Below are 57,671 nucleotides of genomic sequence, written 5' to 3'. Positions count from 1 at the left end.
TATTCCGTCACCATCGGAAAGGACTATGAAGCGGAGCTGCTCCTTGACTCCGACAATCAGCTGTACAGTGGCACCACTCCCGACGGCAAGGCGGAGTTCACCCTTGCAGACGGCAGGCTGAACATGGATATACCGCCCTTCAGCGGCAGACTTTTCCTGCTGACGAGAAAATAAAAAAGGAGGCGCTGCCTCCTCATACTGTATAGGAAAAAAGCTGTACCCCGCGGTACAGCTTTTTCTGATTTGTCCCTTACAACAAATTTCTTTATTATGTGGGAGTGCAGTTCCCTCATAAAACAGGTCAATACGGAAAACGCTGCCTTATACGTTTTCCCCCAATTCCCTCCTACCTAAAATTATATTATCGGCAATTATGTATTGCAAGCTGAATATTGCTGAATGTCATATATCACTGTTCAAAAAGTGCGGTTTTTTGCTCAAAAATTGTCATCAATGTACCATAAAACAGCGGCACGACCTCACGAAGATGCTATTTTTACAGTACAGAAGACCTGTTCTGCGGTTTTCGACAGATTTTCCGCAGCTGTTCTGCTGTCCATAGCCTCCGCAAGAGTGCAGGGACGGGTCTGTATAGAGAAGCAGGCATCTATGCCCTTTTCGCGGAGAAGCTCCGCTCCCCTGCCCACGGCTCCGCCAAAGGCAAGTACGGGCTTGCCGTACTTTTTTGCCAGCGCAGCCAATACCGCAGGAGCCTTTCCCATGGCGGTCTGCCCGTCGAGGCAGCCCTCTCCCGTGACCACTATGTCTGCCTGCTGCACAGCCTGCTCCATGGCGACGGCTTCCATGACCAGCTCCGCACCCGAGCGCAGTTCTGCGCCAAGGGCAAACATCAGCGCAAAGCCCATGCCCCCTGCCGCACCTGCTCCCTCGCAGTTCGGGTCAGCCTGTGGAAAAGTTCGTTTCATTGTCTCTGCATAGTGTCCAAGCCAGCCGTCCATGAGGGGAATGTCCTCCTCGGCAGCCCCCTTTTGCGGAGCAAATACCCTGCTGCATCCCTTTTCGCCGCAGAGGGGATTTTTCACATCGCAGGCAACTCTGAAACGGCAGTCCCTGAGCTCATGCAGGGCACCGTCCGCAGTTATCTCCGCAAGGTCGGCAAGTCCCCTTGCACCGCGGCTTATAGGAGCGCCATTGCCGTCAAAAAGCCCGAAGCCCAGCGCCTGAAGGCAGCCAGCTCCCCCGTCGTTGGTGGCACTGCCGCCTATGCCGATGATAAAGTCACGGCAGCCCTTACGGACAGCGTCCGCTATCATCTCTCCAACGCCGCAGGTGGAGGCTGACATGATATCACGCTCCTCCTCGCCGAGGAGGGTAAGTCCTGCCGCCGCAGCCATCTCCATGACCGCAGTACCGTCTGGCATGATACCGTATTCCGCAGTTATCTCCCTGCCGAGAGGGTCATGGACCGTGACGGACTGAGTCCGTCCGCCCATGCCCGTGATAAGCGCCTCCGCAGTACCCTCGCCGCCGTCGGCAAGGGGCTTCACTGTTACATCGGCATTAGGCATTGCGCGAAGTATGCCGCGCTCCGCAGCCCGTCCTGCCTCAAGGGAGGTAAGACTGCCCTTGAATGAATCTATCGCTATAAGAACTTTCATATGTCCTCCGTCAGTTTCTTTATCATTATGAACTCCTCGGTATTCTCGCTCACAGTCTCAAAGCCGAGAGAGCGGTACAGCTTCACGGCGTAGTTCGCCTTCTGCACCGCCAGTGATACCTGCTTACAGCCGCGGCTGCGGAGCTCATTCAGTATTGCCCTCATAAGCTGGTTCCCAATTCCCTGTCCGCGGAACTCACTGTACAAGGAAATGGCAAGAGACGGAGTTTGGTCATCCACATGACCGTAGTCCGCCATTATCCTGCACCAGACCGCCCCCACTATGCGTCCGCCGCAGACGGCTCCGAAAGCTATATCGTGGGGCGAGGAGCCGAAGTCCTCGATGTAGAGCCTGAGCTCGGGCTTTTCCATGATGTCACGGGGAGGAGGTTCCACGCCCTCGGGGATAAAGATGGCTTCATAGAGGAAGTCCCCGAGAACGCCGAACTCCTCCTCTTTCAGTTGTCTGATAACAGCTTCCATTTCCGCACCTCCTGATACATATATTATATCTGCCCGAGCGGCGACTGTCAACCGAAGCAGGGCTGAATAAAAAACACCTCCGCCCGAGACAGGCAGAGGTGTCTGACAATACTTTTACTGCTTTTCCGAATTGATGAACATATCGTATATCCTGCGGATAGCCTCGGGGAGGTCGTTCTCGCTGACACCGATGATAACGTTCAGCTCGCTGGAGCCCTGATCGATAAGCTTTACATTTATGCGTGCATGAGCCATTGAAGCGAAGATACGGGCAACAGTACCCCTCGTGTTCTTCATTCTGCGTCCAACGACTGCAAGTATAGCGATGCCGTCCTCAATGTCGATGTGGTCGGGTGAAACTGCCTTGCGGAGCTCCGCAACTACCTTGTCACGAACGGGATCAAGCTTTTCTGTGCTGAGAGTGATGCTCATGGTGTCGATACCCGAGGGCATATGCTCAAAGGAAAGACCGTTGTCGTAGAGCACCTTCAGTACCTTCATACCGAAGCCTGTCTCGTTGTTCATCATAGCCTTTTCGATATTGATAGTGCTGAAGCCCTTCTTGCCTGCGATACCTGTGATGGTGTGGCTGAGGCTCTCTCTGCTGAAATCGTAGTCATTGCCCACGATCATAGTACCTGCATCCTCGGGAGCATTGGTATTCCTGATATTGATGGGGATACCTGCGGAACGAACAGGGAAGATAGCGTCCTCGTGAAGAACGGAAGCGCCCATGTAAGCCAGCTCGCGGAGCTCGCGATAAGTAATTACCTCGATAACATCGGGGTTGTCAACTATTCTGGGGTCGGCAACAAGAAATCCCGAAACATCTGTCCAGTTCTCATATATCTCAGCCTTTACAGCATTTGCGATAATGGAGCCCGTAACATCGGAACCGCCTCTTGAGAAGGTCTTGATGTAGCCCTCTGTGGTCCTTCCGTAGAAGCCGGGGATAACAGCGTTGTCCAGACCCTTGAGTCTCTCGCGTACAGCCTTTACGGTTTCGTCAAGGAGCAGAACGCCGTTTGTATCGAAAATAATAACGTCAGCTGCATCAACGAAATTGAATCCAAGGTAGTTTGCAAGCACCTTACCGTTGAGGAACTCACCGCGGCTTGCGGCAAAATCCTTTGCGGGACGTGCTTTCAGCTCCTTAACGATGGAGTCAAACTCCTCGTCGAGGGACATATCTATGCCCAGCTCAGAAATAATACCGTTATAGCGGTCCTTTATCATCTGGAAATCCTTGGAGAAATCCACACCGCTGCCTGCCAGCTCGCAGCACTTGTAGAGCATATCCGTAACCTTGATATCGTCGGAGAAGCGCTTTCCGGGAGCTGAGGGCACAACATATCTGCGCTTGTCATCGCTCTTGATAATAGCGGCTACCTTTCTGAACTGATTGGCGTCAGCAAGTGAGCTTCCGCCGAATTTAACGACTTTATTACTCATATATATATCATCCTTTTAACATTGATAATTTTATAGCAATATCTATTATATGCCTTTTTGCCGTTAAAATCAATTGACAGAAAGTCAAAAATCGGGACTTCGCAAACTGTATTTTTGGTGAATACGCTTGTACGCCGCTGACGGACAGTTTTTAAGGAGTCATTCAGCTGCCCTTACAGCCTGTGCAAAGGCTTTCATTTTAGCAATATCCTTGAATCCGTCGGTCTCAAGGCAGGAGCTTGCGTCAACTCCGAACGGGCGGAGCTGCCTTATTGCCTGAGCAGCATTTTCCGCAGTTATCCCCCCTGCAAGCAGATAGGGACGCTTTATGCTGCCGATGAGAGACCAGTCAAAGGTCTGCCCCGAGCCCTTTCCCGAGTCCAGCAGCACCATGTCCGCGCAGGAGCGCTCTGCGGCGGCAATGTCCTCTGCGGCGCCCACCTGAAACGCCTTTATTACGGGAATACCGCGGCTTTTAAGCTCCGAGATGAAGTCCTCGCTCTCGCTGCCGTGGAGCTGCACCATTTTCACGGCTCCCATTTTCACGGCTGCAATGACGTTTTCCATGGTCTCGTCAACGAAAACTCCCACGGGAACTATATCTCCGTCCAGCAGCTTCGTAAGCTCTGCCGCCTTTGCAGTTGCTATGTACCGTTTACTCTTTTCCGCAAAAACATAGCCGATATAGTCGGGCTTTACCCTGTTCGCGAACTCAATATCCTCGGGACGTCGGAGTCCGCACATTTTTATCTTAGTCATACTGCCCTTTCAGCTCTCTGAGCTTTGCCTTTTTATCCGCGGCTCTCATAAGTGTCTCGCCGATGAGCACAGCGTTCACCCCTGCCTCGCGGAGAAGCTGTATATCCTCAGCCGTGCGGACACCGCTCTCGGAGACGAAGCTCACATCTGAGGGAGCAAGCTCCCTCAGACGGCGGCTGTTGCCTGTGTCTACCGAGAAATCTTTGAGATTACGGTTATTTACGCCTATGACACGAGCTCCACAGGCAACAGCCGTGCGAAGCTCCGCTTCGTCGTGAGCTTCGACGAGAGCAGACAGTCCAAGTTCGTCGCACACTGCGATATATTCCTTTATCTGCTGCGCCGAAAGAATGGAGCAGATGAGCAGCACTGCCTTTGCGCCGAGGAGCTTTGCCTCGTATATCATATATTCGTCCACGGTAAAGTCCTTGCGTATACAGGGTATATTCACATTTGCGGCTATCTCGCGGAGATAATCGTCGCTGCCGAGGAACCACTCAGGCTCCGTCAGCACAGATATGCAGTCCGCACCTGCGGCTTCGTACTCTCTTGCGATAGTGAGGTACGGGAAGTCCTCGGCGATAACGCCCTTTGAGGGGGAAGCCTTCTTGCACTCGCATATAAAGGCGATATCGTCCTTTTTCAGTGCCCTTTCAAACTCAAACTCCCCCTTGGGAAGCTCCAGTGCAAGACGCCTTGCATCTTCGGGAGACTGCCTTTTCTTGGCAGTCTCCACACGTTCTGCCGCATGAGCGGCAAGCTTATCGAGAATAGTCATAGCTCACCTCAGTTGTTGGACTCTGCAATAAATCTGTCCATAGCAGCCAGAGCGGCACCGCTGTCGATGAGCTCCGCAGCCTTTTTGATACCTGCATCCATGGACTCAGCCTTGCCGCCGATATAGATAGCAGCACCCGAATTGAGCAGAACAGCATTTCTCTTGTGTCCCTTGATATCGCCTGCAAGGATACCGCGTGTTATAGCCGCATTGTCCTCGGGAGTACCGCCTCTCAGGTCGTCCTTTGTGCAGCGCTCGAAGCCGAACTGCTCGGGAGTTATCTCGTAATTCTTCAGCCAGCCGTCTCTGTACTCACATACAGCCGTAGGAGCGCTGAGTGATATCTCGTCCAGCTTATCCTTGCCATAGACTACCATGCCGTTCTTTGAGCCCAGCTTCATCAGTACCTCTGCAACAGGTCCCAGGAGAACGCTGTCATATACGCCGAGGAGGTGGTGACTGGGGCAGGCAGGATTGGTCAGGGGTCCGAGGATATTGAACACCGTGCGGAAGCCCAGCTCCTTGCGGATAGGTCCGACGTACTTCATGGAGGTGTGGTACTTCTGCGCGAAGAAGAAGCAGAAGCCCGAGTCCTCAAGAAGCTGTCTGCACTTGTCGGGATCAAGACTTATATTTGCGCCGAGAGCCTCAAGGCAGTCCGCAGTGCCCGACAGTGACGAAGCGGCACGGTTGCCGTGCTTTGACACCTTTATACCCGAAGCCGCCGTTACGAATGCAGATGTGGTGGAGATATTGAAGCTCTGGGCGTTGTCGCCGCCTGTGCCGACTATTTCGAGAAGGTCCATGTCATTCTCGAACTTGATAGCTGCATCACGCATAGCGGCAGCACAGCCCGTTATCTCGTCGATAGTCTCTGCCTTGGTGCTTTTTGTGGAAAGCGCAGACAGGAAGGCAGCATTCTGTGTGGGAGTGGTCTCCCCTGCCATGATTTCTGATATTACCTTGTATGCCTCATCGAATGTCAGATCCTGCTTGTCAACGATCTTAGCTATTGCTTCCTTGATCATAGTTAAAACTCCTTTATAAATCAGAATTTGCCACAAGCGCTAAAAGTGATTAGTGCATAGTGGTTAGTCAATGTGTTCGCTTCGCTCACAGTATTTAAATATTGTCGCCGCAGGCGACTCCACAGCTTTCAACTCTCAACTCTAAACTCTAAACTCAAATCATAATTTTGCCAAGCATAATTATGATTTAGCGACTGCTTCTTTCATTTCCTTTACATATTCGCCCACATAGGGAGCAGCGTCCTTACCGTACTTTTCAAGTATGCGGATTATAGCGGAACCCACGATGGCTCCGTCCGAGAGAGCAGCCATTTTCTGAGCCTGTTCGGGCTTGGATATACCAAAACCAACTGCACAGGGCACCTTGGTGTTTTCTCTGATGACCTTTACGATATCACCGATATTGGTGGTTATCTCGCTTCTCACGCCCGTAACTCCCAGACTTGAAACGATGTAGATGAAGCCCTCAGCTTCCTTAGCTATCATGGCTATTCGGTTCTCTGATGTGGGAGCTATCAGCGATATCAGGTCAACTCCGTACTGCCTTGCCACTGCCGAGAACTCCTCCTTTTCCTCAAAGGGAAGATCGGGAAGAATTATTCCGTCAACTCCGCATTCACAGCATCTCGCCATGAAACGCTCTGCGTCGTAGGAGTAGACCACGTTTGCGTATGTCATGAACACAAAGGGTATCTTCACATCTCTGCGGAGCTCCTTCACCAGTTCAAAAACCTTGTCAGTAGTGACTCCCCCTGCCAGTGCGCGGATATTTGCTCCCTGAATAACGGGTCCCTCAGCGGTGGGGTCTGAGAAGGGTATTCCCAGCTCGATGAGGTCGGCACCATTCTCCGCAGCAGCCCTTACCACTTTTGCGGTGGTCTCAAGGTCGGGGTCTCCGCAGGTTATGAACGGTATAAATGCCTTTCCGTTTTCAAATGCAGCTCTGATATTACTCATATATATCCTCCCCTCTGTAACGTGCGATGGCAGCGCAGTCCTTGTCGCCGCGTCCCGAAACTGTTACGATGATAATTTTGTCCTTGTCCATAGTGGGAGCCAGCTTCATAGCATAGGCAATTGCGTGAGCCGACTCGATAGCGGGGATGATGCCCTCGGTGCGTGAAAGGTACTCAAAGGCATTTACCGCCTCGTCATCTGTAACCGGAACGTACTCAGCCCTGCCGATGTCGTGGAGATGAGCGTGCTCGGGACCTACGCCGGGGTAGTCCAGACCTGCGGAAATGGAGTAAACAGGAGCTATCTGACCGTACTCGTCCTGACAGAAGTAGGACTTCATACCGTGGAAAATGCCTATCCTGCCTGTATTTACAGTAGCCGCAGTCTCGAAGGTGTCGATACCCCTACCTGCTGCCTCGCAGCCGATAAGACGGACTCCCTCATCGGGAATGAAGTGATAGAAGCTGCCGATGGCGTTGGAGCCGCCGCCTACACAGGCGATAACAGCGTCGGGAAGTCTGCCCTCAGCCTCCAGTATCTGAGCTCTTGCCTCGCGTGAGATAACAGCCTGAAAATCGCGTACTATTGTTGGGAATGGGTGGGGACCCATTACCGAGCCAAGACAGTAGTGTGTATCGGTGATACGTGAGGTCCACTCGCGCATCGCCTCGGAAACAGCGTCCTTGAGGGTAGCTGTACCGCTCTTTACGGGAATGACGTCAGCGCCCAGAAGCTTCATGCGATAAACGTTGAGAGCCTGACGCTTGGTGTCCTCCTCGCCCATGAACACCACGCACTCCATATCCAGGAGAGCGGCTGCGGTGGCAGTTGCAACGCCGTGCTGACCTGCACCTGTCTCAGCAATGAGTCTGGTCTTGCCCATTTTCTTTGCAAGGAGAGCCTGACCGAGAACGTTATTTATCTTGTGAGAGCCCGTGTGGTTCAGGTCCTCGCGCTTTAGGTATATCTTAGCGCCTCCCAGTTCCCTTGTGAGCTTGTCTGCACGGTAAAGCAGAGAAGGTCTGCCTGCGTAGTTATTGAGGAGCTCAGTGAGCTCGCGGTTGAAATCCGGGTCATTCTTATAGTGGTCGTAAGCCTGTTCAAGCTCTATGACCGCATTCATCAGCGTTTCGGGTATGTACTGACCGCCGTGAACGCCGAATCGTCCTTTTGACTTTAACATAATATCTTTCCTTTCTATCATTTATATTTTTCTCAGTATATCAAGTGTATGGTTTGAAGCGCCCATAAGGTCGGCTCTTTCGCAAGTAGCGAAGTGGTATTCCATGAACTTGTCAAAGGTGAAGCTGTCCATGCTGTCGATACATTCGCTCATGTAGTTAGCCGCTCCGTCCGTTGCTATGAGCTTTATTCTCTCAACGGGGAGTTCCGCATTCAGCGCCGCTATCTCCTCCGTCCTCACCAGTGAGAAGAGCTCCTTTGGTTCGCTCTTGCAGTGCCACTCCTCTGCCAGCATATCATTTTCCAGTACCCTTCTCAGGTTCCCGTGAAGAAAGGCGTGCTGGAGCACAGCCGCTTCGTTCATGCAGTATGCCGCCAGTATGTATCCGCCCTTTCGGGTGACCCTTACCGCCTCTGAGAGCGCCCTGAGCATATCCTCACGGGTGAACAGGTGGTACATAGGTCCCAGCAGCAGAGTGACATCGAAGCTGTTATCCGAAAGCTCCGAAAGGTCAAGGGCGTTTCCCTGCAAAGTCCTTATGGGCTCTGTACCGTCCAGCTTTGCGCGGAGCTTTTCCAGATTATGCTCCACCAGCTCCACCGCCGTTACATCAAAGCCCTCTTTTGCAAGGGTTACGCTGTAACGTCCCGTGCCTGCGCCCACTTCAAGGAGCCTTGCGTCCCTGCGGTCACCGATACAGTCTCGGATATACTTCATGGTGGTCAGGTACTCCACCTGACCCGACTGTGAGAGGAGCCTGCCCTCCTCGTCGTAATTTCTGTAGAATTCATCAAGATAGTCCATAGCTGTCACCTCGTTTTTTATTGCGGCAATGAATAATTCAAAGCTCAATAAAGTTTTTCAGCATTATCCTTCCGTCGGGAGTCATGATGGACTCGGGGTGGAACTGAACGCCGTATATGGGGTATTCCCTGTGCTGGACCGCCATGACCTCGCCGTCATCGGCAAGAGCTGTGACCTCCAGACAATCGGGCAGTGTAGCCGCGTCTGCCGCAAGGGAGTGGTATCTCGCCACGGGAGCACCCTCGTCTATTCCCCTGAACAGCGGGCAATCGTTCATGAAGCTGATAACGGACTGCTTGCCGTGCATGAGCTCCTTGGCGTAGGTAACTGTTGCACCGTAGGCGGCGCATATAGCCTGATGGCCGAGGCAAACGCCCAGTGTGGGTATCTTTTTGCACACCGTCTTAGCGGCTTCGATTATAATGCCTGCGTCCTCGGGACGTCCGGGTCCCGGGGAGAGTATTATTTTGTCGGGAGCAAGCTCCTCTATCTCCGCAACAGTCATCTCGTCGTTGCGTATCACCTTTATATCGGGACATATCTCACCGATGAGCTGATAGAGGTTATATGAAAAGCTGTCGTAATTATCAATGAGAAGAATCATTCGTCCGCCTCCTCTGCCATTTTAAGGGCGTTGACCACAGCCGCCGCCTTGTTTATGCACTCCTGATATTCCTTTTCGGGAACAGAGTCCGCAACTATTCCTGCTCCGCTTCTCACAAAGACCTTGCCGTTCTTCTTGTAGGCGATACGGATAGCGATACAGGTATCAAGATTGCCTGTGAAGTCGATGTAGCCGATTGCGCCGCCGTAGATGCCGCGCTTGTTGTTTTCAAGCTCCGCGATGAGCTGACAGGCGCGAATCTTGGGAGCTCCCGAGAGAGTTCCTGCGGGGAGAACAGCACTTACGGCATCAAAGCCGTCGAACTCCTCCCTTATCTCGCCCCGTACCGTAGAACCGATGTGCATAACGTGGGAATAGCGCTCTATGCTGTGGAGCTTTTCAACCTGAACGGAGCCGAATTTGCTTATCTTGCCAAGGTCGTTCCTGCCGAGGTCAACAAGCATATTATGCTCCGCAAGCTCCTTCTCGTCCGCAAGGAGGTCAGCTTCAAGAGCCTTGTCCTCCTTGTCGGTCTTTCCTCTGGGACGGGTGCCTGCAAGTGGGAATGTGTGGAGAACGCCGTCCTCCAGCTTTACCAGAGTCTCGGGAGAAGCACCTGCTATCTCCACGTCCGTTCCCGAGAAATAGAACATATAAGGCGAAGGATTTATGGTCCTCAGAACTCTGTATGTGTTGAGGAGACTTCCCTCAAAGCCTGCGCTGAGACGGTTCGAGAGGACTATCTGGAAGATGTCGCCCTCGCGGATATGTCCCTTTGCCTTTTCCACCATATCGCAGTACTGCTCCTTGCTGAACAGGGCTGTGACCTCGCTTGTGAGCCTGCCTGCGGGCTCCTTTACGCGCTCCCCGTGTCTGAGCAGGTCAGCCATGTGCCGCAGCTCCAGCTTAGCCTTGTTGTAGCCTGCCTCGCCCTCGTCCAGTCTCATGTTGGCGATGAGAATGAGCTTCTGGCGGAAGTTGTCGAAGGCGATGACCTTGTCGAAAAGCATAAGGTCAACATCCTTGAAGTTCTCCGTATCGCTTACATCGGTACGGAGGGTCTTCTCCGAGTAGGCGAGGAAGTCGTAGGAGAAATATCCTGCAAGACCGCCCGTGAACGGAGGAAGATAGTCGAATTTGGGGCTTTTGTATTTTGAAAGTATCTGTCTTATCTGGACTGACGGATCATCTGAAGTCATTTTTACGTCGCCAATTGTGAGGTCATTGCCTGCGGCTGTTATCTGGAGCTTCGGGTCGAAGCCGAGGAAGGTGTATCTTCCCCACTTCTCCTTTTCCGCAACTGATTCCAGCATATAGCAGTGGGTCGAGACGTTTTTCAGTATCATTATCGCCTCGATGGGAGTACAGATGTCGGAGAGTATCTCGCAGCTTACGGGAAGAATGTCATATTTTCCGCTGTCTGCTATTTCTCTGACCTTGCTGAGCTCGGGTAAAAACTTCATAAAAAGCACCTCCGTGACCTGTCAGGGCAATAAAAAAGTCCCTGACAGACCAATATGATCTGTCAAGGACGAATAATTCTATCCGCGGTACCACCTTGATTCACGGCATAGCCGTGCGCTTTGCAGGATACTATCATATCCCTGATGATTAACGCACATCCTTACGTTGCAGAATACTCTGAGCAGGCACATCACTGTGCAAAGCCCATTTGACTGCACCCTCGGCGGTCCATTTGCTAATCTGTTTTTCGCCTGACTCTCAGCACCGCAGGCTCTCTGTGGAATCATAATTAACTTTATCTCCGCGTCATCGGTTTGATTTTTAACCATTATAGCACCACAACACACACTTGTCAAGTAGGTTTAGATATTTTTTTCATTTAACATTAGCATCACAGCTGAAATATCACTGCTTCCTCTTTTGTCATATAATATACTGTACCGCAGATACTGCCACTGCGCAATACGCAGCAGACAGGGGTGATACTTCTGAAAATTTGCATTCTTGATATGCCCTCCTACACCTATGCGGTCAAGGCACAGCGGCTTCTGAGGGCAAGGGGCTACCCGTGCAGGATAAGACGCCGCGAAAAGACCTCCTCGGAGGGCTGCGGCTTCTCGGTGCTGATAAACGGCAGCTGCGAAGGAGCGGAAAGGCTCCTCACGGGATACGCTGTCCCCTATTCTGTCAGGGGCGGAGGTGCTGACGATGATAAACTTTGACAACGCTGCCACCACCTTTCCCAAGCCCCTTTCCGTCCGCCGTGCAGCTGCCGGAGCCATAAAGTCCTTCGGCGGAAACGCAGGCAGAGGCGGTCATGAGCTTGCCATGCGGACTTCCGAGGCGCTGTATTCCGCCCGCGAGACCGCTGCCGCCTTCTTCGGAGCAGCTCCCGAGAACACCGTGTTCACACTGAACTGCACCCACGCGCTGAATATGGCGATACAGGGAGTAATGTCCGAGGGCGGTCACATCATTATCAGCAGCATGGAGCACAACTCCGCTGCCCGTCCTGCAGTCGCACTCGCCATGAAAAAGCAGGTCACGCTGTCCGTTGCGGAGGTCTTTCCCGACAGCGAGCGTACCATTGAAAGCTTCCGCAGGCTCATACGCAGCGACACCCGAGCGGTGGTATGCACCATTGCCTCCAACGTCACGGGTCAGCTTCTCCCATACAAGGAAATAGGGCAGCTCTGCCGCGAAAACGGCATCTGCTTCATTGCCGACGGCGCACAGGCCTGCGGCATATATGATATAAAGCTTTCCGACGGCATAAACATCCTCTGCACCGCAGGTCACAAGGGACTCTACGGAATTACGGGCACAGGACTGCTCATCACCGACGGACAGTACCCCATAACGCCCATAATGCAGGGCGGCACGGGAAGCAATTCACTGAGCCTTTTTCAGCCGTCTATCCTCCCCGACAGCCTTGAAAGCGGCACGCCCAACGTTATCGGCGCAGTCACCGTAGGGGCAGGCATAGGCTTCATCGGCACCTACGGCATGAACAGGCTCCGCGCCCATGAGGAGCGGCTTTGCAGGCTGTTCATCGAGGGGCTTGAGGGCACGGAGGGCGTCACGGTCTATCGTGACGCCGCTGCGGAATACGCTCCCATAGTCTCATTCAATACAGAGGGCTTCACATCCGAGGCGGCAGCGGAGCTGCTGTCGGAACGGGGCTTCTGCCTCCGTGCAGGCTATCACTGTGCAGCCCTTGCTCACGCCACCCTTGGCACAAAAGGCGGCACTGTACGCTTCGCGCCCTCGGTCTTCAACACGGAGGAGGAAGTCAGAAAGCTTGTATACAATGTTAAAACATTGAAAAATTTACCAAATTCGTAAAAAACTATTGAAATTATCTGAATTTGTGGTACAATAATAGTATGCAGTATTGCGCAGTCTGCTATGAGGACAGCTGTCCTCATACATATCATAGATAAATGTTTAAAGTAAATGTGTGTAATTTTTCCCCGAGGGGGTGCAGTATATGTTCCATTCTTCACCACAGCAGGTGCTTGACGCTTTTCTCAGCGTCATATCAACGTTCAAGCCCATCGACGTCCTCGATGTTCTTATCCTTACCTACGTTATCTATCTGCTGCTGAAGCTTATACGGGAGACCCGCGCAGGTCAGCTCGTAAAAGGTATAATCTTCCTCGTTGCAGGATATTTCGTCAGCAAAGCCATCGGTCTGAAGGTAGTCAGCTACCTGCTCCAGAACGCGCTGAGCATGGGTGTCCTCGCAATGATAATCCTCTTCCAGCCCGAGCTGAGAAGAGCTCTCGAAAAAGCGGGCAGAAGCAAATTCGGCATCCGCCTCTTTGGTCTCGGTCAGAACAGTGACGAGCTGAAGCAGAAATGGGCACCTGCAATAGATGCTATCTGTGACTCCTGTGTGGAGCTTTCTGCCACCTGCACAGGTGCTCTCATAGTCGTTGAAAGACAGGTCCGTCTCGGTGAGCAGATAGAAACAGGCACCATATTAAACGCAACTCCCAGCAAGGAGGTCTTCGGTAACATCTTCTATCCCAAGACTCCCCTCCATGACGGAGCTGTAATAATGCGCGACGGTATCATTCTCGCCGCAGCCTGCTTCCTTCCAAAGCCTGCCAAGGACGCGCTCATAAACAAGAAGCTGGGTTCACGCCACAGAGCCGCAATCGGCATGAGCGAGAACTCAGATGCCATAGTTATCGTTGTCTCCGAGGAGACAGGACAGATATCCGTTGCCATCAACGGTGAGCTCACCAGAGACTACACCCACGACAAGCTGAAGGTACTCCTTGAGGAGCAGATCTTCAACGACAAGACAGAGATATCCATCGGCAGAAAGAAGCCGTTTTCTTCGCGCTCCGAAAGGAGGAAGAAAAAATGAGCATACTAAAAAATATCACCAAACGCAATATCAAGGAGGCACGGAGCAACGCAATGCTCCTCCTCATAGCATTTGTATGCGCCATCGCAAGCTGGTTCATCATCGCTATGACCAAGTACCCCTCCGACTCAAAGCATATTTCCAACATTGCCCTTTCACGGGATATAAGCGGCACTGCCGCTGCTGACAGCGGTCTGTCGGTCATCGAGTGCAACGTGGATCACATCAGCGTCAGTCTGGATTGCAGCCGTACCGACTATAACCGTATCAGCTCCGACTCGCTGAAGGCTTCCATCGACTTCAAAAATATAACCACACCGGGAGTCTACACCCTTAATATCAAGGTGGAAAGCACCAATGATGCGGAGATATCCAATCTGAACATATCGCCCTCCACCGTAAGAGTAGAGCTGGATAACTATGAGACCAAGGCATTTGTGCTGAAGGCAAAGGTGCCCAATATCTCGGGCGGCGAGAACAAGGCTATCAACAGTGCAGATATCACCTGTGAGCCCGGTGAGGTCAACATAAAGGGACCTGCCTCAAAGCTGGCAAGCATCGCAGAATGCTATGCGGTATCAAATCTGGAAAAGACCCTCGACAGCTCCTACAGCCTCAACAGTGACGAGTATCAGCTCTTCTCCGAGGACGGAACACAGATCAGCTCCGATAAGCTGACATTTGATCCGCCTATCGTTAACATGAATATCCCCGTGCTCACTCAGAAGACAGTCAAATTCGTACCGCAGATAGTTGACGCTCCGTCGGGCTTTGATACAGACTGTCTCAACTTCACTATCACTCCCGAGACAGCGATATTAGCCACTAACAACACCGAAACCAAGCTTCCTGACAAGATCGATCTCAAGCTCAGGATAAGTGAACTGGACATAGGCTTCTCCAAGGATGTGCTCATATCCAATCTTCTCATGGGAACCAACATCACAAATATGTCGGATACGGATACCATCAATATCTCGCTGAACAGCGAAGGGCTTGCATCACGGGATCTGACCGTCACAAACAATAATATCCATACCACCAATGCTCCACATGAGAATTATGATTACACCGTTCTCACTCAGCAGCTTCTGGTGAAGATCGTCGGTCCTGCGGACATAGTTAATGAAGTGACCGCCGCCGACCTCGACGTGGAGGTCAACCTGCTGGGAGCAGACGATTCAATGGATCAGTTCCCCTATGCAGTAACGGTATCATGCAGCAAGTACAACAATATATGGTCCGTGACCAGTTCCACGGTGAACATCAAAAAGACCCTGAAGGAGGGCATGACCACTCAGGCTGCGGGAAGCAGCAATACTACAACAACAAAAACAGGATGATACAAAGCTCCGCTGTATAAAAATACGGCGGAGCTTTTATATATGCAAACTATATGTTGTTAATATTCACAAATAATTAACAACATATTTATTGTTTATACCGATTTTGACCATATTTTAACAGTTTATTAACATTTAGCCTTTATAAACGTGTTATAATGACCCTGTACAAATTCTTTTGCACACCCTTATTTTTTATTTTTTTCTGAAAGGATGATAAGCAATGAAAAACAACCTCTCACGAAGGATCAGAGCTTCTGTCGTAAGCCTCACTATGGCAGCTGCTATGCTCCCTGCATATGCGGCTCCCGCAAATGCAGTCACCACCATGCCTGACCTCTCTGTAGTTTCAGAAAACGTTGGAGTTTCACAGACAATGAAGGTAGACTCTGTCTACGAGGGAACTATCCCCGATGACGGCGCGGATTCGGTTACCTTCACTCTTGATACCAGCTATGCCGGACAGAGCTTCTCATACGGCTTCGGCTGTTCTACTCAGGAATCTCCTTACTGGCTGGAGCTTGACAAGAGCGGCAAGTGGGTAGACGGATCAGAGGCTGAGGGCTCAGCCTGCAAGCTGGATAAGGCGTCCAGCACCATCACCATCGATCTCTCCAAGGCAGGCGCAAAGCCCGGCGGAAAGTTTGAGTTCAGATGCTACTACTCCGCACACTGGGATAACTCAAAGGGTGACATGGTTGACAATACCGTTAAGCTCACAGGCGTTGAATTCGACGGCGGAAGCTCCTCATCTTCACCGGGCAGTTCATCAGGCGTTGAGTCCAAGAACAAGAAGAGCGGTTCATGGAGCTTCAAGGACAACAAGGACGGCACAGCTACCATCAGTGCTACTGTTACAAAGCAGCTCGACGAGCTCGACTATGACCTGACAGTAGGCTACGATGAGGACTATTATGCAGAAAAGGGCGTTACTCCCGACGAGAGCGATCCCATCAACAGCCACAAGTTCAAGTATGAGGACTTCGGTGTTCCCTCAAGCGACGATATCACCATCGAGTCGCTCTACGTTGTTGTAGAAGCCGATTACGATGTTGACAAGTTCATGTACGGCTGCGGCACAAACGTTGCCATGGGCTCTCCCTCCGATACAGAGTACGCAAAGAGAGGTATCATAGACGGCAAGGACGATGCAGGCTACTGGTACAACGAAATGGGTGCCGAGTCCAAGGAGGAGTTCGAGGACGCAGGCGTTGAATTCGGTATAAGCGAGATCGGAGAGGGTACAACTCTCGAGGGCGCAGGCAAGTATATCGAGTGTATCTGGGACGTTCCTGCTGAGGTTCAGAAGGATCAGACACACCATTCGTATGACTCTATCGGCTTCCAGTTCTGGTATGGAACCAAGGACGCTTCAAAGTATACCGAGATCACATCTTCCGATCCCGTTACCATCACAAGCGCTGCCCTCACATATACAGTTACAAAGACTATCCCCTATACAGCTTCTTCCAAGACAACACAGTCAAAGACTCTCGACTGCACAGCTTCTTCTGACAGCAAGAAGAACTTTGAGATAGGCTACGACGACCTCGGTATCGAGTCCGACATGGACGTCTATGCTATCCGCTTCGACGTATCCGCAAGCAAGGAAATCAAGAAGCTCGTATACGGCACAGGTACAGGAACTACCAGCGAAGCTGATGATTACTGGTATCAGGAGCCTGTTAACTCTGTTGTCCTCGGCGCAGGAAAGTCCGCTGAGATCATGTGGATACTCCCCGACAAGGTAGCAGGCAAGACCGCTGATGACGCTAATATCGTTAATCCCGACGGAAATGTTGTATTCGGCTATTACTACGGTGAAGCTGACACCATTACCGTTAAAAATGTTGAGGTATACTACTACATTCCCGAGACTACTACAACTACCACAACGACCACTACTACAACAACTACGACTACTACCACCACAACTACTGCTCCTCCCAGTGTGACCGACTGGGGCGATACAAACTGCGACGGAACTGTTGAGCTGGCTGACGCTATCCTCATCATGCAGACCCTCGCAAGCCCCAACAAGTATGCTGTTACAGATCAGGGCAGACTCAACGGCGACGTTGACAAGTCCACAGTAGGACTTACCTCAAATGACGCTCTCTTCATTCAGGAGTACCTTCTCCACCTGAGACAGTCTCTCGTTCCTGCCACATGATCAGAGAATATCAAAGGTTTGCAGTGGATCGACTAAAGATCGGTCTCTGAGCAGACCCGATAATACCCGATAGCTTCAAAAAGCCCGACAGCAGGTGGATAATCTGCTGTCGGGCTTAAATTTCAATATAGCGGCCGTCTTTCAGACGGTCTTTTTTTATGGAAAACACCGAAAAACTGGCGATCATTGGTATTTTTTTGCGAAAATCCTTTCATTTATTGCGGTTATGTGTTATAATAATTGAGCGTATTTGCACTATCATGCGCAAAAAATACGCATAGCATCATGTATTATTGCGAGGGGTAAAAGGTTCGCAATACAAATAATATAGAAGGAGAAAATAATGAGAGCAAAGAGACTGATCGCGTCTGTGCTGTCATTCACCCTCTGTGCAGGAGTTACGCCTGCAATTTCCGCTTCTGCGGCAGGGAGTGAGACAGCTGCTGTCACTATGGGGGTGAACAGCAGCACTATCACAGATGCAAAGACAAACGCAGGATCAACGGCTTTGATACCTGCCGCTCCACTGACGGCTGCTACTGCCGATACGCCTACGGTAGTCACCATACAGCTGGGCGACGTAAACGGCGACGCCAAGATCGACGCCAAGATCGACGCCAACGACGCTTCCGCAATACTTTCCGCCTATGCAAGTATTTCGGGAAGCGCAAAGTCCTCAAATCTGACGGCTGCTCAGACTATTGCCGCTGATGTTAACATGGACGGAAAGACCGACGCAGTAGATGCTTCCAACGTGCTTTCCTACTACGCCTATCTTTCCACAAAGGGTACCCTCTCCATAGAGGACTTCCTGAAGGCAAGCAGCTCGGAAACAACAACTACTACAACGGCACCGCCCGTTACCACCACCGCTAAGGTGACATTCACCACCACAACGGTCAAGCCGCCTGTTACCACAACAACGGCAACAGCACCGGCTGTCACGACAGCGCAGTCTGTAACCTCCACTGCAGCAGCACCTGTCGATACCACTACTACGGCTGCTATGAGCACTACAACTACGGCAGCAGCCCCCACAACTACTACGACTTCGGAGACTACTACCACATCAACTACAACAACTACTACGACCACGACCTCAACGACTACGACTTCGACAACTACAACAACTACCACCACAACCTTGACAACGACCTCCACGACCACAACTACAACCTATGCTGACCCCTACAAGGTATCGGAGATAAAGCTCAGCAAGACCGAGATAGAGCTGAATGTAGGCACAGGCGGCATCTCCTATGTAACCATGCTCCCTGCAACGGCAGATAAGCGCGAGATATGGAGCTGCTCAGACGAGAGCATCGCTGTTGTTGACAACGAGGGCTGGATAGTCGGAATGTCCGAGGGCGTGTGTACAGTCACAGTCACCAGCTTCAACAATCCTGCGGTCAAGGCTGATATCAAGGTAACAGTCAAGGACCCCAACAAGGTAAGCAGCATAAGGCTCACCAAGACCGATATGAGGCTCCCCATAGGCGGCGGAGACATCTCATACGTTACCATGCTCCCTGCAAACGCTTACAACAAGGCTGAGATATGGGTAAGCTCAGACCCGAGAGTAGCTACGGTCTCCGATGAAGGCTGGGTATATGCAGTAAGCGAGGGCTCATGCGTAGTTACTGTTTACAGCAAGTCAAATCCTGCTGTAAGCGCTTCCATAAATGTTACCGTAACAGACCCCTCTAAGGTCGCTGAGATAAAGCTCAGCAAGTACGAGATGAACCTCCTCATAGGTACACATGACATCTCATACGTTACCATGCTCCCAAGGACCGCCACAAACATCGACGAGGTCTGGACAAGCTCAAATCCTGCCATCGCCAGCGTTGACAACTGGGGCAATGTATACGCTCTGTCAGAGGGTACCTGCACAGTCTCCGTTATCAGCAAGGCAAATCCTGCCGTTAAGGCTGACATAAAGGTAACTGTCCGCAGCAAGCCTGTTATCCCGCCGCCTGCAACGACAACTTCCACCACTACATCGACTACGACTACAACCACCACAACTACCGCAACAGCTCCCGTCCCCACGGTCACGACACGCCTTATACAGAACATTAACGGAGCTACCTTTGTGGACGGCATACTCATCGTCAACAAGACCTATGAGCTTCCTGCCGATTACCCCACAGGCGCTCTCAATCCGAATGCTCTTGCTCAGTTCAACAAGCTGACAGAGGACGCTGCAAAGCTTGGTCTCAGTATAAAGTGCTCATCGGGCTATCGCTCATACAAGGATCAGGAGAGGATATACAACAACTACGTTGCCATCGACGGTATCGTAAAGGCTGATACATATTCTGCCCGTCCCGGTCACTCCGAGCACCAGTCAGGTCTTGCCATAGACGTTAATTCCATCGACTATACTTTCCTCAACACTCCCGAGTGTGACTGGCTGACAAAGAACGCCCATAAGTACGGCTTCATCATCCGCTATCCTCTCGGCAAGGAAGCGTACACAGGCTACAGCTATGAGCCGTGGCATATAAGATACCTCGGCGTTGACACCGCAACAGCTGTATACAACAGCGGTCTAAGCCTTGAGGAGTACCTCGGTATCACTTCCGCATATAAATAAACATCAAAAGCTGCCTGAGACTTTCTCGGGCAGCTTTTTTCTATATGAAAGCAGCCGTCAGGAGCACACCTTGCGTCGGGAAGCTATCCGCGGGAGCTGTGCTCCACCTCCTGACGGCGCGCCCATATTGCCGCTTACATTATATTATGCAGAAAAGCCGAAAAGGTACAATGAAAATTCTTACAGCCGCGGCATTTCTCCCCGTCAATATTGCTGTCACCTTTGTCAGAATTATGTAACCGCTCTGATACCTTCCGTAAGCAATTCATTTCCGAACTGTATTCAAACCGAAATCGCTCTGTTATTGCATATTTGTTCCCCATAATGTATAATATAGACAGTAAAGGAAAAGAAAAAAGCACAACCTTCATTGTTCCTCGTTTCTGCGCCGATCATACCTCCCGGCGCAAAACAAATATGACGGTGCCGCACACCACCGTCCTCTGAACACACCTTTCGGAAAGAGAAATCAGCCGTCGGCGCAACAGCGTCGGCGGCTCTCTTTTTATTCACGCTCGCTGAGGTAAAGTCCCACTCTGTTGTTCAATGATTCAACGCACTCATCTGCGGTCTGCTCTCCGCGCATGACCTCAAGCCACTCATTCCGTATCATATTGTCAAGAACACTGCCGTAATCCAGATCAATTTTCACGCTGCGGCTGTGATCGAGAAGTTTTACCAAAGCCTCATCGGTTATATATAAAGACTCGGCTCCGCCGTCGGGAGGTGTAAGAGCCGCACGCGCCGACATTGCCATATAGCTTGGCGTATCATACGCAAGAGCCTGCAATGCCTCCTCGGTGACGGGGACTCCCGAAACATATTCAAGAGACATCTTCTTCTGCTCGCTCAGTCTCAGAAAGTTCTCTATCAGTGCCCAGCCCTTTTCTTTATTTCCGCTGTTTTCGGGAACTGCCCAAAGATGAGGCACCGTCACAAAGGCGCCATCACACTCCGCTGAAGGGTATCCGGCATAGGTGACAGGGGCACCGCCGTACATGGAATATACATAGGACGCAGAGAAAAGGTTTATACCGCTGATACCTGCGATATTCAGCGATCTCATATAATCAGCGCTGCTATCCTTATACTCATAATCATTAAGGTCAAAGGGGTACTCCTGAAGGAAATCAATAACACGGAGGAAATCACCGCCGAAATCACAGGTGCCGCTCTCAAAATCAATGGACTCACGCCCTGCCTGTCTGAGGAAAAAGTGCCACAGGGTCGGTCCCTCGGGAAAGCCCTCCTTGTCGGAAGAGCTTCTGTAAGCCTCCATTGCTGCATCATAGCTCCAGTTTTCGTTCTCTGCGCCTATAAAGTCCGTACTTGCAAGGTAGGTCTCATAGCTGAAACAGGGAAACATATAGGGAATGGTACCGCCGCAGTCCACAGCTTCGCGGACATTGGGCAGCAGACCATCGGGAGTCACTGTTTCGGAGCTTTCCATAAATGGTGTAAGGTCTGCAAGATATCCGCTTCGCTGTAAGTTTCTCATGCCGTCGGGCGGAGCTATGATAACATCCGGGGTATCTCCTGCAAGCATATCCCTTGTAAGCTGATTGAAGGCTTCCGTGTACTCAATATCCGAACTGTCATAGCGGTGGATATCAAGAGTTATATCCTTGTTTGCACGGTCATACTCCGCAAGTGCTGTACTCAGCTTTCCCGTTTCCCCACCGATAAAAGCCAATTTCACTTCCGCAGCCGCATTTTCCTCATGAGTGTCGCCGTCCGGCTGTATCACAGAACTGCTCTTTTTGTCTCTGCCGCAGGACACAGCTGTCAGAAGCAATGCCGCCGCGGTCATAAGTATCAGCCTTCTTTTCATTTTTATTCCTCCTTGAATATTTTTTGATGATATCCCTCACGAAAAAATTTTTTCGGAAAAAATTTTTTATTTGTCACAAAACCAGATTTTCTAACGTTTCTTTATATGGGGGACAAAATAATATTCCTTTCATAAAAAAGTGATTTCGGATGGTACAAAAAGACGAATTTGCCGATATTTTCGGCGGTCTGCACAACATCTCAGGCGTATTCTTATACAAAAACACTATACGGAGATGAACTCGTCTTTTTGTGCCCTGTTAATCACTCCCCTCAAGAAGTGAAATGATACATATATAGGGAAAGGACAATACAAAATGAACAAACATATACTTCGCACAATGGCTTTTTCGGCAGCAGTCTGCGTTTCCATGACATCCTGTGCCGAGAAGAAAAAGACAAGCTCCGACAACAGCACATCTATCGCCTCCGCTATCAGAGATATCCCCGATATGGCTTCCGAGCTCCTTGAGGGCTCCTATAAGCTTATAAACTACAAGACCATAGACGAGTTCGATAATATCGACAGAATATTTTCGCTGAATGAAGGCGGATATATCATCTCAAGCTATGTCGATTCCACCGATAAGGATTTTCTGTTTAAAGCAAACAGCGATTTCTCCGAGATAAACGCGCTCACTCTCAATGCTCCCGAGGAAGTCAGCACTGCGGACGAGAGCTACTGCGATATTTCAGTGAGTCCTGACGGCGAGATCTCTGCTCTTTACACCCTGATGGACTACCACGGACATGAACTCCCCAAGGAATACGATGAAAACTTCGACTATGACAGCTTCTACGAAAACATCACAGAGTCAAAGCTGCTGTGCTTCTATAACTCGGACGGCAGTCTCATCAGCAGCCATGATTTCGATGACAGCGAATTTGTAAACGAAGATGATTACTGCTATCTTAACAGCTATATCAGCGCAGGCGGCGGCAAAGTACTGCTCGCCTACTCCGACGGCACTGTCATTCTCACTGACGGCAGCACTGTCGAGAAGCTTCCCGTCATTGAGGAGAACAGCGAAAAGGAATACATAAGCCTTGTACGCACAACCGACGGTTCTGTCGCGGTCTCCTATGTATATTACATTGACGGCGACTATAACAAGCGCGCTCAGTGCATAAAGTACATCGACATTGAGAATAAGTCCTACGGCGACACTATTTACAGCTGTGACACCGCAGGAAGCTATAATCTGGATATGGTAAGTCAGGGTTATGATGACTATGTACTCATCGGCTCGGACTACAAGAACCTCCTCGGCATAAAGGCTGACGGCACCACTGAGGAGATACTCAACTGGAGCGATGCGGATACCCAGCCCTTATCTGTGCTGTACGCAGGCAATGACGAGTTCTACTGCTGGGATCACAGAAGCAGCGGCAGCCTTCAGATGATGAAGCTGGTACCGCGCGATCCCAGTGAGGCTGCCAATACTCAGGTCATAACCCTTGGCACCATGTATGATTCATACTCCTTTGAAGTGAACGAGTTCAACCGCAGTCAGGATAAGTACAGGATAAAGGTTGTCAACTACTCCGAAAGATACACCGCCGAGCACGGCGAGCTCGATCCCGAGGCTGACAAGGATGACTGGCAGAAGCGCGACGCCGAGATGCTCAAGTATATGCAGATGGATATTATCTCGGGAAATGCTCCCGATATGATAATTGCATACGATATAAACTCAGTAAGACTTCTGGGCGAAAAGGGTATTCTCGCCGACCTTTACCCCTTTATGGAGAATGATCCCGACATCAACCGCGATACTGTTCTCCCCAATCTGCTCTCAGCACTCGAAAGCAGCGACGGCAAGCTGTACTGTCTCGCTCCCGGCTTCGACCTCAGGACTCTCGCTGTAAAGAGGAAGTTCTTTGACCGCGAAAACTGGACTGTGGACGATATGATCGAGGTGTTCGACCACTCTAATGCAGAGCATCGCTATGACGGCGACACAAAGGCAAATATGCTCAGGACATTCCTCGAGGGTCAGTCCGATCTCATAGATATCGAAAAGGGCACCTGCAACTTTGATTCTCCCGACTTCATCAATATCCTCAAGTTCTGTGACCGCTTCGTATTGGAGGAGAATATCCCCGACAAGATGACCGAAAGCAAGGAATTCATGGATTATCACACCGACAGGGCTAACTGGATAGCCGATGAAAAGGCTCTCCTTACAACTATCTATCCCGGAGGCGACAGCGGTCTTTGCTACATTAAATCCGAGGACTTCGGCGGAGATGACTACACTATGGTAGGCTTCCCCTCCTCAAACGGCAAGGGCGGAAAGCTCAGTGTGTGGACACAGTTCTGCATCTGCGAGAAAAGCAAGGTCAAGGAGGGCGCATGGGAGTTCATCAGGAGTCTCATGGATCCCGAGAATAACTTCGGCTACCCTGCTCTGAAGAAGAACCTGTCGGCTGCCATCGACAATAATGCAAAGGTCTTTACATATAACGAAAACGGAGAGAAGCTGGAGGTACCCAGCAGCGACAGCAAGCTGGATGGCAGGGTCATCTATCCCCTTTCCAAGGCTGAGCGCGATGACTTCGAGCGCTATCTGCTCAGCTGTGATACACTCTCGGGCGAAATGGACTACGAGGTGCAGTCCATAGTTATGGAGGAGGCTGACGCCTTCTTCCATGGTGAAAAGACCGCTGAGGACACTGCAAAAATGATACAGAACAGAGCCTCCATACTCGTCGGCGAAAGAAGCTGACTTTACATATAGCTTTCCATAATAATCTCTATATATTTCAGCAGAAACGGCAGCCCTTCTCCATAGGCTGCCGTTTTTGTATATAAACGAAAAAATACCGAGCCTTTTTCAGGGCTCGGTATAGTTTTTATTCAGCTGTAAGCCGCATGGTGCAGCTTATATTACTTGCCTTCGGGGTTGAGAGTCGTTCTCTTATTCAGCAGGAATTCCTGAATGAACATAGCGTCATTCGAGGTAAGACCTACTGTAGACTTGTCAACGTCGCCGTTGAGTCTGCCCTGCTCGGTAACAGCATACTTGTTGGGGTTAGCAAGGGTCTGCATGATGAGTATAGCGTCTGCCAGCTCAACAGTACCGTCGCAGTTGGTATCTCCCCATGTGATTATTTCCTTACCGGAACCACTGTCTGTTGTGGTAACAACAGGCTGTGTAACTGTTGTGGATGTAGTAGTAACTGTATCAAGGAAAACAACAGTTGTGGTCGTGGTAGTTGTTGTGGGCTTTGCTGTTGTAGTTGTGGTGGTTGTTGATGTTGTGGTCTTGGGGATATCTGTTGTAGGAGTTACAGAATGTCCCGGAGCACCTGTGTCAAGGTTGCTCTTAGCGCCCGATGCATAGAACTCGCTCAGTGAGATACCGTTCTTGCCGAGAGCTGTCTGGTGGTCAAGACCGATGAACTTTCCGCTGTCAGTCTGCCAGAGAGTGCTCTTGAGTATCTTATAACGAGGTGCATCCCATGTAAGGAAGTCGTGACTGAGAAGTCCGCCTGTATCGCCTGAGTTAGGATTGAGGCACCAGTATGTGTGGTTGATGTGGTGCTTTACCATATAGTCTGCAAGAAGCTCCATCCACTTCTGATTCTTGGTTCCGTCAACGAAGCCGCCCCACTCACCGATGAGGAGAGGTGCGATATCGCCCTCGTTGATATATGCCCATGTGTCTCTCCAGTAATCGTCAAGGAGAGTCTCTGTTGTGAAGTCCTTGTCGAACCATGTCTGCTTATAAACTGACGGACCGTAGTCATGAGGAGAGTAAACTATCTTGGACTGCTTGGCAGGTGTGGACATCTTTATGGGATTGTCCTTTACGCCGCGGAGGTTTCCGCCCCACCATGCGCCGTACCATCTCTTTTCGTCATCAGACTTGGGCTCCCATACATCGGGAGTGTCGAATGTATAGCCCTTTTCGGTCATGGGATACTGCTCAATGCCCTCGATGAAGATAAGAGCGTTGGGGTTAACATCGAGGATAGCCTCTGCACAGTTTGTAGCAGCGTATGCCCAGTTGTTCTCGTCCTTTGAGTCATCCCACTTTGCAATGGTGCTGGGGCAGGTGTCGCCCTTGTATTCACGCTTGCCGTGAGGCTCGTTCTTCAGGTCGTAGCCGATGAGAGTATCATCATTCTTGTACTTATCTGCCAGCCATACCAGAGTATCCTGCCATATCTTTGTGGTTATGCCTGCCTTGCCGTACCAGAGCGCATAGTCATGGCCGGAGTTGTTCTCGTCGGGGCTGTGGATATCGATAAATACCTTGATACCGTACTTCTTGCACTTCTGTATGAGGATATCGAATATCTCCATACTGTTCTTCACAGTCTTGCCGTCAGATTCAACGAAGTCCTTGTTGATATTTGTATAGTAGCCTGCGGGAGTTACCTTTCCGTCCTCACCTACAACGTCCTGGGGAGGAGTGTAGGAAGCCTGTACTGAGCTTACAGCGTGAGGCTCGCCGTCCATCCATGACTTGAGCAGTGTTGTTGAGATAGGCAGACGGAGCACGTTGATACCGTGGTCTGCGATGCTCTGGAGCATATCATCGGCATCTGCTGCATAGAGACCGTGAGCACAGTTCTCGGAGCAGTTGAAGCCGAACCAGTTAGCTCCCGTGAGCCATACCTGATTGCCGTTCATGTCATAGAGACGGCTTCCCTCTGCGTGGAGCCAGTCGTCGTTGTTGTCGTCGGCAGCGGCAACATTTGCGATAGTGTCAGGTGCAGCTGTAGGTGCATAGTAGGCAGCGCCCGACACCGTAACAGCTGCAGCAGCGGCTACAGCAGCCACTGAGCGTAAAAACTTCTTCATAATAATTTCCCTCTCATATTTTATTTTTCTCCGCACAGACCCCTGAAGCCGTGCGGTAAAAGGCTTTAAGCAATAGGTAATTTGTCGTAGAAGCCGAGAAGCTTCTTCTGTATCGTCAGTGCGTCGTTGGAAGTAACGCCCTTCTGTCCGTCAACGTCGCCGTTGTCCAGACCCTGTGATGTGATATGCAGGGGATCGCTGCCGCTCTGACCGTACTTATCGGGATTGGCAAGGTCCTGCATTATGAGAATAGCGTCTGAAAGCTCCACTTCGCCGTCGAGATTAGTGTCTCCGTAAACGCGATTACTGACGCCCTGTGAGGTAGTGGATGTAGTTGTCACGGAAGAAGTGGTAGTTGTGACAGTAGATGTTGTAGTGGTCTTGGGATCATCGGAGCTGATAGGATTGCCGCTTGAGGTCTTGCCGCCGTCAAGATTGCTTCCCTCGGAAGCAGCATAGTTGGCGTAGAAGTCGTTCAGCGAGATACCGTCCTTGCCCAGAGCCACCTGATGATCGAGACCTATGAACTTCTTGGTCTTTGAGGTCTTCCAGATAGCGGGATAGTAGTAGGTGTCGTACTTCACCTGATCCCAGTCGATAGTGGTCTTGCCCACTATCTTGCCGTCAGCGCCCTGTGTTGTACCGAACTGGACGCCCTTCCAGAGTCCGCCCGTATCGCCCGAGTCATCGTTGAGGCACCAGAATGTATGATTGATGTGATTCTTTATCATGTAGTCGCGGATAAGTCCCAGCCACTTTTCGTTGTCGCCGCCGTCAAGGAGTCCGCCCCACTCGCCTATGAGGAGAGGGTACATATCCTTCTCTACAAGGTAAGCCCATGTGTCTCTCCAGTAATCATCAAGGAGAGTCGCCTCTGTGAAGTCCTTGTGGAACCAGCTCTGATCGCTTACTTTAGGACCGTAGTCATGAGGAGAGTAGACTATCTGTGAGGTGCCCGACTTGGGCATAACGGGATACTTTGCAACGCCGCGGAGGTTTCCGCCCCACCATGCGCCGTGTCCCTCGAATCCCTCAACGCCCTCGATGATGATGAGTGCATTGGGGTTCTTTTCAAGAACAGCGTCTGCACAGTCCTGAGCAGCCTTCTTCCAGTTGTTGGGAGCGTCTGAGTCGTCCCATATAGCGTCTATAGGAGCTCCGCCGTACTTGCTGTGGGGCTCGTTCTTCAGGTCGAAGCCGATAAGGGTATCGTCGCCCTTATAGTGACCTGCACACCATGCAAGAGTCTCTATCCACACATCGGTGGTGACTTCGACGTTCTTGCCGTTATTTGCCTCAAAGCTCTTGCCGTACCAGAGTCCGTAGTTATGTCCCGAGTTGTTCGATTCGGGGCTGTGGATGTCGATGAAACACTTTACGCCGTACTTTTTGCACTTGGCAAGGAGTATGTCGAAAAGCTCCTGACTGTTGACCACGCTTCCGTCCTCCTTGATAAGATCAACGTTGAAAGGATAGCTGGGGTCATTGTTAGGATTGATGCTCTCTATGGGATCGGGGTCGCCGATCATCCAGTTATAGAGAAGCTCCGTGGAAACAGGAAGTCTCAGGACATTTACGCCGTGGTCGGCAATTTCTCTTACCATATCGTCGATATCGCCGCTCCAGAGATAGTGGGGCGAGTTCTCGGTACAGTTGAAGCCGAACCAGTTGGCGCCTGTGAGCCATACTTCGTTTCCGTTCATGTCGTAGAGACGGCTGCCCTTTGCGTGGAGCCAGTCGTCACCGTTTGTGTCAACGGCATTAGCCGCCATCATGGACTGACTGAAACAGGGTGCTGCTCCCGTTACCGCCAGCGCAGCTGCTGACACAAGTGCAGCCGCAGTGCGTACTAATTTTTTCATTTTATTTTTCCCCTCTCATAGTACACTTTTCCAATGTACCATTATTAACTATATTGTAGCATTTCAAGGGCGGAATGTCAATACTTTCTGCGGTTTTCACAAAATCAACACGGAGCGCTCCCATGCACAAAAAAGCCGCACCTGCATGGCACAGGTGCGGCACATTTTTTGAAAAAGCGGGCTCTCCGATCATATTACATTGTTTCCACAAGATACCTCTTTGCGGCAGTCAGATCGAATACATCGATGACATCATCGCCGTTGAGATCGGCAGCCTTCCAGTTTTTGAAGTTTTCGGGCTTTTTGCCAAGGAGCCATCTCTGGAGCAGAACTATATCCGCAACATTGAAGCTTTTGTCACCGCTGACATCGCCCTTCTTATAGCTGTGCATTTTCAGCGTTGTGGGCATGAGTAAGCCAACTGACTCCTCCACATCGTAAGTAATGATATTGTCATTATCTGTCTTTGATATCCTTATTTCAGTCTCGGGCTTGCTGTGATCTCTCTCATCACCTATCATATAGGAGCCGTTTACGGCAAACCTCTTTGTGCCTGCTTCCTTGTCCTCTGCCGCCGGCAGCAGCTCGGTGTTCACGGAAGTGCCGTCCGTATCCTCCCTCGAAACAAAAACTTTTCCGTCTGATGAAGACCTGATATGCATGATATTGGTTAAGCCGTTGTCAACTCCGCGAAGCCTGATGCACTGGAAGAAATGGTCGCTGTCCATGAGCTCAAAAGCCTTTGCGAAGATAGCCTCTTTCTGAGCAAGGGATGCCTGTATCTCCTCTTCGGTCTCCGGATACGGAAAGGTATACTCCTTATCGGGAATAACTCTGATCCTACCGTCACGGCACTCAATGATGTAGCTCTGCATAGTGCAGTCCACACCGGGCATAGTGGGCTGATCGGCAAGTTCACTGACGTCTTCGCTGTAATCAAGGGTTAGCAGCAGATACTTTCCACCCTCAGAGGGATAGAACTTGTAGTTCTTGTCCATGCTGCCCTCATCGTAGCTGTAATTGGTAAGCACCCATGCAGCGTCCACGGTCTCATTGAACTGTACACAGTGCTCCTCTATGCTGAACCTGCTGTCCTCAATAGGTGCGCTTCCTGCGCCGCTGATATCTGATCTGATAAACGCGAAATCAGGATTGAGCTGAGCGTAGTTCATAGCAGCACCGACGAGATTTGCACACTTAACCGGATCGTACTCATAACAGTCTAAATAGCAGTCACAGTAAAGCCCATAGGTATATTCGCCCGAGGGCTCGAAGCGTCCCACCATATTTTCAGTGTTCACATAAACGGAGAAAAGGTCCTCGGGAAGTCCGAGAGACTTCAACACCGTTGCGGTTTTCCACGCAAAGTCGGTTTCACGCGGGAGCATACGGGCTTCTTTTATGGAAGCTGCCTTTGTGACCAGCTCGCCCTTTGTGAGATTGATCATATAGTTATCGGGCTTGAGCATGATCGAACATCGCATAATGCCGTGATCCACTGCATCCTCGGGTGTGTAGTCCTGACAGTACACCTGATAGAAGTCCTTGTCGGTGAGTCCTCTTGCGGCGAAAAGCTCCTCCACCTGCTCGGTGCTCATTGCTCTTATCTCATCAAAGGTACAGCCGATATCGGGCACCTCCTCTGCGGTGTTCTGCCTGATAAAGAGGTCGATATCCCCTGTTCTGATGTCAATGCTGTTGCTTCTGTCCTTATAGAAAAGCTCGACAGTCTGGAGCTTCACAGGAGGCTGTCCGCAGACGGAGAAGCAATAGCCGTCACCGAAATAGAAATCGTGTGCGGCACTGTGTATACCGTCGCCGGTGGCCTTACAGCCGTAAGGTGCCAGATCCTCCCATGTAAGGTCCATGCCCTTTTTGGCAAGCTTCCTGACCTCGTCCATATTCATTGTCTTTTTGGTGAAAGTGCTCGTCACTTCCGCAGAGGAAGTTGTCACAGCTGTAGTGGTTGTAGTGTTTTTCGATGTGGTGGCAGTTGAAGTGGTGGTCTTGGATGTTGTGGTCTTCAGAGCAGACTGCGTTCCCAAAGTCTGCGTTGTCATCTGCTCAATGAAAGACTCAACATCATCTCTGCGAATATCTATCTTAGGGTAGCCCGGGTCATACACATAACGGAACAGATGAGCTTTGACAAGCTCTTTGTCGGGCTCGCCTTGCACGCTGAGTCCATATCCGTCATCCATAATAAACGTGCAGTATTTGACCTTGCCGATAAAGAACGGCTCACCCTCGAACTCGTCAAAGTCCGACCATCTCAGTCCCTCGCCCTTTGTAGAAAGTGCTCTTACATCATCAAGTGTCATAGGTCTTGTCTGAGCAGCTTCACTGTCCTCGGCTGCCACGGCGTAAGGCACCTTCACAACGCCCGTATAGCTGCCGCAGAGTGGAAGCATAGCTGCTGCCAGAAGAACTGACAATACTCTTTTTTTAAGCATATTCATCATCCTTTCGATCCGAATAAAAATAGTAAATATAAGCAGTAACATATATGCTCATTACTCAAATAATACACTATATAGGCAAAAAAGTCAATATATAGTGCAGAAAAGGCTGCGGCAGGAGCATACCAAAACTGCTCCTGCCGCATATTAAAACTTATTTTCCCTGAAGCTCCCTTATCTTGTCACGGAGATATGCTGCGTGCTCGAATTCAAGCAGCTTTGCAGCGTTCTTCATCTCCACTGTCAGCTTGTCAATGAGCTGCTGCTTCTCGGAAGATGAAAGCTTCTTCTTTTTCGTCTTTTCCTCCACCTTGTTCTTGGAGGTTATCTCCAGTACGTCCCTGACCTCCTTGATGATGGTCTTGGGAACTATGCCGTGCTCCTCGTTGAATGCCATCTGGAGGGAGCGTCTGCGCTCGGTCTCGGTGATAGCCCTCTCCATTGAACCCGTAACGGCGTCGGCGTACATTATTACCTGTCCCTTGGCATTTCGGGCAGCTCTGCCTATGGTCTGGATAAGGGATGTCTCACTTCTCAGGAAGCCCTCCTTATCGGCGTCAAGAATGGCGATAAGGCTTACCTCGGGGATATCAAGTCCCTCACGGAGAAGGTTTATTCCCACCAGCACATCAAAAACGCCCTCACGGAGGTCCTTGATTATCTCCATGCGCTCGATGGTGTCGATATCATGGTGGAGATAGCGCACCTTTACTCCCAGCTTCTCATAATAGGAGGTAAGGTCCTCAGCCATTTTCTTGGTGAGAGTTGTCACCAGCACGCGCTCATTCCTTGCAGCTCTCTCGTTTATCTCGGAGAGAAGGTCGTCCACCTGTCCGTGAGTTGGCTTGACAATTATCTCGGGGTCAACAAGTCCCGTAGGACGGATGACCTGCTCCACTATGGTATCGGTCTTTTCGCGCTCTATCTGTCCGGGAGTAGCGCTGACGTAGATAGCCTGATGTATATGCGCGTTGAACTCGTCAAAATTCAGCGGACGGTTGTCCATAGCGCTGGGCAGACGGAAGCCGTAGTCCACAAGGGTGGTCTTTCTGGCGCGGTCGCCTGCGTACATGGCTCTTACCTGCGGCAGAGTAACATGGCTCTCGTCCACGATGAGGAGGAAGTCCTCGGGGAAGTGGTCGAGGAGGGTCTGGGGAGTGCTTCCCGCAGGTCTTCCTGCAAGGACACGGGAGTAGTTCTCAACGCCGCTGCAATAGCCCACCTCACGGAGCATCTCCATGTCGTAGTGAGTCCTCTGCTCGATACGCTGAGCCTCGATGAGCTTGTTGTTCTTCCGGAAATAGTCTACACGCTCCGCAAGCTCGCGGTCAAGCTCCTGAAGTGCGGACTCAAGCTTGTCATCGCCCACAACATAGTGAGAGGCAGGAAAAATAGCCGCGTGGGACACAACTGCCTTGACCTCGCCTGTGACCACGTTTATCTCGGAGATACGGTCTATCTCGTCGCCGAAGTATTCAACGCGGACTGCCGTATCCGATGACATTGCGGGGAATATCTCCACAACGTCGCCGCGGACTCTGAACCTGTTACGCTCAAAGGCAATATCGTTGCGCTCATAGCGTATCTTCACAAGCTCGTTGATGAGCTGGTCACGGGGCTTTTCGGCACCCTGACGTATGGAAACGCACATGGAACGGTACTCCTCGGGGCTTCCGAGGGAGTAGATGCAGGACACGCTGGCAACGATGATAACGTCGCGGCGCTCCGCAAGAGCCGTGGTGGCGGAGTGGCGGAGCTTGTCTATCTCGTCATTTATAGAGGAGTCCTTTTCGATGTAGCTGTCGGTGCTGGGAACATAAGCCTCGGGCTGGTAGTAGTCATAGTAGGACACGAAGTACTCCACGGCATTCTCGGGGAAGAATTCGCGGAACTCCGAACAGAGCTGAGCCGCAAGTATCTTGTTGTGTGCAAGGACGAGAGTGGGCTTGTTCACACGGGCGATGACATTCGCCATGGTGAAGGTCTTTCCCGAACCTGTGACGCCGAGGAGTATCTGCTCCTTTTTGCCCGACTGTATGCCGCTTACGAGCTTGTCGATAGCCTGCGGCTGGTCGCCTGCGGGAGCATAGTTTGAACATAGCTTGAAGTGATCCATAGTTCCCCCTTTGGAAGTTGAGAGTTTAGAGTTGAAAGTTGAGAGTGTATGGGACGGTGTCCCACAAAATAGAAATGTATGGGGCGATGACTGCATCGCCCCGTAAGTTTCAAGTATTCTTTTGTGTTATAACGCCCCTTTGCCGCCATCTCATATATCTGCTGCATATCTGAAACTGCAGGCGGCGTTCCGCCGCCCCTGCAAGCTAACGGCTAATGGCTGACGGCGTTCCCTACTGTGGGCTGTCGAGGACGCCAGCCCCTACAGGTTTAGATCTTCGTGATGTCAACTAATTCAACATCGTTGATAGTCCTGCCCGATTCAAGCACCTTTACCAGCGATTTCGCCGTATCTACTGCCGTAAGGCTGCATATTGAGCGCTCGATGGACTTTCTTCTCATCTTAACGCTGTCGCGCTCGGGAAGTCGTCCCTTTGCGGAGGTGGAGATAACATAGTGTATCTTGCCGCTGTCAAGGAGAGTCTCCACGTTGGGCTCGCCGTCTGATATCTTGCGGACAAGGTTTGCCGCTATCATGTTCCTGTGGAGAACGCTCTGTGTGCCCGATGTGGCATAGAGCTCAAAGCCCATCTGCTCGAACTTGTCCGCAATGGGAAGTATCTCCCTCTTGTCGCTGTCACGGACTGAGATGAGGACACCGCCCTCGCGCTTGAGGTCAAAGCCTGCGGCGATAAGTCCCTTGAGGAGAGCATCCTCAAGATTTCTGCCGATACCGAGGCACTCGCCTGTGGACTTCATCTCGGGTCCCAGCATGGTGTCAACGTCGGTGAGCTTCTCAAAGGAGAATACGGGCACCTTTACGGCAACGTAGTCGCCTGCGGGATAAAGACCGCTCTCGTAGCCCATGTCTTTCAGCTTTGCGCCGAACATTATCTTTGTGGCGATGTCCACCATGGGTATGCCCGTTACCTTGCTGATGTAGGGAACGGTTCTTGATGAACGGGGATTTACCTCGATAACGAATACCTCGTGGTTGTAAACAACATACTGTATATTCACAAGTCCGATAACATTGAGCTCCTTGGCGAGAAGCCTTGTGTACTCAACGATTATGCGCTTGATACGGTCTGAAAGGTGCTGTGCGGGATAGATGGAGATAGAGTCACCGGAGTGAACTCCTGCACGCTCGATATGCTCCATGATGCCGGGGATAAGGAAGTCCTCGCCGTCGCAGATAGCGTCAACCTCTACCTCGGTGCCCATCATGTACTTGTCTATGAGGACGGGGTTCTCGATGTTGTGGCTCATGATGATGCCCATGTACTCCTTTACGTCAGCGTCGGAGTGAGCGATTATCATGTTCTGACCGCCAAGAACGTATGACGGACGGAGCAGAACGGGATAGCCAAGATCATTGGCAGCCACAAGAGCCTCCTCGGTGTTCATGACTGTGTGTCCCGCAGGTCTGGGGATACCGCACTTTTCAAGTACCTCGTCGAAGCGCTCTCTGTCCTCTGCGGCATCTATCATATTCGCGGATGTACCGAGGATACGGACACCCATATCGGAGAGATAGCGTGTAAGCTTGATAGCGGTCTGACCGCCGAACTGTACCACAACGCCGTAGGGCTGCTCGGTCTCGATAATGGACTGTACGTCCTCTTTTGTGAGGGGGTCGAAGTACAGACGGTCGCCTGTATCAAAGTCGGTGGAGACGGTCTCGGGGTTGTTGTTGCAGATAACAGCCTCGTAGCCCAGCTCCTTCAGTGTCCATACGCAGTGTACGGAGCAGTAGTCGAACTCGATGCCCTGTCCGATACGGATAGGACCGCTTCCGAATACGATGACCTTTTTCTTTCCCTTGTCGGTGCGCTCGATGAACTGCTTTGCCTCGTTCTCCTCGTCGAAGGTGGAGTAGAAATAGGGGGTCTCAGCCTTGAACTCGCCTGCACAGGTATCTACCATCTTGTAGACAGCGCTCTTGTGCTTGGGACACTTCTGTCCCGAAATGCGCTCGATGGTGCTGTCAAGGTAGCCGTACTGCTTTGCGATGTCGTACTTCTCCTCGGTGAGCTCGCCCTCAGCCAACCATTTCTCCAGCTCCACAAGGTTCAGGAGCTTGTAGAGGAACCAGTTGTCTATCATGGTTATCTCGTGTATCTCCTCGGGAGTTATGCCGCGCTTGAGCGCCTCGAACACGCAGAATGAGCGCTCGTCGTCGATAACGTGTAGCTTCTCGCGTATCTCCTCTGTGGACAGCTTTGCCAGCTTTTTAAGGTTCATGCTATCAAGTCCCAGCTCTATTGAGCGGACAGCCTTCATCATAGCCTGCTCGAAGCTTGTGCCGATAGCCATTACCTCACCCGTAGCCTTCATCTGAGTGCCGAGGGTACGCTTTGCATATACGAATTTATCGAATGCCCACTTGGGGAACTTGATGACAACATAGTCCAGTGCAGGCTCAAAGCAGGCATAGGTCTTGCCTGTTACCTGATTGATTATCTCGTCGAGAGTATAGCCGATAGCTATTTTTGCCGCTGTCTTTGCGATAGGATAGCCCGTAGCCTTTGAAGCCAGTGCGGAAGAACGGGAAACTCTGGGGTTTACCTCGATGACCGCATACTTGAAGCTTGTGGGGTGAAGTGCAAACTGGCAGTTGCAGCCGCCCTCTACCTTCAGCTCCTTGATGATATTGATAGCCGCTGTACGGAGCATCTGGTACTCCCTGTCGCTGAGAGTTACCGCAGGAGCGATAACGATACTGTCGCCTGTGTGGACGCCCACAGGGTCGAAGTTCTCCATGGAGCAGACTGTGATAACGTTGCCCTTTGCGTCACGGATGACCTCGAACTCTATTTCCTTCCAGCCGCTTATGCACTTTTCAACAAGTATCTGTGTAATAGGTGAAAGTCGGAGTCCGTTCGTAGCTATATCGCGGAGCTCCTCCTCGTTCTGGGCGATACCGCCGCCTGTTCCGCCGAGGGTGAAAGCAGGGCGGACGATAACGGGATAGTGGATCACCTGAGCGAAGTCCACAGCGTCCTCAACGGTCTCGACTACCTTTGAGGGGATAACGGGCTCGCCGATCTTTTCCATGGTATCCTTGAAAGCCTGTCTGTCCTCAGCCTTGTGGATAGTCTCGGGGTCTGCGCCGAGTAGCTTTACATTGTGGCTCTCCAAAAAGCCCTCCTCTGCAAGCTGCATGGACAGTGTAAGACCTGTCTGACCTCCGAGGGTGGACAGCAGGCTGTCGGGCTTTTCCATTTCGATTATGCGCTTTACAACGTCAAGTGTAAGGGGTTCGATATAGACCTTGTCAGCCATAGCCTTATCGGTCATGATAGTAGCAGGGTTGGAGTTTACGAGGACGACCTCAAGTCCCTCCTGCTTGAGAGCACGGCACGCCTGCGTGCCTGCATAGTCAAATTCGGCAGCCTGTCCGATAACGATAGGACCCGAGCCGATAACAAGTACCTTTTTTATATCACTTCTGAGTGGCATACTAATTTCCTCCGATTATTTAATTCATAATTCGTAATTCATAATGCATAATTGCGGTGTCCGCTCCGCGGACTATCTAAATACCATATCAGCGAAGCTGATACAATAATTATGAATTATGCATTATGCATTCTGCATTGATTTAACGAAGTCGTCAAACAAATAGGATGTATCCAGCGGACCTCCGTGTGCTTCGGGGTGGAACTGGACCGTTCTTGCGTTGACTGAGGTATAGTGTATGCCCTCGCAGGTCTTGTCGTTTGCATTCACATGGGAAACGTGTCCTACGGAGGGGTCTATGCTGTCCCCTACTACCGCATAACCGTGATTCTGGCTGGTAACGTAGGTAAGACCGCTTTCAAGGTCGATAACAGGCTGGTTGGCACCTCTGTGTCCGTATTTCAGCTTCTCGGTCTTTCCGCCGTTGGCAAGCGCCATGAGCTGATGGCCGAGGCAAATGCCGAATATGGGTATGCCAAGCTTCTGTATCTCCTTGATATTCTCGATTATCTCAACATTTTCGGCAGGGTCTCCGGGGCCGTTGGAGAACATTATGCCGTCGGGAGCAAGCTTCCGTATCTCATCGGCTGTGGTATAGGCAGGTACGACTACTACCTCGCAGCCGCGCTTTAAGAGCTCCTGTCTGATGTTGCGCTTGTATCCGAAATCGAACAGTGCCACACGGAGCTTCTTCTCCTCGGGCTCATAGGTGAGGGTCTCACTGTTGGTGACAGCCTTTACCGCGTCCTTGACGGAGAAGGCTCTTACCTTTTCGAGAAGCTCGTCCTTCTTAGCGTAGACATCCTCGGTGGTGATAACTCCGTTCATAACGCCTACCTCACGGATAGTACGGGTAAGGCGTCTGGTATCGATGTTATTGATGCCGACTATGTTGTGGTCTTTGAGGAAGTCGTTGATATTGCCCTCACTGCGGAAGTTTGAGGGAGCATTGCACCACTCCCTGACGATATAGCCCGAAACGTAGGACTTCGCGGACTCATTGTCCTCAGAGTTCACACCGTAGTTTCCGATGAGGGGAAAGGTCTGTGTGACTATCTGTCCGTAGTAGCTGGGGTCGGTGAGAGTTTCCTGATAGCCCGTAACTCCCGTGGTGAAGACGACTTCACCGATGACCGTGCCCTTTGCGCCGAAGCTCCTGCCCTCGAACACCTGCCCGTCGGCAAGCATGAGGTAAGCTTTTTCTCCCATGTTGAATAATGACATTGTAAATTCCTCCTTGGTTTTTTATAGAGGTCGTATAATTGATGTTTATTATCTTTTGCCGAACGCCATTGTACGGAAAAGGTATCATTTCTCTTATATCCGGGCACCCGATGGTGCCGATCCTGTCTCAGAAATCAAGATCATCAAAGTCCATTATCTCGTCCTCAACAGTAACTTTTCCGTCTTTGATAATGTACTTTATTCTTGCAGGAATATCTGCATAAATGCTTTCCCATTCATAATCCACAGGTTCCGCGCCCTCAATGTACTTTACAAGCTCATCCTTAGCACTTTCATAGGGTGCAGGATCAACTCCGCTGTTTTCAACAGGCAATGAATATGAAGGACCGCCCGAACCATGGTATATTTCAACTATGTATTTATTCCCGTTTTCGTCCTCAGCAGCTATGGGATAAGAATACATACATTCCCAGTTTTTGCTCAGCGAATCATTCCTGCCGAAACGCGCCATTACCTTTCCTAAAAAAAGTGCAAATTCCTGTTCGCCTGCTTTTCCTGTCTCATATATCCACTCGCCGCCGTACGGAAGTTTTCTCATTTCATTTTCTTCGTCTTTTGTTGCATTTCTGAATTTAAACATATTCTTCCTCCTTTATAGTGGTATGCCTGTTTCAATTATATGGTAACGGAACACCGTGCAGCATCCCCTGCTCTGAACCTGAACTGCGGGCGGCGTTACGCCGCCCCTACAATCTCAATCAGCGGACGCCCGATGGGCGTCCCTACACTTATCACTTCAGATTGATATACCGGCAGATGTCATCTCTCATGCGGATAACTTCTCTTCTTGCTGCCTTTGCGAAGTCGCGCTCATCGCAGCCCTCCTTCTTGTACGCACACATAACTGCGCGTGAGGAGTTTACGATAGCTCCGAGACCATTCTCGTCAAAGCCGCCCTTTAAGCCTTCTGCTCCGCCGCCCTGTGCGCCGTAGCCGGGTACAAGGAACATGGTGTGGGGAAGTCTCTTTCTCAGCTCTGTCAGCATCTCGGGGTAGGTAGCTCCCACAACTGCGCCCACTGCGGAATAGCCGTACTTTCCGCGGGTATCCTCGCCCCACTTCTCGCACATATCGCCCATGCACTCGTAGATTGTGCGTCCGTCAGCCAGCTTCATATCCTGAAGCTCGCCCGATGAGGGGTTGGAGGTCTTTACCAGAACGTAGATGCCCTTGTCGCGCTCGCGGCAGACTTTAAGGAGGGGCTCGATACCGTCTGTGCCCAGATAGCCGTTGACTGTGAGAGCGTCAGCGCCGAAGGCTTCCAGAGCATTCTCGCCCACAGATGTTACGCCGAGGTGAGCGTTGGAGTAAGCCTCCATGGTAGCGCCGATGTCGTTGCGCTTGCCGTCTGTCATAACGAACATACCGTTGAGCTTTGCATAGCGGATGGTCTTTTCGAGAGTCCTTATGCCGTAGTGTCCGTACATCTCATAGTAAGCAGCCTGAGGCTTGATGGCAGGCACAAGGTCGTGTATCTCATCGATGATAGCCTGATTGAAGTCGAAGATAGCCTTTGCGGCAGCCTTCAGTGTCCAGCCGTCGCTGTCAAGGTAACGGCGCTGAATGAACTCGGGGACATACTCCAGCTTGGGGTCGAGACCTACCACCGTAGGATTTTTCAGTTCGATTATTTTTTCAATAAGTCTGTCAAATGACATTTCATTTCCTCCTTAAATAATATCAGTCGTTTCTTCCGTCATATCTTATGACGCCCTTTGATATGGTAACAAGGGGCTTTCCTGTGAGCTCCATGCCCTTGAACACGGTGTTATGTGACTTTGAGTGGAGCTTTTCGGGCTCAACTGTCCATTTCCTGCCGATATCGGCAATTACGAGGTCGGCGGTGCTTCCCTCTTTTATCTCGGGCACACCGAGTCCCAGTATCTTTCTCGGGTTGACGCACATGAGCTCCACAACCTTGTGCAGGTCTATCTCGCCTGTGTGGTAGAGGGCTGTGAGCGTAGCCGCAAGGGAGGTCTCCAGACCCACAACTCCGTTGGGAGCCTTCTCGAAGTCAGCCTTCTCCTCCGCAGCGTGGGGGGCGTGGTCGGTGATTATGCAGTCGATAGTGCCGTCCTTGACAGCATCTATGATAGCTCTTACGTCCTCGGGAGTCCTGAGGGGCGGATTCATGCGGTAGTCCGCATCGCGCTTCTCGAGGAGCTTATCCGTCAGCATGAAGTAGTGGGGAGCAGTCTCGCAGGTGACGTTCACACCTCTTGACTTTGCAAAGCGTATCATTGCAGCGCTTCCCTCAGTGGAAACGTGGCAGATGTGGATATGTGCTCCTACCGAAGCTGCAAGTATCATCTCACGGGCGGTGATGTAGTCCTCAGAGGCGCGGTCCATGCCCTTTACGCCAAGCTTTGCTGAGGTCTCGCCCTTATTTATGATACCGCCGTTTATGATGCTCAGGTCCTCGCAGTGCGAAGCCACAAGGAGGCCGTTATCCTTGGACATTTCCAGAGCCTTTCTCATCATCTCCGCATTCTCAACGGGGCGTCCGTCATCGGAGATACATATGCAGCCTGCCGACTTGAGAGCTTCGTAGTCGCAGAGACCGTCTCCGCTCATGCCGTTTGTGATGCAGCCCACGGGATATACCTCAACGCCTGTTCCCTCCGCCTTGTCAATGATATAGCGGATAGTCTCGGGACTGTCGCAGGGAGGCTTTGTATTTGGCATTGCAAGGACTCCCGTAACGCCGCCTGCCAGTGCAGCCGCACAGCCCGTGAGGATATCCTCCTTGTGGGTCTGTCCGGGGTCACGGAAGTGAACGTGCATATCGAACAATGACGGCATAAGGACGAGTCCCGTACCGTCGATGACCTGTTCTGCGCTTTCGGTGATACCGCTTCCGAGCTTTGCGATAACGCCGTCCCTGATGAGTACATCTGTTACGGTGTCCAGTGCAGTATCAACTGCGCGGATATTCCTGATAAGGATAGATGACATAAATACCTCGCTTTCGGTAGGTGGAATGGTAATTCAGTAAATGGCAACTCCGTCGCTGCCGTCTATCTCCACAGCAGATACCTTTACGACCTCGCTGTGAGAGGTAGGAAGATTTTTGCCCACATAGTCGGGGCGGATGGGAAGCTCCCTGTGTCCGCGGTCAATGAGCACCGCAAGCTGTATGGAACGTGGTCTGCCTCTTTTGATGAGGGCGTCGATGACTGCGCGTGAGCTTCTTCCCGTGAAGATGACATCATCGACTATGACAACGTTCTTATCCGTGATATCAAAGGGGATATCGGTCTTGTCGGTCTCTGCCGAGGAGCGGCTGTCGTCACGGTATGGAGTGATGTCCAGAGCGCCGAAGGGTACCTCATTCTTTTCCAGCTCGGAAAGCTTTGCGGCTATCCGTCTGCCGAGGGGCACTCCTCTCGAGAATATCCCGACGATGCAGAGTTCCTCCGTGCCCTTGTTGCGCTCGATTATCTCATAAGAGATACGGGCGATGGCTCTTGCCACAGCCTTATCGTCCATTATGACGCGCTTAGTCTCCATACAGTTCACCTTCCAACAAAAAATGCTCCCCGCGCGGCAGGGAGCATACTTACAGTTATAGCTATAGATACAGTTATAGTTATAGAGTATCAAAGAACGCACCTTGCCGACCTCACGGGATCGGATTAAAGGGTAGTTTTCAAAGAACACATCTATTATACCACATACCTGCCCTCTTGTCCAGTGATTTCAGTATTTTTATTATCAATTGACAAAATAACAGAACCGTGTTATAATGTTAACAGATCAAAGACTTTCTGAAAAGGACGGCTCTTATGAATTACTGGTATTTATGGTTCATCATTATCATCTGCGTCCTGCTGCCTGCGGCAAGGGCAAGAAAGCTCCGTCAGGCAAGGATAGCAAGGAAAAACCGCATTAAAAGACAAAAAGGAGATCATATCATGAATGAGCTTATCAAAAACTACATCGACAAGGAAGTAATAGTCTACACATCCTCCACATCGGGTGTCACAGGCACCGTGACCAAGATCGAGGACAACTGGGTAGAGTTGGAGGACAAGAACGGTCAGAAGCAGATCGTCAACACCGACTACGTCAGCCGTATACAGGAATATCCCCGCAATAAGAAAGGCAAGAAGAAGTTAGTCGTAACATGAGAACGAGGTCATGAGCCCGAGGCAGCCGCATATACTGCTTCGGGCTTTTCTTTCTGCACATTTTCCGACATTCGCCGCTATTGACTTTTAGCCAGCAAAAGTATATAATAATAATGTATACGCTCACGCAGGACTGCACAGAATATCCTCGGAGGTGTATACCATGTCAGACCATACGGAAAAAGCCGTAAACTCCGCGGAGGAAGCTGCCGAGGAAGCCGAAATGATAAGAGAGACGGGTCAGTCCGTCTCACGGAACTCAAAGCATCTCATACACTGCCTGACCGTCATCGGTCAGATAGAAGGGCACTACGTCCTCTCGGAGCAGAACAAGACCACAAAATACGAACACATAATCCCTGCCCTTGTGGCTATCGAGCAGGACAGGAGCGTTGAGGGGCTGCTTATAATCCTCAACACCGTCGGCGGCGATGTGGAAGCAGGTCTCGCCATTGCGGAGCTCATCGCGGGCATGAAAACTCCCACGGTGTCCCTTGTGGTGGGCGGAGGGCACTCCATCGGAGTCCCCCTTGCAGTCAGCGCAAAACGCTCATTCATCGTCCCCACGGCGTCAATGACCATCCACCCCGTAAGAATGAACGGCACCGTTCTGGGAGTCCCCCAGACCCTCTCCTACTTCGAGAAGATGCAGGACAGGATAGTCAGCTTCATCACGCGGAACAGCCGTATCCCCGAGGAGGAGCTTAGAAGGCTCACCATGAACACGGGAGAGCTGGTCCTCGATGTGGGAACGGTCCTCGAGGGAGAAAAAGCCGTGGAGCTGGGGCTCATCGACAGTCTCGGCAGTCTCGGTGACGCAATGGACAGCCTTTACGGCATGATAGAAAATACAGAGAAAAGATATGCGGACTGACCGCAGCTGTGACCGCTATTGGAGCGGCGCAGTACATATATGGAACAAAATGGAGGCAGAAATGGCAGAAACGAAGAAAAAAGCCGCGGCTTCAAAGGCAAAAAAGCCCGAGCCGCAGCGCAGAGAACCTGTTAAAAGCAGCGCAAAGAGCGCTCCCCAGAACGAAAGCAATCAGTTCTGGTCAATACTTCTTTTCGCACTCGGCATACTTACAGCACTGATGGTGCTGATAAAGGGAAACAAGGGCTGGCTGGCTCTCCACAACCTTGTGCTGGGAGTTTTCGGTATCGCAGCATTCCTCATTCCCGTCATACTCATATACACCGCCATAAAGCTTGGCACCGAGAAAAGCCGCAAGGACATCAGCGGCAGGACGGTCTGGTGCATAGCCATGATATTTCTGGCAAGTGCAGCTTATCAGATATTCGTGGTGGGACGCATCCCCGGCGGCACCTTCGCAGGTCACTTCAAGATACTCTATGAGGAGGGCGCCAAGCTGAAAAGCGGCGGCGTTGCAAGCCTTGTCATAGCAGGTCCCCTGCTGAAGTTCCTCGGCAGGACAGGCTCCATGATAATTGCGCTGGTGTTCTTCTTCGTGTTCGGTATGCTCCTTTCGGGGCGCGGACTTGTGGACTTCCTCAAGCTCCTCGCCACACCGTTCACCTTTATCGGCAGATGTGTCAACGGCATACAGAATATGCTTGTGGGCGGCGAATTCGTAGACGCCTTTGAGGACGACGACCTTGATGACGACAAGGAGAAAAAGGACTTCGACGCAGACCTTGAAGCTATCAGCATGACAAATCCGAGAAAGTCCTCGCGAAAGCCCTCCGAAAAGGCTGAGCAGCAGAAAAAGGCTGTGGAAGCTCTCCCTGACGGCTTCTTCCTTGATATCCCCCTGCCCACCGACCACCTCATCGTACACGACAGCAGTGCGCCTGCTCCCGACGAGAAGGCTATCGATATAGACATTTACGAGACTCCTGCGGAGCCTGCGCGGAAGGCTCCCAAGCACGAGTCCATCGCTGCAGACGAGACGGACGAGGCTGCCGATGAGCCCACGGACGAGAGACTCGAGCAGCTCATAAGCAAGGCTGCCGACGGCAAGCCCGATACTCCCGAGGAGGAGCTCCCCGAGGAGGAGCCTGAGCCCGAGGAGGTCAAGCCCGTATACATACTCCCCCCTATCGACATACTCACGCGCCCCGAGGTACGCTCAAACCGTGCGGAGGCTGTTGAGGAGATGCGCGAAAAGGCTGAGGTAATAAAGAACACCCTTTCCAGCTTCGGCGTTGAGGTCAAGATAAAGGACATCTTCCGCGGCCCCTCCATAACCCGTTATGAGATACAGCCGGGCCCCGGAATAAAGGTCTCGAAGATAAAGGGACTTGAGGACGATATCGCCCTCAGCCTTGCGGCACAGGGCGTCCGTATAGAGGCTCCCGTCCCCGGCAAGGCAGCTGTGGGAATAGAGATACCCAACACCACCAAGGACACGGTAACTCTCCGCGAGATAATCAACTCCCCCGAGTTCAGGGAGTCAAAGAGCAAGCTTACATTTGCGGTGGGCAAGGACATCACAGGCAACATAATCCTCGGAGACATCTCCAAGATGCCCCATGTCATCATCGCAGGCACTACGGGTTCGGGTAAGTCTGTCTGCACCCGTTCCATCATAATGAGCATACTCTACAACGCAACTCCCGATGAGGTAAAGCTCATACTCATCGACCCGAAGATAGTTGAGTTCAAGATATTCGAGGATATCCCCCACCTGCTCATCCCCATAGTCACCGACTGTAAGCGCGCCGCAGGTGCGCTGAGCTGGGCTGTCAACGAGATGATGCGAAGATACAATATCTTCGCCGATGCAGGCGCCAACGACCTGAAGTCCTACAACGAGCTGGCAGAGGTGGACGGAGACCGTGACCCCATGCCGCAGGTAGTCATATTCATCGACGAGCTGGCTGATATGATGCTGGTGGCAGGAAAAGAGGTCGAGGACTACATCTGCCGTCTGGCGCAGATGGGACGTGCCGCAGGTATGCACCTTGTAGTTGCCACACAGCGTCCTACCACGGACGTTATCACTGGTCTCATCAAGGCTAATATCCCCAGCCGTATCGCTCTTTCGGTAAAGTCACAGATAGACTCCCGAACCATAATCGATATGGCAGGCGCGGACAAGCTCCTGGGCAACGGCGATATGCTGTATATGCCTATCGGTGCCGGAAAACCCGTCCGTGTGCAGGGCTGCTTCTCACCCAATGAGGACATTGCCGAGACAGTGCGCTACATAAAATCCGAAGCTGAGGTCACCTACGACCCCGCGATAACAGTTGCAGTTGATAATTATTCCACTCAGTCCGCAGGAGATTCGGGCAGCAGCGACAGCGGCTCCCACTCGGGCGGAAACAGCGACGAAGATATAGTAGAGGCAGCCATAAAGGTAGCCGTGGAGGCAGGACAGCTGTCCACATCAATGCTCCAGAGAAAGCTGAAGCTTGGCTACGCAAGGGCTGCAAGAATAATGGACGAGCTGGAGGAGCGCGGAGTCATCGGCGCCAGCGAGGGTGCAAAGCCAAGAAAGGTGCTCATGTCGAAAATGCAGTACGACGAGTGGCGTCTGCGCAGAATGGACGAATAAGGCTCGTATTTCACATAAGGAGAATACAGGTTTGATAAAACATATCACAGATGCAGATACAAAAAGAGCAGTTGCAAGAAAGGTGCTGGAGGCTCTCCATGACTGGTTCGAGGTGGACGAGAGCCGCGAGAAGTACATCGCGGAAAGCGCAGGACAGACCTTCATCGCAGCTGAGGAAAACAACGAATATGTGGGCTTCCTCTGTCTCAAGGAGACAGGCAGGGAGACTGTGGAGCTGGCTGTCATGGGCGTTCTCAGGGAGTTCCACCGCAGCGGCATAGGTATGCAGCTCTTTGAGGAGGCAAAAAAGACCGCCAAGGCTCAGGGCTATGAATTCATGCAGGTCAAGACCGTGAAAATGGGCGTGTATGAGGACTACGACAGGACAAACCGTTTCTATCTTGCCTGCGGCTTCAAGGAGCTGGAGGTCATAAACGAGATATGGGGCGACGATAACCCCTGCCAGATCTATGTGATGTCTCTGGCGTAAAGATCAGTTTTCAGGGAGTGATATGATGTACGAAGGATTCCTTCCTACCACAAGAAAGGAAATGGACGAGCTGGGCATTGAGCAGTTCGATTTCATATACATAACGGGTGACGCCTACGTTGACCACCCCAGCTTCGGTGCGGCTATCGTTACCCGTCTCATTGAAAGCATGGGCTTCACTATAGGTATCATCTCCCAGCCCGACTGGCATACAGACAGAGACTTCCGCCGCTTTGGCGCTCCAAAGTACGCCTTTCTCGTCACCGCAGGCAATATCGACTCAATGGTGGCACACTACACCGCCGCCAAGAGAAAGCGTTCCGATGACGCATATACCGCAGGCGGTGTTGCAGGCAAGCGCCCCGACCGTGCGGTCATAGTCTACTGTCAGAAGCTGCGCGAATACTTCGGCGACGTCCCCATAGCCATCGGCGGTCTGGAGGCTTCTCTCCGCCGCTTCGCACACTACGACTACTGGGATGATGCAGTCCGCCCCTCGGTACTGGTGGACAGCGGTGCCGATCTGCTCATGTACGGCATGGGCGAGCACCAGATACAGGAGCTCTGCACCCGTCTGGCAAAGGGCGAGAGCATCCACGATATGCACGATATCCGCGGCACCTGCTATCTGACAGAGCCCGTGAACACTCCCATAGGCGCAGCACAGTGCCCCTCCTTCGAGCAGGTAAGAGACAGCAAGCCCGAGTACGCAAAAGCGGTAAAAATACAGTATGACTGGCAGGACGAGGTCTACGGAAAGACCATAATCCAGCGCCACGGCAAGATGATGCTGGTGCAGCTGCCCCCTGCATACAGCCTTACCACAGAGGAGCTGGACCACATCTACTCACTGCCCTACATGAGGGCTATCCACCCATCTTATGAGGCGCTGGGGGGAGTCCCGGGCATAGAGGAGGTACGCTTCTCAATCACCCACAACCGCGGCTGCTTCGGCTACTGCAACTTCTGCTCCATCGCCCTCCATCAGGGCAGGCGTGTCACCGTCAGGAGCGAGGAGTCGGTACTGAAGGAAGCGGAGCGCATAACAAAAATGCCCGATTTCAAGGGCTACATACACGACGTAGGCGGTCCAACGGCGGACTTCCGCCGCCCCTCCTGCGACAAGCAGCTCACCAAGGGACTTTGCATGGGCAAGAAATGCCTTGCTCCCACCCCCTGTCCCGCCCTTAAAGTGGACCACAGCGAATACCTGGCTATGCTCCGCAAGATACGCAAGGTCAAGGGCGTGAAAAAGGTCTTTATCCGCTCGGGAATACGTTACGACTACCTCATTGAGGACAAGGACGATGAGTTCATGAAGGAGCTGATAATGCACCATGTCAGCGGTCAGCTGAAGGTCGCTCCCGAGCACTGCTCGGCGGTGGTGCTGGACAAGATGGGCAAGCCCCATATCGAAGCCTACAAGCGCTTCCAGAAGCGCTTCTACGAAATAACCAAGGGCATGGGCAAGGAACAGTATCTCGTCCCCTACCTTATGTCCTCACACCCCGGAAGCACTCTCAACGAGGCTATCGACTTAGCACTTTTCCTCAGGGACAACAAGATACGTCCCGAGCAGGTGCAGGACTTCTACCCCACCCCGGGAACTATCTCCACGGCTATGTTCTACACGGAGCTTGACCCCTACACCATGGAGAAGGTCTATGTTCCGAAAACTCCGAAGGAAAAGGCTATGCAGCGAGCTCTGCTGCAATACTTCCGCCCTCAGAACAGGGAGATAGTGCTGGAGGCTCTCAAAGCCGCAGGCAGGCGCGACCTCATAGGCTCATCGCCGAAATGTCTGGTGGCAGATGACTCCCGTGGAAAGAGCAATACTCCCCGAAAAGGCGGTGACAAGTCGTGGCAGGATACTTCAAGGACACGGAGAGCTTCGTCAAAGCCGCAGGAGAGAAATACAAGCTCTCAGCGCAGCAGAGGCAATACCTCAGGGAACTGGCAGAAGAGCGGCAAAAAGAGCGGTCAGAGCGGAAAAAGAAAGCACTGAAGACCATAGGGCTGCTCATAATAGCGGCAGTCCTGCTCATATTCATAGGATACAGGCATTTCCGCAAGCCCGTCCACACCTTTCCCGTTGAGGACAGGCTGGTAATGCACTTCATAGACGTAGGTCAGGGAGACTGCACCTTTATCGCCGCCAACGGCGTCACCATGCTGGTGGACTGCGGCGAGGACGAGGTCTCCGACGACGTTATCACATATCTCACAGGTCTGGGCGTGGGACGGCTTGATTATCTCATAGCCACTCATCCCCATTCCGACCACATGGGCGGTATGTACCGCATCATCGATACATTTGACATCGGTGAGGTCATAGTGCCCCATGTTCCCGATGAACAGATACCTGCGGCGCTTTTCTTCGAGCGCTTCCTCGACAGTTGCGAGAGCAGCGGCGTCACAGTTACCGAAGCGGAAGCAGGCAGGGTCATACATATCGGCAGCGCGGAGGGCGAGATAGTCGCTCCCGACGGCAGCTTCCACGAGGACGTAAACGACTATTCCGTCAGTCTTTTCATCACCCACGGCAGCAACACATTCCTGCTGACAGGGGACGCAGGGGCAGAGTCCGAGGCAGCTATGCTGAAAAGCGGCAGACTTGGCAAGGTAACACTTTACAAGGCAGGTCATCACGGCAGCGCCTACTCCTCAACGGAGGAGCTGCTGAGGGAGATAGAGCCGCAGGCGGCAGTTATCTCCTGCGGAAGTGACAATCCCTACGGTCACCCCACAAAGAGCACTCTCCGCCGACTGGGGATGTATACCTCACAGATATACCGCACCGACCTCAACGGCTCAATAGTGGTATCCTCGGACGGCAGCAAGCTGACATTCTCAACGGAAAGGGGCGCATGATATGACTGTTCTGGACAGATTTGAAGGCGGATACGCCGTGCTGGAGACCGAAAACGGCACAGTCACCGTGCTCCGCAGCAGTCTCCCCGAGGGAGTCCGCGAGGGAGATGTGCTTACCGAAAGGAACGGGCACTTCGCAGTTGATACAAGTACCACCGAACAGCGGCGCAGCAGCCACGCAAGGCGGCTCCGCAGGCTTACGGGCAAGGATAAAAGAGGAAAACAATGACCGATACTATTATTATAGGCGGCGGCGCAGCAGGCTGCTTTGCCGCTGTCAATGCAGCACGCTTCGGCAAGACAGTGCTGCTCTTTGAGAAAAACGAAAAGCTTGGCAGAAAGCTCCGCATAACGGGAAAGGGACGCTGCAATGTCACCAACAACAGTCCCTCCGACGAGCATATGAAGAATATACCCGTCAATCCGCGCTTTATGTACAGCTCCTTTGCAGGCTTTGACGCGGAATGCACCATGAGCTTCTTCGAGGAGCTGGGAGTGCCCCTGAAGACCGAGCGGGGCAACAGGGTGTTTCCCGTCAGCGACAACGCCAACGACATAGCCGATGCCCTTGCCCGTGAAATGAAGAAGCTGGGCGTAAAGGTCATAAATAAGAGGGTCACCAAGATACTCACCGAGGACGGCGCTGTATGCGGCGTAAAGGCAGGGGGCGAGGAGTACCGCTCATCGGCAGTTCTCATTGCCTGCGGCGGCAAATCCTACCCTGCAACAGGCTCCACAGGGGACGGCTACTCCCTTGCGGAGGCACTGGGACATACGGTTACGGAGCTGAAGCCCTCGCTGGTGCCCCTAACCTCTCCCGATAAATTCTGCGCGGAGATGATGGGACTCTCACTCCGCAATGTGACCGTAAAGCTCATGGAGGGAGAAAAGTGCATATACAGCGAAATGGGCGAGATGCTGTTCACTCATTTCGGAGTCTCGGGTCCCCTTGTGCTCAGTGCAAGCTCCCACATACGCAATATGGCACCGGATAAGTACAGGCTCCTCATCGACTTAAAGCCCGCACTGACCCCCGAGCAGCTTGACGCAAGGATACAGCGCGACTTCGCGGAGAACCTCAACAGGGACTTCCAGAACGGTATCCGCAAGCTTCTGCCTGCAAAGCTCATACCCGTAGCGGTAAGGCTGTCGGGGATAGCTCCTGAGCAGAAGATAAATGGCATTACCAAGGAACAGAGACACAGCTTCGGGGAGCTGATAAAGTCCTTCCCCGTAAGGATATCGGGCTTCCGTCCCATAGATGAAGCCATAATCACAAGCGGCGGCATCTCCACCAAGGAGATAGACCCGAAGACTATGGAGTCAAAGCTGGTCCGCGGTCTCTACTTCGCAGGCGAGGTAATCGACGTGGACGCTTATACGGGAGGCTTCAATCTCCAGATAGCCTTCTCCACTGCCTACACAGCGGCAGTGAATATGTAGTAACGAAACGGAAAGGGGAAAAATATGGGGTGTTTAGGTAATCTTTTATGGCTTATTTTCGGCGGATTTCTCAGCGGACTGAGCTGGCTGCTGATCGGACTTCTGTGGTGTATCACCATAGTGGGCATACCTGTCGGGGCACAGTGCTTCAAAATGGCAAAGCTGAGCTTCTGCCCCTTCGGCAAGGAGGTAAAATACGGCGGAGGTGCAGTAAGCCTGCTGGTGAATATTCTCTGGCTCATATTCGGCGGAGTCGAAATGGCACTTGAATTTGCCGTATTCGGACTGCTGCTCTGCGTGACCATAATAGGTATCCCCTTTGGTATGCAGATGTTCAAGCTGGCAAAGCTGGCTCTCATGCCCTTCGGCGCAGAGGTCAGGTAAACTATGGCAGAGCACAAAAAAACCGAGCCTGTGCGGATATTCTTCCGCTATGTATTTGAATTTGCAGCCGCAGGCTTTGCAGGCTGGCTGTACGAGGTGGCGACGGTATGGGTCATGTATCATTACTTCGACAACCGCGGTATGCTCCACCTCCCCATCATCCCCATCTACGCAGTGGGAGCCTTTATACTGCTCGCCCTGCTGAGAAAGAAACGTAACCCCGTGTTCATCTTCTTTTTCGCCATGGCAGTCACAACGATATTCGAGCTCGGAGCCTCCTACCTGCTGGAATTCATCTTCCATGAACAGTTCTGGACCTACGAGAACTGGTACTTCTCCATACTTGACAGGTCCAGTCTCATATCCAGCGCCATATTCGGCGTACTGGCGGTTGGGTATTTCTATCTGCTCCATCCGCTTTCGGGGAAGCTCAGCGAGAAGCTTCCCAAAGGTGTCTGCGCTGCCGCAGCCGCTGTGATGTCCGCGGTCATACTGGGAGATATAGCTATTTCCTTTGCGGAGCATCTTAAAAACTGACAATAAGGGCTTCTGCCCGTTATAAAGGAGTCATCTGTATGAAAACTATCAACATTGCAATCGACGGACCTGCCGGCGCAGGCAAGAGCACCATCGCAAAGATGGTATCAAAGGAGCTTGGCTACATCTATGTGGACACAGGCGCACTCTACCGCACTATCGCTCTCTACATCACTGAGAACGATATCGCTGACGAGGACATCGAAGCTTCACTCGAAAAGGCAGATGTGTCGCTGAAGTTCATCGACGGCACACAGAGAGTGTTCCTCGGAGACAGGGACGTTTCCGACCTTATCCGCACTCCCGAGATATCCATGGCAGCTTCAAGAACATCGGCTATACCTGCGGTAAGAGCCTATCTCTTTGAGACTCAGCAGAAAATAGCCCGTGAGAACAGCGTCATCATGGACGGCAGAGATATCGGTACGGTAGTTCTCCCCAATGCAGATGTGAAGATATTCCTGACAGCCTCCGCCGAGGAACGCGCGAACCGCCGTTACAAGGAGCTCTCCGAGAAGCCGGATTGCCCCACTTATCAGGAGATACTGGACGACATCATCAAGCGCGACTATCAGGATATGCACCGCGAGACCGCTCCCCTGAAGCAGGCTGAGGACGCTGTCCTTGTGGACACAACAGAGCTGAACTTAGAGGAGTCCGCAGCGGCTATCGTGAAGATAATAAACGAGAAAATAGGCTGACGAACACAGTTTTCAGAAATATTACTGAGGTGAGACAGATATGTATTATGTTATAAAGGTACTGGTCAGACTTTACTTCCGCATAATGTACAAGCTACGCTATGAGGGCAGGGACAATATCCCCAAGGATACCACTGTCATCTACGCCTGCAACCACCGCTCAAACGCCGACCCGCCCCTGCTGGGAACGGGCGCAAGAGGCAAATACGCCTTCATGGCAAAAGAGGAGCTATTTAAAAACAAGTTCTTTGCATGGCTCATACGCTCTCTGGGAGCCTTCCCCGTTGCCCGCGGCAAGGGCGATATGGGAGTCATCGACACCGCCGTTGAAAGACTGCAAAACGGCAGGAGCCTTATGATATTCCCCGAGGGTACACGCTCAAAGGACGGCAAGGTGGGCAAGAAGGGACATACAGGTGCGGCTCTCATCGCTGCACGCTCGGGAAAGCCCATAATCCCCGTAGGTATCTGCTACGGCGAAAAGCTGAAGTTCCGCACTCCCCTTACCGTCAAGTACGGCGTGCCCATTGATCCTGCGGAATACTGCGAGATATGCGACGCTCCCAATCCCCGTCAGCTGGTAAAGCTGAAAAACCGCTATATGGCGGATATAAAGCTGCTGGTGGAGGGCGAGCCCGAGACTGACACCGCCGACGCTCCAAAGGAGGAGGAAGCAAATGAGTAAAGTCACTGTTGCCAAGTCCGCAGGCTTCTGCTTCGGCGTTGACCGCGCCGTGAAGATGGTCTACGGCGAGCTTGAAAAGAACACCAACGTAGCCACACTGGGTCCCATCATACACAATCAGGACGTTGTCAACGATATGCAGGCAAAGGGAGCAAGGATAGTGGACTCCGTAGAGGAGCTCCGCCCGGACGAGACCGTAGTCATACGCTCCCACGGCGTGGGACGGGATATCTACCGCCAGATAGAAGCCAAGGGCAACAAAATGCTGGACGCCACCTGCCCATTCGTCTCGCGCATACATAAGATCGTTGCCGAGAAGACCGCAGAAGGCTATTTTATCCTCATTGCAGGCGACCGTGACCACCCCGAGGTACAGGGTATCGTTGGTCATTGTGACGAAAATTGCCTTGTTTTTAAGGACAACTTTGAGCTAAAAGCCTTTTTTGAAAAAAATTATAAAAATTTGCAAAAAAAGCTTGCAATTGTGGCGCAAACGACGTATAATATAGTAGTATGGGGTGAGTGTTTAAACGTGATCCCGAAGGACGATCCCGATATCGTTATATATGATACTATATGCAACGCTACCGACGCGCGTCAGTCAGACGCAGCCGAGCTCGCAAAGAACTCGGATATAATGCTCGTTGTCGGAGGCAGACACAGCTCTAACACCGTAAAGCTATATGAGGTGTGCAGCCGTTTCTGTAAAACGTATCATATTGAAAATGCGGACGAGCTTCGGACTTTAAAACTCCCGAATGCCAATATTATCGGCATTACTGCCGGGGCATCGACCCCCGCCTATATAATCAAGGAGGTACAAACCAAAATGGCAGAAAATGAAATTCTTGCAGCTAATCAGGATGAGGAGATCGATTTCGCTCAGGCTCTCGACGAATCATTCAAAAAAATACATACAGGAGAGAAAGTTAAAGGCACAGTAATCGCCGTAAACAATACAGAAGTTATCGTTGACCTTGGCACTAAGCACACAGGTTACGTTGCTCTCAACGATCTTACAGACGATCCTTCAAAGAAGCCTTCAGACATCGTCAGCGTTGGCGACGAGATCGATCTTGTTGTAATCAAGGTAAACGATGCAGAGGGTACAGTTGCTCTCTCTAAGAGAAAGGTTGACGAGCAGGCAGGTTACGAGAAGATCGTAAAGGCTCAGCAGGAAGGCACAGTTCTTGAAGGCATCGTTCAAAACGTTGTTAACAAGGGCGTTACTCTCACTGTTATGGGCGTAAGAGTATTTATCCCCGCTTCACTCACAGGTCTCCCCAGAGGCGCAGAGCTCGACCAGCTTCTCAAGAAGAAGGTAGAGTTCATCGTTATCGAGGTTTCCGAGGGCAGCAGAAAGAGAGCAGTAGGCTCTATCAAGGCTGTTCAGAACGCTAAGAAGGAAGAAGCTAAGGCAAGATTCTGGGAGACAGCTGAGGTCGGCAAGACCTACACAGGCAAGGTAAAGTCTCTCACAAGCTTCGGTGCATTCGTTGATCTCGGTGGCATCGACGGCATGGTACATATCTCAGAGCTCTCATGGAAGAGGATCAAGCACCCCAGCGAGGTCGTTAATGTAGGCGATACTCTTGAGGTTTACATCAAGGATCTCGACAAGGAAGCAAACAGAATTTCTCTCGGCTTCAAGAAGGCTGAGGACAATCCTTGGGAGATCTTCAAGGCTAACTACAAAGTTGGCGATGTAGTTAAGGCTACTATCGTTTCCATCACAAGCTTCGGTGCATTCGCACAGATCATCGACGGCGTAGACGGTCTTATCCACATCTCACAGATCGCTGACCAGAAGGTAGAGAATGTCAAGGACGTTCTTTCCGTTGGCGACGAGGTTGACGTTAAGATCATCGACATCGATCCCGAGTCAAAGAGGATCAGCATCTCAATGCGTGCTCTTCTTGATGACGCTGACGAGGACGAAGCTGCTGAGGAAGAGGCTCCTGCAGAGGACGCTGAATAATCAGTAAACACACAGGGCTGCACAGTTGTGCAGCCCTTTTTTAGTTACTACTTTAAATCAAAATTCAGCTTTGCTGAATTTTGATTTGAGTTTTGAGTTGAGAGTTTAGAGTTGAAAGTTGTGGAGTCGCCTTCGGCGACAATATTTAAATATTGTGAGCGAAGCGAACACATTAACTCTAAACTCTCAACTTTCAACTTAGCGCATACGCGCTAAATTCTGATTTATCTCAGTAACATTAATAAACATAATGCCCCGAAGCACTTTGAAATGCTTCGGGGCATTATTTATGTGATACTTATTCCTTACAGGAAGATATACTTCAGTATGAACAATACTGCAAGAATGTACATTATTGGATTGATCTCCTTGCGCTTGCCGCATACCAGATTGATGACAACATATGAGATGACTCCGATGGAGATACCCTCGGATATGCTGTAGAACAAAGGCATTGCTATAACGCAGAGATATGCGGGGATAGCAGAGGTGTAGTTCTTCTCGTCCACCTTTATCTCTGAGACCGTGCTGAACATGAGGAAGCCTACAAGTATCAGTGCAGGTGCTGTTGCAAATGCAGGGATAGCAATGAATATAGGTGCCAGCAGCATCGATATCAGGAAGAGAACTGCGGTGGTGAGAGCGGTGAGACCTGTTCTTCCGCCTGCGGCAGCTCCTGCCGAGGACTCAACGAATGTGGTGGTTGTTGAGGTTCCGAGAACTGCTCCTGCTGTGGTAGCTACGGCGTCTGCCATGAGAGCGGGTCTGATTGCAGGGAGCTTGCCCTCCTTGTCGAGGAGTCCTGCCTTGGTGCTGACGCCAATGAGAGTGCCGAGGGTGTCAAAGAGGTCAACGAACAGGAATGAGAATATGACCACGATGAAGTTGAATATGCCCACTGCGTCAAAGTCCACGTTGAAGCACTGTCCGAAGGTGTCGCCCAGCTTTGAGAAGTCGGTCATGTGGAATGAGGGGATAAGTGTGAACACTCCTGCATCGGGATCGGGAACGTATATGCCCGTCAGCTCGCAGATTATGCCCAGTATCCATGTGGCGAAGATACCGATGAGGATAGAGCCCTTTATCTTCTTGATGTAGAGGATGGACATGATGAGAAGTCCCACAATGGCAAGGATAGCACAAATGCCTGTGGTATGGATATTTTCGCGGAAGTCGGTGAGCTGTACAAGGGTAGCCGAGTCAACGGCAAGTCCTGCATTCTGGAGTCCGATGAATGCGATAAACAGACCGATACCAACAGATACCGCTCGTTTCAGTGAAAGTGGTATAGAGTCGAAAATGGCTTCTCTGACCTTTGTCAGCGACAGGATTATGAAGATGATACCCTCGATGAATACAGCCAGCAGAGCGACCTGCCACGAGTAGCCGAGGTTTCCGCAGACGGTATACGCCATGTAGGCGTTGAGTCCCATTCCTGCGGAGAGGGCAAAGGGGAGATTTGCCATGAACGCCATGCAGGCTGTTCCTATAAATGAGGCTATGCAAGTAGCAAGGAGCACCGCAGTCGGGTCCATGCCCGTTGAGGAGAGCACATTCGGGTTTACTGCGAGGATGTAAGCCATGGTCATGAAAGTGGTGAGACCTGCGGCTATTTCGGTTTTTACATTGGTATTGCGTTCTTTAAGCTTGAATATCTTCTCAAACATTTTCTGCACCTCATTCTTCAAATTCAGCTATATATGGAAGATTTCTGTAGAATTCGCCGTAGTCCAGACCGTAGCCGATAACAAAGTAATCGGGGATGGTGAACAGTGAAAGGTCCGCATTCAGCTCCACCACACGGCGGTCGGGCTTGTCCAGAAGGGTGATGACTCTCAGGGAGCGGGGCTCTCTGACTCTCAGTATCTTGAGTATCTCGTTGAGGGTGCGTCCCGTGTCGATGATGTCCTCCACGATGATGACGTGATAATCGCTGATGTCGTGTTTGAGGTCCATGGTGATCTCAACGTGTCCCGAGGACTGAGTGCCCTCGAAATAGCTCTTTGCCGCCATAAACTCTATCTCGCAGGGAACTGTTACCTCGCGGCACAGGTCCGCCATAAAGACGAATGCTCCTTTGAGTATGCTCACCAGCAGTATTGGCGAGCCGTCATATATCGAGTCGATGTAGGCTCCTGCATCTTTCAGACGGGCGCGTATCTCCTCCTGAGAGATAATGACGCGCTTGACCTTGCTTTTCCACTGTTCTGTGCTGTCAAATTTCATAAGTTCTCCTCCATAGTTGTTATTACAGAAATAATATTCCATTATAATTATACCATTTTGGTGAACATTGTCAATAACTGCCGCGAAAACTTTTTTATTCCGCTATTTTAAGCCGTGAATTAAATGATGAGCGTATTTCTGAAATATAGCCAAAGGGGAGAAACTACCATTGTATAATTCCACAAATATTGCCGCAAATTATAAGAAGATATTTACAAATACGGAAAAGCATGATATAATTATGGTGTATAGGTGTATATTCCGAGGATGCTCTTTCCCTGTGGGCTTTCGAGGTGTTACACCGCGATTTTTCGGCAGCTCCGCCTTAGGCAGCGGACTGCGGCGTATTGAAAAGGAGTAAAAACATGAAAAGCAGAACAGAAAAGCTAACCTTGCAGCTTCTCGCTTTTGTCTCTGCCCTTGCGGTCCTTCTGGCAGCTTTGTCGGTGTTCCCGACATTCAGAGCTGCTGCGGCAGGCACTGACCTCTATGTGGGCTATTCGGGCAGAAGCAACAATTTCTCAACAGTTCAGGCGGCTGTTGACAGAGCTGCAAGCCTTAACCCCTCATCGGAGCAGAACCGCGTGACCATTCACATCGCTCCCGGTACCTACCGTCAGCAGGTCATCGTACAGACGCCCTACATCTCATTCGTTAACGACGAGCCCTCAAAGGGCGATGTTGTCCTCACATGGTACTACGGTATCGGTTATAAGTATTACAGCGCCAACTCCAAGGGCTATTACGACGGAAATCTTGCAGCTTCAAAGAGCGGCAAGAATGCTTCCAACTACCG

The 57,671-nt window shown here is 51.4% G+C and carries 46 protein-coding genes and 1 other annotated feature (2 of these 47 only partly in view); of the genes, 22 read left to right on the top strand and 24 right to left on the bottom strand.

The features are described 5' to 3' along the window. Nucleotides 1-174 carry the 3' portion of a 1,4-alpha-glucan branching protein GlgB gene (gene glgB, locus DSZ37_RS12885; protein WP_109727302.1) on the top strand. The gene continues 1,620 nt to the left of window position 1, outside the view, so 174 of the gene's 1,794 nt are visible here — the last part of the coding sequence; its start codon lies off the left edge, out of view; the stop codon is at nucleotides 172-174. A gap of 305 nt (nucleotides 175-479) precedes the next feature. On the opposite strand, the gene DSZ37_RS12880 is transcribed toward glgB, so the two are convergent. The 11 genes from DSZ37_RS12880 to trpE form a co-directional block, all read right to left on the bottom strand. After that, nucleotides 480-1,619, bottom strand: coding sequence for a glycerate kinase family protein (locus tag DSZ37_RS12880; RefSeq protein WP_109727301.1), 1,140 nt, complete (start codon nucleotides 1,617-1,619; stop codon nucleotides 480-482). Further along, nucleotides 1,616-2,101, bottom strand: a complete 486-nt coding sequence (locus tag DSZ37_RS12875) for a GNAT family N-acetyltransferase (RefSeq protein WP_109727300.1) — start codon at nucleotides 2,099-2,101, stop codon at nucleotides 1,616-1,618. The genes DSZ37_RS12880 and DSZ37_RS12875 overlap by 4 nt, the downstream gene beginning before the upstream one ends. 114 nt (nucleotides 2,102-2,215) lie before the next feature. Further along, nucleotides 2,216-3,553: an aspartate kinase gene (locus tag DSZ37_RS12870; RefSeq protein WP_109727299.1), complete on the bottom strand. Its 1,338-nt coding sequence runs from the start codon at nucleotides 3,551-3,553 to the stop codon at nucleotides 2,216-2,218. 159 nt (nucleotides 3,554-3,712) lie between these two features. Continuing rightward, entirely contained in the window at nucleotides 3,713-4,312 is a 600-nt protein-coding gene (locus tag DSZ37_RS12865; protein ID WP_109727298.1) for a phosphoribosylanthranilate isomerase, read from the bottom strand. Continuing rightward, nucleotides 4,305-5,090: an indole-3-glycerol phosphate synthase TrpC gene (gene trpC, locus DSZ37_RS12860; protein WP_109727297.1), complete on the bottom strand. Its 786-nt coding sequence runs from the start codon at nucleotides 5,088-5,090 to the stop codon at nucleotides 4,305-4,307. The genes DSZ37_RS12865 and trpC overlap by 8 nt, the downstream gene beginning before the upstream one ends. Nucleotides 5,091-5,098: 8 nt before the next feature. Continuing rightward, nucleotides 5,099-6,118, bottom strand: a complete 1,020-nt coding sequence (gene trpD / locus DSZ37_RS12855; protein WP_109727296.1) for an anthranilate phosphoribosyltransferase — start codon at nucleotides 6,116-6,118, stop codon at nucleotides 5,099-5,101. 180 nt (nucleotides 6,119-6,298) lie between these two features. Next, the gene (gene trpA / locus DSZ37_RS12850) at nucleotides 6,299-7,075 is read right to left on the bottom strand and encodes a tryptophan synthase subunit alpha (protein WP_109727295.1); all 777 of its coding nucleotides are present in this window, start codon (nucleotides 7,073-7,075) and stop codon (nucleotides 6,299-6,301) included. Beyond that, nucleotides 7,068-8,258, bottom strand: coding sequence for a tryptophan synthase subunit beta (gene trpB / locus DSZ37_RS12845; protein WP_109727316.1), 1,191 nt, complete (start codon nucleotides 8,256-8,258; stop codon nucleotides 7,068-7,070). Before trpB ends, trpA begins: the two co-directional genes overlap by 8 nt. Before the next feature lie 21 nt (nucleotides 8,259-8,279). After that, nucleotides 8,280-9,062 carry a class I SAM-dependent methyltransferase gene (locus DSZ37_RS12840; RefSeq protein ID WP_051536141.1) on the bottom strand — a complete coding sequence of 261 codons (783 nt, stop codon included), beginning with the start codon at nucleotides 9,060-9,062 and terminating at the stop codon, nucleotides 8,280-8,282. Between the two features lie 37 nt (nucleotides 9,063-9,099). Further along, a complete protein-coding gene (locus tag DSZ37_RS12835) occupies nucleotides 9,100-9,666 on the bottom strand; it encodes an anthranilate synthase component II (protein ID WP_109727294.1) in 567 nt (188 codons plus the stop codon). Beyond that, nucleotides 9,663-11,129 carry an anthranilate synthase component I gene (gene trpE / locus DSZ37_RS12830; RefSeq protein WP_109727293.1) on the bottom strand — a complete coding sequence of 489 codons (1,467 nt, stop codon included), beginning with the start codon at nucleotides 11,127-11,129 and terminating at the stop codon, nucleotides 9,663-9,665. Before trpE ends, DSZ37_RS12835 begins: the two co-directional genes overlap by 4 nt. 61 nt (nucleotides 11,130-11,190) lie before the next feature. Further along, nucleotides 11,191-11,449, bottom strand: a binding site (T-box leader). 160 nt (nucleotides 11,450-11,609) lie between these two features. Here trpE and DSZ37_RS12825 point away from each other — a divergent pair. From DSZ37_RS12825 to DSZ37_RS17515, 6 genes are all read left to right on the top strand, one after another. After that, nucleotides 11,610-11,852, top strand: a complete 243-nt coding sequence (locus DSZ37_RS12825) for a putative Se/S carrier-like protein (protein WP_146198187.1) — start codon at nucleotides 11,610-11,612, stop codon at nucleotides 11,850-11,852. Then, nucleotides 11,839-12,975, top strand: a complete 1,137-nt coding sequence (locus DSZ37_RS12820; protein ID WP_109727291.1) for an aminotransferase class V-fold PLP-dependent enzyme — start codon at nucleotides 11,839-11,841, stop codon at nucleotides 12,973-12,975. Before DSZ37_RS12825 ends, DSZ37_RS12820 begins: the two co-directional genes overlap by 14 nt. Before the next feature lie 145 nt (nucleotides 12,976-13,120). After that, on the top strand, nucleotides 13,121-14,008 hold the full coding sequence (cdaA, locus tag DSZ37_RS12815) for a diadenylate cyclase CdaA (protein WP_109727290.1): 888 nt from the start codon (nucleotides 13,121-13,123) through the stop codon (nucleotides 14,006-14,008). Next, nucleotides 14,005-15,351 (top strand): CdaR family protein, encoded by a 1,347-nt coding sequence (locus DSZ37_RS12810; protein WP_109727289.1) that lies wholly within the window; start codon nucleotides 14,005-14,007, stop codon nucleotides 15,349-15,351. The genes cdaA and DSZ37_RS12810 overlap by 4 nt, the downstream gene beginning before the upstream one ends. 223 nt (nucleotides 15,352-15,574) lie before the next feature. Next, complete coding sequence (locus DSZ37_RS12805) at nucleotides 15,575-17,524, top strand: DUF5620 domain-containing protein (protein WP_109727288.1); 1,950 nt, start codon at nucleotides 15,575-15,577, stop codon at nucleotides 17,522-17,524. A 343-nt stretch (nucleotides 17,525-17,867) separates the two neighbouring features. After that, on the top strand, nucleotides 17,868-20,123 hold the full coding sequence (locus DSZ37_RS17515; RefSeq protein WP_146198186.1) for a D-alanyl-D-alanine carboxypeptidase family protein: 2,256 nt from the start codon (nucleotides 17,868-17,870) through the stop codon (nucleotides 20,121-20,123). Between the two features lie 505 nt (nucleotides 20,124-20,628). Here the strand turns inward: DSZ37_RS17515 and DSZ37_RS12785 are convergent. Next, on the bottom strand, nucleotides 20,629-21,954 hold the full coding sequence (locus DSZ37_RS12785) for an ABC transporter substrate-binding protein (protein ID WP_109727285.1): 1,326 nt from the start codon (nucleotides 21,952-21,954) through the stop codon (nucleotides 20,629-20,631). A 316-nt stretch (nucleotides 21,955-22,270) separates the two neighbouring features. Between DSZ37_RS12785 and DSZ37_RS12780 the strand changes: the two genes are divergently transcribed. Then, entirely contained in the window at nucleotides 22,271-24,682 is a 2,412-nt protein-coding gene (locus tag DSZ37_RS12780) for an ABC transporter substrate-binding protein (RefSeq protein WP_109727284.1), read from the top strand. 161 nt (nucleotides 24,683-24,843) lie between these two features. On the opposite strand, the gene DSZ37_RS12775 is transcribed toward DSZ37_RS12780, so the two are convergent. The 10 genes from DSZ37_RS12775 to pyrR form a co-directional block, all read right to left on the bottom strand. After that, the gene (locus DSZ37_RS12775) at nucleotides 24,844-26,766 is read right to left on the bottom strand and encodes a cellulase family glycosylhydrolase (RefSeq protein WP_109727283.1); all 1,923 of its coding nucleotides are present in this window, start codon (nucleotides 26,764-26,766) and stop codon (nucleotides 24,844-24,846) included. Between the two features lie 65 nt (nucleotides 26,767-26,831). Further along, nucleotides 26,832-28,628, bottom strand: a complete 1,797-nt coding sequence (locus DSZ37_RS12770) for a cellulase family glycosylhydrolase (RefSeq protein ID WP_109727282.1) — start codon at nucleotides 28,626-28,628, stop codon at nucleotides 26,832-26,834. 194 nt (nucleotides 28,629-28,822) lie between these two features. Continuing rightward, nucleotides 28,823-31,081: a dockerin type I repeat-containing protein gene (locus DSZ37_RS12760; protein ID WP_109727280.1), complete on the bottom strand. Its 2,259-nt coding sequence runs from the start codon at nucleotides 31,079-31,081 to the stop codon at nucleotides 28,823-28,825. A 160-nt stretch (nucleotides 31,082-31,241) separates the two neighbouring features. Then, nucleotides 31,242-33,203, bottom strand: a complete 1,962-nt coding sequence (uvrB, locus tag DSZ37_RS12755; RefSeq protein WP_109727279.1) for an excinuclease ABC subunit UvrB — start codon at nucleotides 33,201-33,203, stop codon at nucleotides 31,242-31,244. Nucleotides 33,204-33,472: 269 nt separating this feature from the next. Then, nucleotides 33,473-36,664, bottom strand: coding sequence for a carbamoyl-phosphate synthase large subunit (carB, locus tag DSZ37_RS12750; protein WP_109727278.1), 3,192 nt, complete (start codon nucleotides 36,662-36,664; stop codon nucleotides 33,473-33,475). 123 nt (nucleotides 36,665-36,787) lie between these two features. Further along, entirely contained in the window at nucleotides 36,788-37,888 is a 1,101-nt protein-coding gene (locus tag DSZ37_RS12745; protein ID WP_109727277.1) for a carbamoyl phosphate synthase small subunit, read from the bottom strand. A gap of 127 nt (nucleotides 37,889-38,015) precedes the next feature. After that, complete coding sequence (locus DSZ37_RS12740) at nucleotides 38,016-38,489, bottom strand: hypothetical protein (protein ID WP_109727276.1); 474 nt, start codon at nucleotides 38,487-38,489, stop codon at nucleotides 38,016-38,018. 151 nt (nucleotides 38,490-38,640) lie between these two features. After that, nucleotides 38,641-39,567: an orotidine-5'-phosphate decarboxylase gene (gene pyrF, locus DSZ37_RS12735; protein ID WP_109727275.1), complete on the bottom strand. Its 927-nt coding sequence runs from the start codon at nucleotides 39,565-39,567 to the stop codon at nucleotides 38,641-38,643. A 22-nt stretch (nucleotides 39,568-39,589) separates the two neighbouring features. Further along, nucleotides 39,590-40,864, bottom strand: a complete 1,275-nt coding sequence (locus DSZ37_RS12730; protein WP_109727274.1) for a dihydroorotase — start codon at nucleotides 40,862-40,864, stop codon at nucleotides 39,590-39,592. A 33-nt stretch (nucleotides 40,865-40,897) separates the two neighbouring features. After that, nucleotides 40,898-41,419, bottom strand: coding sequence for a bifunctional pyr operon transcriptional regulator/uracil phosphoribosyltransferase PyrR (gene pyrR / locus DSZ37_RS12725; RefSeq protein ID WP_109727273.1), 522 nt, complete (start codon nucleotides 41,417-41,419; stop codon nucleotides 40,898-40,900). Nucleotides 41,420-41,694: 275 nt separating this feature from the next. On the opposite strand from pyrR, the gene DSZ37_RS12720 reads away from it, so the two are divergent. From DSZ37_RS12720 to DSZ37_RS12660, 13 genes are all read left to right on the top strand, one after another. Further along, nucleotides 41,695-42,039 (top strand): DUF6897 domain-containing protein, encoded by a 345-nt coding sequence (locus DSZ37_RS12720; protein ID WP_109727272.1) that lies wholly within the window; start codon nucleotides 41,695-41,697, stop codon nucleotides 42,037-42,039. A 163-nt stretch (nucleotides 42,040-42,202) separates the two neighbouring features. Next, nucleotides 42,203-42,913, top strand: a complete 711-nt coding sequence (locus tag DSZ37_RS12715) for a ClpP family protease (RefSeq protein ID WP_109727271.1) — start codon at nucleotides 42,203-42,205, stop codon at nucleotides 42,911-42,913. Nucleotides 42,914-42,974: 61 nt separating this feature from the next. Next, nucleotides 42,975-45,560 carry an FtsK/SpoIIIE family DNA translocase gene (locus tag DSZ37_RS12710; protein WP_109727315.1) on the top strand — a complete coding sequence of 862 codons (2,586 nt, stop codon included), beginning with the start codon at nucleotides 42,975-42,977 and terminating at the stop codon, nucleotides 45,558-45,560. 31 nt (nucleotides 45,561-45,591) lie between these two features. Then, nucleotides 45,592-46,050 (top strand): GNAT family N-acetyltransferase, encoded by a 459-nt coding sequence (locus DSZ37_RS12705; RefSeq protein ID WP_109727270.1) that lies wholly within the window; start codon nucleotides 45,592-45,594, stop codon nucleotides 46,048-46,050. Between the two features lie 25 nt (nucleotides 46,051-46,075). Then, nucleotides 46,076-48,055, top strand: a complete 1,980-nt coding sequence (locus DSZ37_RS12700) for a YgiQ family radical SAM protein (protein ID WP_109727269.1) — start codon at nucleotides 46,076-46,078, stop codon at nucleotides 48,053-48,055. 104 nt (nucleotides 48,056-48,159) lie between these two features. After that, nucleotides 48,160-48,921 (top strand): ComEC/Rec2 family competence protein, encoded by a 762-nt coding sequence (locus tag DSZ37_RS18015; RefSeq protein WP_109727268.1) that lies wholly within the window; start codon nucleotides 48,160-48,162, stop codon nucleotides 48,919-48,921. 1 nt (nucleotide 48,922) lies between these two features. Further along, nucleotides 48,923-49,150 (top strand): DUF3006 domain-containing protein, encoded by a 228-nt coding sequence (locus DSZ37_RS12690; protein WP_109727267.1) that lies wholly within the window; start codon nucleotides 48,923-48,925, stop codon nucleotides 49,148-49,150. After that, the gene (locus tag DSZ37_RS12685; protein WP_109727266.1) at nucleotides 49,147-50,364 is read left to right on the top strand and encodes an NAD(P)/FAD-dependent oxidoreductase; all 1,218 of its coding nucleotides are present in this window, start codon (nucleotides 49,147-49,149) and stop codon (nucleotides 50,362-50,364) included. Before DSZ37_RS12690 ends, DSZ37_RS12685 begins: the two co-directional genes overlap by 4 nt. Before the next feature lie 24 nt (nucleotides 50,365-50,388). Beyond that, nucleotides 50,389-50,748 carry a YccF domain-containing protein gene (locus DSZ37_RS12680; protein WP_109727265.1) on the top strand — a complete coding sequence of 120 codons (360 nt, stop codon included), beginning with the start codon at nucleotides 50,389-50,391 and terminating at the stop codon, nucleotides 50,746-50,748. A 3-nt stretch (nucleotides 50,749-50,751) separates the two neighbouring features. Further along, entirely contained in the window at nucleotides 50,752-51,285 is a 534-nt protein-coding gene (locus DSZ37_RS12675; protein ID WP_109727264.1) for a putative ABC transporter permease, read from the top strand. A gap of 38 nt (nucleotides 51,286-51,323) precedes the next feature. Then, on the top strand, nucleotides 51,324-51,986 hold the full coding sequence (cmk, locus tag DSZ37_RS12670; protein ID WP_109727263.1) for a (d)CMP kinase: 663 nt from the start codon (nucleotides 51,324-51,326) through the stop codon (nucleotides 51,984-51,986). A 40-nt stretch (nucleotides 51,987-52,026) separates the two neighbouring features. Further along, a complete protein-coding gene (locus tag DSZ37_RS12665; protein WP_109727262.1) occupies nucleotides 52,027-52,671 on the top strand; it encodes a lysophospholipid acyltransferase family protein in 645 nt (214 codons plus the stop codon). Next, complete coding sequence (locus DSZ37_RS12660; protein WP_109727261.1) at nucleotides 52,664-54,649, top strand: bifunctional 4-hydroxy-3-methylbut-2-enyl diphosphate reductase/30S ribosomal protein S1; 1,986 nt, start codon at nucleotides 52,664-52,666, stop codon at nucleotides 54,647-54,649. Before DSZ37_RS12665 ends, DSZ37_RS12660 begins: the two co-directional genes overlap by 8 nt. Before the next feature lie 305 nt (nucleotides 54,650-54,954). Here DSZ37_RS12660 and DSZ37_RS12655 read toward each other — a convergent pair whose 3' ends face one another. Beyond that, nucleotides 54,955-56,316 carry an NCS2 family permease gene (locus tag DSZ37_RS12655; protein ID WP_109727260.1) on the bottom strand — a complete coding sequence of 454 codons (1,362 nt, stop codon included), beginning with the start codon at nucleotides 56,314-56,316 and terminating at the stop codon, nucleotides 54,955-54,957. 10 nt (nucleotides 56,317-56,326) lie between these two features. Beyond that, nucleotides 56,327-56,875, bottom strand: coding sequence for a hypoxanthine phosphoribosyltransferase (gene hpt, locus DSZ37_RS12650; protein WP_109727259.1), 549 nt, complete (start codon nucleotides 56,873-56,875; stop codon nucleotides 56,327-56,329). A gap of 365 nt (nucleotides 56,876-57,240) precedes the next feature. Here hpt and DSZ37_RS12645 point away from each other — a divergent pair, with 365 nt between their 5' ends. Then, nucleotides 57,241-57,671 carry the 5' end (the start) of a pectinesterase family protein gene (locus tag DSZ37_RS12645; protein ID WP_109727258.1) on the top strand. The gene runs 2,692 nt beyond the window's last position, so 431 of the gene's 3,123 nt are visible here — the first part of the coding sequence; the start codon lies at nucleotides 57,241-57,243; the stop codon falls past the right edge of the window.

It is taken from the genome of Ruminococcus flavefaciens, assembly GCF_900116855.1.
Lineage (GTDB): Bacteria > Bacillota > Clostridia > Oscillospirales > Ruminococcaceae > Ruminococcus > Ruminococcus flavefaciens_R.
Note: the sequence above shows the minus strand (reverse complement) of the source record. Positions and strands in the feature narration are given on the sequence as shown.

Excerpts from the sequence above, each read along its gene's own strand:
- DSZ37_RS12880 (WP_109727301.1), bottom strand. The coding sequence starts at position 1,619 with ATGAAAGTTCTTATAGCGATAGATTCATTCAAGGGCAGTCTTACCTCC.
- DSZ37_RS12875 (WP_109727300.1), bottom strand. The coding sequence starts at position 2,101 with ATGGAAGCTGTTATCAGACAACTGAAAGAGGAGGAGTTCGGCGTTCTC.
- DSZ37_RS12870 (WP_109727299.1), bottom strand. The coding sequence starts at position 3,553 with ATGAGTAATAAAGTCGTTAAATTCGGCGGAAGCTCACTTGCTGACGCC.
- DSZ37_RS12865 (WP_109727298.1), bottom strand. The coding sequence starts at position 4,312 with ATGACTAAGATAAAAATGTGCGGACTCCGACGTCCCGAGGATATTGAG.
- trpC (WP_109727297.1), bottom strand. The coding sequence starts at position 5,090 with ATGACTATTCTCGATAAGCTTGCCGCTCATGCGGCAGAACGTGTGGAG.
- trpD (WP_109727296.1), bottom strand. The coding sequence starts at position 6,118 with ATGATCAAGGAAGCAATAGCTAAGATCGTTGACAAGCAGGATCTGACA.
- trpA (WP_109727295.1), bottom strand. The coding sequence starts at position 7,075 with ATGAGTAATATCAGAGCTGCATTTGAAAACGGAAAGGCATTTATACCG.
- trpB (WP_109727316.1), bottom strand. The coding sequence starts at position 8,258 with ATGTTAAAGTCAAAAGGACGATTCGGCGTTCACGGCGGTCAGTACATA.
- DSZ37_RS12840 (WP_051536141.1), bottom strand. The coding sequence starts at position 9,062 with ATGGACTATCTTGATGAATTCTACAGAAATTACGACGAGGAGGGCAGG.
- DSZ37_RS12835 (WP_109727294.1), bottom strand. The coding sequence starts at position 9,666 with ATGATTCTTCTCATTGATAATTACGACAGCTTTTCATATAACCTCTAT.
- trpE (WP_109727293.1), bottom strand. The coding sequence starts at position 11,129 with ATGAAGTTTTTACCCGAGCTCAGCAAGGTCAGAGAAATAGCAGACAGC.
- DSZ37_RS12820 (WP_109727291.1), top strand. The coding sequence starts at position 11,839 with ATGATAAACTTTGACAACGCTGCCACCACCTTTCCCAAGCCCCTTTCC.
- cdaA (WP_109727290.1), top strand. The coding sequence starts at position 13,121 with ATGTTCCATTCTTCACCACAGCAGGTGCTTGACGCTTTTCTCAGCGTC.
- DSZ37_RS12810 (WP_109727289.1), top strand. The coding sequence starts at position 14,005 with ATGAGCATACTAAAAAATATCACCAAACGCAATATCAAGGAGGCACGG.
- DSZ37_RS12805 (WP_109727288.1), top strand. The coding sequence starts at position 15,575 with ATGAAAAACAACCTCTCACGAAGGATCAGAGCTTCTGTCGTAAGCCTC.
- DSZ37_RS17515 (WP_146198186.1), top strand. The coding sequence starts at position 17,868 with ATGAGAGCAAAGAGACTGATCGCGTCTGTGCTGTCATTCACCCTCTGT.
- DSZ37_RS12785 (WP_109727285.1), bottom strand. The coding sequence starts at position 21,954 with ATGAAAAGAAGGCTGATACTTATGACCGCGGCGGCATTGCTTCTGACA.
- DSZ37_RS12780 (WP_109727284.1), top strand. The coding sequence starts at position 22,271 with ATGAACAAACATATACTTCGCACAATGGCTTTTTCGGCAGCAGTCTGC.
- DSZ37_RS12775 (WP_109727283.1), bottom strand. The coding sequence starts at position 26,766 with ATGAAGAAGTTTTTACGCTCAGTGGCTGCTGTAGCCGCTGCTGCAGCT.
- DSZ37_RS12770 (WP_109727282.1), bottom strand. The coding sequence starts at position 28,628 with ATGAAAAAATTAGTACGCACTGCGGCTGCACTTGTGTCAGCAGCTGCG.
- DSZ37_RS12760 (WP_109727280.1), bottom strand. The coding sequence starts at position 31,081 with ATGCTTAAAAAAAGAGTATTGTCAGTTCTTCTGGCAGCAGCTATGCTT.
- uvrB (WP_109727279.1), bottom strand. The coding sequence starts at position 33,203 with ATGGATCACTTCAAGCTATGTTCAAACTATGCTCCCGCAGGCGACCAG.
- carB (WP_109727278.1), bottom strand. The coding sequence starts at position 36,664 with ATGCCACTCAGAAGTGATATAAAAAAGGTACTTGTTATCGGCTCGGGT.
- DSZ37_RS12745 (WP_109727277.1), bottom strand. The coding sequence starts at position 37,888 with ATGTCATTATTCAACATGGGAGAAAAAGCTTACCTCATGCTTGCCGAC.
- DSZ37_RS12740 (WP_109727276.1), bottom strand. The coding sequence starts at position 38,489 with ATGTTTAAATTCAGAAATGCAACAAAAGACGAAGAAAATGAAATGAGA.
- pyrF (WP_109727275.1), bottom strand. The coding sequence starts at position 39,567 with ATGTCATTTGACAGACTTATTGAAAAAATAATCGAACTGAAAAATCCT.
- DSZ37_RS12730 (WP_109727274.1), bottom strand. The coding sequence starts at position 40,864 with ATGTCATCTATCCTTATCAGGAATATCCGCGCAGTTGATACTGCACTG.
- pyrR (WP_109727273.1), bottom strand. The coding sequence starts at position 41,419 with ATGGAGACTAAGCGCGTCATAATGGACGATAAGGCTGTGGCAAGAGCC.
- DSZ37_RS12720 (WP_109727272.1), top strand. The coding sequence starts at position 41,695 with ATGAATTACTGGTATTTATGGTTCATCATTATCATCTGCGTCCTGCTG.
- DSZ37_RS12715 (WP_109727271.1), top strand. The coding sequence starts at position 42,203 with ATGTCAGACCATACGGAAAAAGCCGTAAACTCCGCGGAGGAAGCTGCC.
- DSZ37_RS12710 (WP_109727315.1), top strand. The coding sequence starts at position 42,975 with ATGGCAGAAACGAAGAAAAAAGCCGCGGCTTCAAAGGCAAAAAAGCCC.
- DSZ37_RS12700 (WP_109727269.1), top strand. The coding sequence starts at position 46,076 with ATGTACGAAGGATTCCTTCCTACCACAAGAAAGGAAATGGACGAGCTG.
- DSZ37_RS18015 (WP_109727268.1), top strand. The coding sequence starts at position 48,160 with ATGCACTTCATAGACGTAGGTCAGGGAGACTGCACCTTTATCGCCGCC.
- DSZ37_RS12690 (WP_109727267.1), top strand. The coding sequence starts at position 48,923 with ATGACTGTTCTGGACAGATTTGAAGGCGGATACGCCGTGCTGGAGACC.
- DSZ37_RS12685 (WP_109727266.1), top strand. The coding sequence starts at position 49,147 with ATGACCGATACTATTATTATAGGCGGCGGCGCAGCAGGCTGCTTTGCC.
- DSZ37_RS12680 (WP_109727265.1), top strand. The coding sequence starts at position 50,389 with ATGGGGTGTTTAGGTAATCTTTTATGGCTTATTTTCGGCGGATTTCTC.
- DSZ37_RS12675 (WP_109727264.1), top strand. The coding sequence starts at position 50,752 with ATGGCAGAGCACAAAAAAACCGAGCCTGTGCGGATATTCTTCCGCTAT.
- cmk (WP_109727263.1), top strand. The coding sequence starts at position 51,324 with ATGAAAACTATCAACATTGCAATCGACGGACCTGCCGGCGCAGGCAAG.
- DSZ37_RS12665 (WP_109727262.1), top strand. The coding sequence starts at position 52,027 with ATGTATTATGTTATAAAGGTACTGGTCAGACTTTACTTCCGCATAATG.
- DSZ37_RS12660 (WP_109727261.1), top strand. The coding sequence starts at position 52,664 with ATGAGTAAAGTCACTGTTGCCAAGTCCGCAGGCTTCTGCTTCGGCGTT.
- DSZ37_RS12655 (WP_109727260.1), bottom strand. The coding sequence starts at position 56,316 with ATGTTTGAGAAGATATTCAAGCTTAAAGAACGCAATACCAATGTAAAA.
- hpt (WP_109727259.1), bottom strand. The coding sequence starts at position 56,875 with ATGAAATTTGACAGCACAGAACAGTGGAAAAGCAAGGTCAAGCGCGTC.